Annotated in this window: 57 protein-coding genes and 1 pseudogene (1 of these 58 cut by a window edge); 21 read left to right on the top strand and 37 right to left on the bottom strand. The window is 72.9% G+C overall.

What is annotated here, in order from left to right:
- Both RF640_RS16405 and RF640_RS16400 read left to right on the top strand, forming a co-directional pair.
- Positions 1–546, top strand: the end of a protein-coding gene (locus tag RF640_RS16405; protein WP_109222707.1) for an SPFH domain-containing protein. It extends 570 nt beyond the left edge of the window; 546 of the gene's 1,116 nt are visible here — the last part of the coding sequence; the start codon falls outside the window, past its left edge; it ends in the stop codon at positions 544–546.
- A 139-nt stretch (positions 547–685) separates the two neighbouring features.
- Entirely contained in the window at positions 686–1,021 is a 336-nt protein-coding gene (locus RF640_RS16400; protein ID WP_031283042.1) for an RNA polymerase-binding protein RbpA, read from the top strand.
- Between the two features lie 84 nt (positions 1,022–1,105).
- On the opposite strand, the gene RF640_RS16395 is transcribed toward RF640_RS16400, so the two are convergent.
- The 16 genes from RF640_RS16395 to RF640_RS16320 all read right to left on the bottom strand — a co-directional run bounded on the left by RF640_RS16395 (position 1,106) and on the right by RF640_RS16320 (position 20,326).
- Entirely contained in the window at positions 1,106–1,843 is a 738-nt protein-coding gene (locus tag RF640_RS16395) for a polyprenol monophosphomannose synthase (RefSeq protein ID WP_109222708.1), read from the bottom strand.
- Between the two features lie 196 nt (positions 1,844–2,039).
- Complete coding sequence (locus tag RF640_RS16390) at positions 2,040–3,728, bottom strand: amidohydrolase (protein WP_109222709.1); 1,689 nt, start codon at positions 3,726–3,728, stop codon at positions 2,040–2,042.
- Positions 3,729–3,818: 90 nt separating this feature from the next.
- Positions 3,819–6,656: an RNA helicase gene (locus RF640_RS16385; RefSeq protein ID WP_109222710.1), complete on the bottom strand. Its 2,838-nt coding sequence runs from the start codon at positions 6,654–6,656 to the stop codon at positions 3,819–3,821.
- A gap of 71 nt (positions 6,657–6,727) precedes the next feature.
- Entirely contained in the window at positions 6,728–7,552 is an 825-nt protein-coding gene (gene tatC, locus RF640_RS16380; protein ID WP_043738970.1) for a twin-arginine translocase subunit TatC, read from the bottom strand.
- Between the two features lie 201 nt (positions 7,553–7,753).
- Positions 7,754–8,062 carry a Sec-independent protein translocase subunit TatA gene (gene tatA, locus RF640_RS16375; protein WP_017833516.1) on the bottom strand — a complete coding sequence of 103 codons (309 nt, stop codon included), beginning with the start codon at positions 8,060–8,062 and terminating at the stop codon, positions 7,754–7,756.
- Positions 8,055–8,423, bottom strand: coding sequence for a hypothetical protein (locus tag RF640_RS16370; RefSeq protein WP_017833515.1), 369 nt, complete (start codon positions 8,421–8,423; stop codon positions 8,055–8,057). Before RF640_RS16370 ends, tatA begins: the two co-directional genes overlap by 8 nt.
- 23 nt (positions 8,424–8,446) lie before the next feature.
- On the bottom strand, positions 8,447–10,522 hold the full coding sequence (locus RF640_RS16365) for a YafY family protein (RefSeq protein ID WP_017833514.1): 2,076 nt from the start codon (positions 10,520–10,522) through the stop codon (positions 8,447–8,449).
- Positions 10,523–10,533: 11 nt separating this feature from the next.
- Positions 10,534–10,929, bottom strand: coding sequence for an FKBP-type peptidyl-prolyl cis-trans isomerase (locus RF640_RS16360; protein ID WP_017833513.1), 396 nt, complete (start codon positions 10,927–10,929; stop codon positions 10,534–10,536).
- A 90-nt stretch (positions 10,930–11,019) separates the two neighbouring features.
- Positions 11,020–11,979: an FKBP-type peptidyl-prolyl cis-trans isomerase gene (locus RF640_RS16355; RefSeq protein WP_109222711.1), complete on the bottom strand. Its 960-nt coding sequence runs from the start codon at positions 11,977–11,979 to the stop codon at positions 11,020–11,022.
- Positions 11,980–12,103: 124 nt separating this feature from the next.
- On the bottom strand, positions 12,104–13,549 hold the full coding sequence (gene pafA, locus RF640_RS16350) for a Pup--protein ligase (RefSeq protein ID WP_109222712.1): 1,446 nt from the start codon (positions 13,547–13,549) through the stop codon (positions 12,104–12,106).
- 5 nt (positions 13,550–13,554) lie between these two features.
- A complete protein-coding gene (locus tag RF640_RS16345) occupies positions 13,555–13,764 on the bottom strand; it encodes a ubiquitin-like protein Pup (protein ID WP_109222713.1) in 210 nt (69 codons plus the stop codon).
- Positions 13,765–13,799: 35 nt separating this feature from the next.
- Positions 13,800–15,437: a depupylase/deamidase Dop gene (gene dop, locus RF640_RS16340; protein ID WP_109222714.1), complete on the bottom strand. Its 1,638-nt coding sequence runs from the start codon at positions 15,435–15,437 to the stop codon at positions 13,800–13,802.
- On the bottom strand, positions 15,434–17,158 hold the full coding sequence (gene arc / locus RF640_RS16335; RefSeq protein ID WP_249033823.1) for a proteasome ATPase: 1,725 nt from the start codon (positions 17,156–17,158) through the stop codon (positions 15,434–15,436). Before arc ends, dop begins: the two co-directional genes overlap by 4 nt.
- A 74-nt stretch (positions 17,159–17,232) precedes the next feature.
- Complete coding sequence (locus tag RF640_RS16330) at positions 17,233–18,360, bottom strand: tRNA (adenine-N1)-methyltransferase (protein WP_017833507.1); 1,128 nt, start codon at positions 18,358–18,360, stop codon at positions 17,233–17,235.
- 125 nt (positions 18,361–18,485) lie between these two features.
- The gene (locus RF640_RS16325) at positions 18,486–19,619 is read right to left on the bottom strand and encodes a site-2 protease family protein (protein ID WP_017833506.1); all 1,134 of its coding nucleotides are present in this window, start codon (positions 19,617–19,619) and stop codon (positions 18,486–18,488) included.
- Positions 19,616–20,326 (bottom strand): HAD family phosphatase, encoded by a 711-nt coding sequence (locus RF640_RS16320; protein WP_017833505.1) that lies wholly within the window; start codon positions 20,324–20,326, stop codon positions 19,616–19,618. The genes RF640_RS16325 and RF640_RS16320 overlap by 4 nt, the downstream gene beginning before the upstream one ends.
- Before the next feature lie 138 nt (positions 20,327–20,464).
- On the opposite strand from RF640_RS16320, the gene RF640_RS16315 reads away from it, so the two are divergent.
- Positions 20,465–21,310, top strand: coding sequence for a PAC2 family protein (locus RF640_RS16315; protein WP_229586465.1), 846 nt, complete (start codon positions 20,465–20,467; stop codon positions 21,308–21,310).
- A gap of 130 nt (positions 21,311–21,440) precedes the next feature.
- Here RF640_RS16315 and mshC read toward each other — a convergent pair whose 3' ends face one another.
- The 3 genes from mshC to RF640_RS16300 all read right to left on the bottom strand — a co-directional run bounded on the left by mshC (position 21,441) and on the right by RF640_RS16300 (position 24,123).
- Entirely contained in the window at positions 21,441–22,724 is a 1,284-nt protein-coding gene (mshC, locus tag RF640_RS16310) for a cysteine--1-D-myo-inosityl 2-amino-2-deoxy-alpha-D-glucopyranoside ligase (protein ID WP_109222717.1), read from the bottom strand.
- Positions 22,725–22,821: 97 nt separating this feature from the next.
- Positions 22,822–23,652: an undecaprenyl-diphosphate phosphatase gene (locus RF640_RS16305; protein ID WP_017833502.1), complete on the bottom strand. Its 831-nt coding sequence runs from the start codon at positions 23,650–23,652 to the stop codon at positions 22,822–22,824.
- Positions 23,653–23,763: 111 nt separating this feature from the next.
- Positions 23,764–24,123, bottom strand: coding sequence for a primosomal protein (locus RF640_RS16300; RefSeq protein ID WP_158279224.1), 360 nt, complete (start codon positions 24,121–24,123; stop codon positions 23,764–23,766).
- A gap of 40 nt (positions 24,124–24,163) precedes the next feature.
- Between RF640_RS16300 and RF640_RS16295 the strand changes: the two genes are divergently transcribed.
- The gene (locus RF640_RS16295) at positions 24,164–24,397 is read left to right on the top strand and encodes a DUF5703 family protein (RefSeq protein ID WP_017833500.1); all 234 of its coding nucleotides are present in this window, start codon (positions 24,164–24,166) and stop codon (positions 24,395–24,397) included.
- 28 nt (positions 24,398–24,425) lie between these two features.
- On the opposite strand, the gene RF640_RS16290 is transcribed toward RF640_RS16295, so the two are convergent.
- The 3 genes from RF640_RS16290 to RF640_RS16280 all read right to left on the bottom strand — a co-directional run bounded on the left by RF640_RS16290 (position 24,426) and on the right by RF640_RS16280 (position 27,578).
- Positions 24,426–25,688 carry an acyl-CoA dehydrogenase family protein gene (locus RF640_RS16290; protein ID WP_368828401.1) on the bottom strand — a complete coding sequence of 421 codons (1,263 nt, stop codon included), beginning with the start codon at positions 25,686–25,688 and terminating at the stop codon, positions 24,426–24,428.
- Between the two features lie 79 nt (positions 25,689–25,767).
- Positions 25,768–27,105: a M20/M25/M40 family metallo-hydrolase gene (locus RF640_RS16285; RefSeq protein ID WP_017833811.1), complete on the bottom strand. Its 1,338-nt coding sequence runs from the start codon at positions 27,103–27,105 to the stop codon at positions 25,768–25,770.
- A gap of 38 nt (positions 27,106–27,143) precedes the next feature.
- Positions 27,144–27,578, bottom strand: coding sequence for a hypothetical protein (locus tag RF640_RS16280; RefSeq protein ID WP_035923921.1), 435 nt, complete (start codon positions 27,576–27,578; stop codon positions 27,144–27,146).
- 323 nt (positions 27,579–27,901) lie between these two features.
- Between RF640_RS16280 and RF640_RS16275 the strand changes: the two genes are divergently transcribed.
- A complete protein-coding gene (locus RF640_RS16275) occupies positions 27,902–29,080 on the top strand; it encodes a CAP domain-containing protein (RefSeq protein WP_031283166.1) in 1,179 nt (392 codons plus the stop codon).
- Between the two features lie 42 nt (positions 29,081–29,122).
- Here RF640_RS16275 and RF640_RS16270 read toward each other — a convergent pair whose 3' ends face one another.
- Complete coding sequence (locus RF640_RS16270) at positions 29,123–30,130, bottom strand: NAD(P)-dependent alcohol dehydrogenase (protein ID WP_017833808.1); 1,008 nt, start codon at positions 30,128–30,130, stop codon at positions 29,123–29,125.
- Between the two features lie 154 nt (positions 30,131–30,284).
- Positions 30,285–31,028: an MBL fold metallo-hydrolase gene (locus RF640_RS16265; protein WP_035923923.1), complete on the bottom strand. Its 744-nt coding sequence runs from the start codon at positions 31,026–31,028 to the stop codon at positions 30,285–30,287.
- 186 nt (positions 31,029–31,214) lie between these two features.
- Between RF640_RS16265 and RF640_RS16260 the strand changes: the two genes are divergently transcribed.
- The gene (locus RF640_RS16260; RefSeq protein ID WP_017833806.1) at positions 31,215–31,418 is read left to right on the top strand and encodes a hypothetical protein; all 204 of its coding nucleotides are present in this window, start codon (positions 31,215–31,217) and stop codon (positions 31,416–31,418) included.
- A 43-nt stretch (positions 31,419–31,461) separates the two neighbouring features.
- On the opposite strand, the gene RF640_RS16255 is transcribed toward RF640_RS16260, so the two are convergent.
- The gene (locus RF640_RS16255; protein WP_144836100.1) at positions 31,462–32,160 is read right to left on the bottom strand and encodes a type 1 glutamine amidotransferase domain-containing protein; all 699 of its coding nucleotides are present in this window, start codon (positions 32,158–32,160) and stop codon (positions 31,462–31,464) included.
- Positions 32,161–32,306: 146 nt separating this feature from the next.
- On the opposite strand from RF640_RS16255, the gene RF640_RS16250 reads away from it, so the two are divergent.
- Entirely contained in the window at positions 32,307–33,200 is an 894-nt protein-coding gene (locus RF640_RS16250; RefSeq protein ID WP_368828399.1) for an SDR family NAD(P)-dependent oxidoreductase, read from the top strand.
- On the opposite strand, the gene RF640_RS16245 is transcribed toward RF640_RS16250, so the two are convergent.
- Positions 33,175–33,786 (bottom strand): hypothetical protein, encoded by a 612-nt coding sequence (locus RF640_RS16245; protein WP_035923925.1) that lies wholly within the window; start codon positions 33,784–33,786, stop codon positions 33,175–33,177. The genes RF640_RS16250 and RF640_RS16245 overlap by 26 nt on opposite strands.
- A 163-nt stretch (positions 33,787–33,949) precedes the next feature.
- On the opposite strand from RF640_RS16245, the gene RF640_RS16240 reads away from it, so the two are divergent.
- From RF640_RS16240 to RF640_RS16230, 3 genes are all read left to right on the top strand, one after another.
- Complete coding sequence (locus RF640_RS16240) at positions 33,950–34,651, top strand: TetR/AcrR family transcriptional regulator (protein ID WP_368828398.1); 702 nt, start codon at positions 33,950–33,952, stop codon at positions 34,649–34,651.
- Entirely contained in the window at positions 34,648–36,342 is a 1,695-nt protein-coding gene (locus RF640_RS16235; protein WP_368828397.1) for an MDR family MFS transporter, read from the top strand. Before RF640_RS16240 ends, RF640_RS16235 begins: the two co-directional genes overlap by 4 nt.
- Positions 36,343–36,746: 404 nt before the next feature.
- Positions 36,747–37,244, top strand: coding sequence for a hypothetical protein (locus RF640_RS16230; RefSeq protein ID WP_017833799.1), 498 nt, complete (start codon positions 36,747–36,749; stop codon positions 37,242–37,244).
- Positions 37,245–37,278: 34 nt separating this feature from the next.
- Here the strand turns inward: RF640_RS16230 and RF640_RS16225 are convergent, their stop codons facing one another.
- Positions 37,279–37,869: a thymidine kinase gene (locus RF640_RS16225; RefSeq protein WP_095651108.1), complete on the bottom strand. Its 591-nt coding sequence runs from the start codon at positions 37,867–37,869 to the stop codon at positions 37,279–37,281.
- 176 nt (positions 37,870–38,045) lie between these two features.
- On the opposite strand from RF640_RS16225, the gene RF640_RS16220 reads away from it, so the two are divergent.
- Together RF640_RS16220 and RF640_RS16215 are read left to right on the top strand one after the other, a co-directional pair.
- Positions 38,046–38,777: a DUF72 domain-containing protein gene (locus RF640_RS16220; protein ID WP_368828396.1), complete on the top strand. Its 732-nt coding sequence runs from the start codon at positions 38,046–38,048 to the stop codon at positions 38,775–38,777.
- A 94-nt stretch (positions 38,778–38,871) separates the two neighbouring features.
- On the top strand, positions 38,872–39,081 hold the full coding sequence (locus RF640_RS16215; protein WP_017833796.1) for a hypothetical protein: 210 nt from the start codon (positions 38,872–38,874) through the stop codon (positions 39,079–39,081).
- Positions 39,082–39,095: 14 nt separating this feature from the next.
- Here RF640_RS16215 and RF640_RS16210 read toward each other — a convergent pair whose 3' ends face one another.
- Together RF640_RS16210 and RF640_RS16205 are read right to left on the bottom strand one after the other, a co-directional pair.
- Positions 39,096–39,668, bottom strand: coding sequence for a DUF664 domain-containing protein (locus RF640_RS16210; protein WP_109222722.1), 573 nt, complete (start codon positions 39,666–39,668; stop codon positions 39,096–39,098).
- A gap of 33 nt (positions 39,669–39,701) precedes the next feature.
- The gene (locus RF640_RS16205) at positions 39,702–40,265 is read right to left on the bottom strand and encodes a DinB family protein (RefSeq protein WP_368828395.1); all 564 of its coding nucleotides are present in this window, start codon (positions 40,263–40,265) and stop codon (positions 39,702–39,704) included.
- 215 nt (positions 40,266–40,480) lie between these two features.
- Here RF640_RS16205 and RF640_RS16200 point away from each other — a divergent pair, with 215 nt between their 5' ends.
- A complete protein-coding gene (locus RF640_RS16200; RefSeq protein ID WP_368828394.1) occupies positions 40,481–41,278 on the top strand; it encodes a sodium:calcium antiporter in 798 nt (265 codons plus the stop codon).
- Between the two features lie 31 nt (positions 41,279–41,309).
- On the opposite strand, the gene RF640_RS16195 is transcribed toward RF640_RS16200, so the two are convergent.
- The 3 genes and pseudogenes from RF640_RS16195 to RF640_RS16185 all read right to left on the bottom strand — a co-directional run bounded on the left by RF640_RS16195 (position 41,310) and on the right by RF640_RS16185 (position 42,699).
- Positions 41,310–41,978, bottom strand: a complete 669-nt coding sequence (locus tag RF640_RS16195; protein ID WP_368828393.1) for a GAP family protein — start codon at positions 41,976–41,978, stop codon at positions 41,310–41,312.
- Positions 41,979–42,174: 196 nt separating this feature from the next.
- Positions 42,175–42,561 (bottom strand): annotated as a pseudogene (locus RF640_RS16190) (flavodoxin domain-containing protein); the annotation flags it as partial.
- A gap of 18 nt (positions 42,562–42,579) precedes the next feature.
- Complete coding sequence (locus RF640_RS16185) at positions 42,580–42,699, bottom strand: flavodoxin domain-containing protein (protein ID WP_368828392.1); 120 nt, start codon at positions 42,697–42,699, stop codon at positions 42,580–42,582.
- A gap of 90 nt (positions 42,700–42,789) precedes the next feature.
- Here RF640_RS16185 and RF640_RS16180 point away from each other — a divergent pair, with 90 nt between their 5' ends.
- The 3 genes from RF640_RS16180 to RF640_RS16170 all read left to right on the top strand — a co-directional run bounded on the left by RF640_RS16180 (position 42,790) and on the right by RF640_RS16170 (position 44,816).
- The gene (locus RF640_RS16180) at positions 42,790–43,257 is read left to right on the top strand and encodes a hypothetical protein (protein WP_284563720.1); all 468 of its coding nucleotides are present in this window, start codon (positions 42,790–42,792) and stop codon (positions 43,255–43,257) included.
- 312 nt (positions 43,258–43,569) lie between these two features.
- The gene (locus tag RF640_RS16175) at positions 43,570–44,307 is read left to right on the top strand and encodes a hypothetical protein (RefSeq protein WP_368828391.1); all 738 of its coding nucleotides are present in this window, start codon (positions 43,570–43,572) and stop codon (positions 44,305–44,307) included.
- Between the two features lie 104 nt (positions 44,308–44,411).
- On the top strand, positions 44,412–44,816 hold the full coding sequence (locus tag RF640_RS16170; protein WP_095651118.1) for a hypothetical protein: 405 nt from the start codon (positions 44,412–44,414) through the stop codon (positions 44,814–44,816).
- 104 nt (positions 44,817–44,920) lie between these two features.
- Here RF640_RS16170 and RF640_RS16165 read toward each other — a convergent pair whose 3' ends face one another.
- Positions 44,921–45,967 (bottom strand): serine hydrolase, encoded by a 1,047-nt coding sequence (locus tag RF640_RS16165; protein ID WP_017833786.1) that lies wholly within the window; start codon positions 45,965–45,967, stop codon positions 44,921–44,923.
- Positions 45,968–46,624: 657 nt separating this feature from the next.
- Here RF640_RS16165 and RF640_RS16160 point away from each other — a divergent pair.
- The 3 genes from RF640_RS16160 to RF640_RS16150 all read left to right on the top strand — a co-directional run bounded on the left by RF640_RS16160 (position 46,625) and on the right by RF640_RS16150 (position 47,993).
- Positions 46,625–47,122: a hypothetical protein gene (locus RF640_RS16160; RefSeq protein ID WP_126346321.1), complete on the top strand. Its 498-nt coding sequence runs from the start codon at positions 46,625–46,627 to the stop codon at positions 47,120–47,122.
- Between the two features lie 91 nt (positions 47,123–47,213).
- Positions 47,214–47,735 carry a hypothetical protein gene (locus RF640_RS16155; protein WP_126350141.1) on the top strand — a complete coding sequence of 174 codons (522 nt, stop codon included), beginning with the start codon at positions 47,214–47,216 and terminating at the stop codon, positions 47,733–47,735.
- A gap of 30 nt (positions 47,736–47,765) precedes the next feature.
- Entirely contained in the window at positions 47,766–47,993 is a 228-nt protein-coding gene (locus RF640_RS16150) for a hypothetical protein (RefSeq protein ID WP_095651122.1), read from the top strand.
- Positions 47,994–48,098: 105 nt separating this feature from the next.
- Here RF640_RS16150 and RF640_RS16145 read toward each other — a convergent pair whose 3' ends face one another.
- From RF640_RS16145 to RF640_RS16135, 3 genes are all read right to left on the bottom strand, one after another.
- Positions 48,099–48,665: a hypothetical protein gene (locus RF640_RS16145; RefSeq protein WP_368828390.1), complete on the bottom strand. Its 567-nt coding sequence runs from the start codon at positions 48,663–48,665 to the stop codon at positions 48,099–48,101.
- 451 nt (positions 48,666–49,116) lie between these two features.
- Positions 49,117–50,325 carry a heparan-alpha-glucosaminide N-acetyltransferase domain-containing protein gene (locus RF640_RS16140; protein WP_368828389.1) on the bottom strand — a complete coding sequence of 403 codons (1,209 nt, stop codon included), beginning with the start codon at positions 50,323–50,325 and terminating at the stop codon, positions 49,117–49,119.
- Positions 50,326–50,563: 238 nt separating this feature from the next.
- A complete protein-coding gene (locus RF640_RS16135) occupies positions 50,564–51,157 on the bottom strand; it encodes a recombinase family protein (protein WP_095651130.1) in 594 nt (197 codons plus the stop codon).
- 958 nt (positions 51,158–52,115) lie between these two features.
- On the opposite strand from RF640_RS16135, the gene RF640_RS16130 reads away from it, so the two are divergent.
- Entirely contained in the window at positions 52,116–52,529 is a 414-nt protein-coding gene (locus RF640_RS16130; protein ID WP_368828388.1) for a hypothetical protein, read from the top strand.
- Between the two features lie 230 nt (positions 52,530–52,759).
- Entirely contained in the window at positions 52,760–53,182 is a 423-nt protein-coding gene (locus RF640_RS16125; protein ID WP_368828387.1) for a hypothetical protein, read from the top strand.
- A gap of 490 nt (positions 53,183–53,672) precedes the next feature.
- On the opposite strand, the gene RF640_RS16120 is transcribed toward RF640_RS16125, so the two are convergent.
- Positions 53,673–54,599, bottom strand: coding sequence for an alpha/beta hydrolase (locus RF640_RS16120; RefSeq protein WP_368828386.1), 927 nt, complete (start codon positions 54,597–54,599; stop codon positions 53,673–53,675).
- Between the last annotated feature and the right edge of the window lie 395 nt (positions 54,600–54,994).

Below are 54,994 nucleotides of genomic sequence, written 5' to 3'. Positions count from 1 at the left end.
CTCACGGCCGAGGGCGACAAGCAGTCGCGGATCCTCATGGCCGAGGGCCAGCGGCAGGCGGCCATCCTGTCCGCGGAGGGCGAGGCGAAGGCCGCGATCCTGCGCGCGGACGGCGAGGCCCAGGCCATCCGGAAGGTCTTCGACTCGATCCACCGGGCCCGGCCGACCCAGAAGCTGCTGGCCTACCAGTACATCCAGACCCTGCCCAAGGTCGCCGAGGGCAGCGCCAACAAGGTGTGGATGATCCCCGCCGAGCTCGGCGACGCCCTGCGGGGCGTGGGCGACTTCCTCTCCAGGCCGGACGAGGACGGCCCGGGCCGGACCTGGTCGGACGCGGACGAGATGCCGGAGCCCGAGTCCGCGGACGAGCCCCTCGTGAAGCCGGACGCCGTCCGGGTGACGGAGGAGGACCTGCAGCCCAACCTGGAGCGCACCACCGTCGACCCGGACGAGTTCACCATCCCCCGGCCCTCGACCATCGACCCGGAGGCCCCCGTGCGCCTCGACGACCCGATGCCGCCGCAGGACGGCCCGACCGCCCGCTGACGCGGCGGGCCCGGGCCCCGGGGAACAACCCCGGGAGCCCGTGCGTTGCACCCAGCGGATCCCGGGTCCGTGCGACCCGCCGTCAGCCCGAGCGTGCGCCACTGCCGTGGCCACCGTCAGTTATGGAGGAACCACCACAATGAGCGACCGCAGCCTCAGGGGAATGCGTCTGGGCTCCCAGTCCATGGAGACCGAGGCCGGTGTCGAGCCGGCCCCGCGCCAGCGCGTCGAGTACCGCACCGCGGACGGCGAGAAGGTCACCGTCACCTTCGCGGCGGAGGCCGAGATCCCGCCGGTGTGGGTGTCGAAGACCGGCAAGGAAGCGATCATCGTCAACGGCGAGAAGCCGGTGAACCCCAACGAGAAGCACCAGCGCACGCACTGGGACATGCTCCTGGAGCGGCGCAGCACGGACGAGCTGGAGGAGATCCTGGCCCAGCGCGTCGAGTTCTACCGGGAGAAGCACGCGATCTGATCCTGTCGCCCGGCACATGCGGAGGGCCCCACCCGGTTCGGGTGGGGCCCTCCGCATGTGCCGGGCAGCGCGCCGGTCAGAGGCTCAGCGGCGGGTGAGCTTGCCCGCCAGGGTCCTGGCGCGGGCGGTGAGCCCCCACTGGGCCACGCGCACGACGGCCTCCCGGGTCACGTCCGGGCTCATCTTGGACTCGCCCTCGGCGCGCTCCACGAAGGTGATGGGCACCTCGACGACGCTCAGGCCGGCCCGCTCGGTGCGCCAGCCGAGATCGATCTGGAAGCAGTAGCCCTTGGAGTCGACGGTCTCGAGGCCGATCCGCTCGAGGGTCTCGCGGCGGAAGGCGCGGTAGCCGGCGGTGATGTCGTGGATCCGGGAGCCCAGGAGCGTCCGGGCGTAGAGGTTGCCGCCGCGCGAGAGCAGCTGGCGCTGCAGGGGCCAGTTCACGGTGCGCCCGCCGGGGACGTAGCGGGAGCCGATGGCCAGGTCGGCGCCGCGCTCCACGGCGTCCAGCAGCAGCGGGAGCTGCTCGGGCTGGTGGGAGCAGTCGGCGTCCATCTCGACCAGGACGTCGTAGTCCCGGGCCAGGCCCCAGCGGAAGCCGGCGATGTACGCGGCGCCGAGGCCCTCCTTGCTGGTGCGGTGCAGGACGTGGATGTTCCCGTCCGCGGCGGCCATCTCGTCGGCGAGACGGCCGGTCCCGTCCGGGCTGTTGTCGTCCACCACCAGCACGTGCCCGTCCGGGACGGCCTGGCGGAGCCGGTCCATCACGGTCGGGAGGGACTCGTGTTCGTTGTAGGTGGGGATGACGGTCAGTACGCGCACCGGGTGGTTCCTTTCGAGGTCTGCCTGCCGCACCACAGGGCAGGCTCCCTCGTCTTCGGACCAGTCCGGCCCTGAGGGGATGCCGGCCTGTTTTCTAAGGACGAGCGAGCCCACCCGGCAGCAGTTGCCCAGCCTAACCTGCCCCGCGCCTGCGACCAAGATCCTCCCGGCGCGGGGCGGCCGGGCGCCCCGCGGCTCAGAACCCGGCGGAGCGGTACAGCTCGACGCCGTCGAGCACGGTCTGGCGGCACACGGGCAGGGACGCGCCGTCGAGCGCGGGGAGCAGGGGGGTGCGGGCGCGCGGGTCGGTGCTCCAGGCGGAGCCGGTCCCCTCGGCCTGCTGCACCATGAGGGCCTCGACGTCCCAGACGGCGAACGTGGCCGGGGTGCCGGGCGCGAGCTGGCCCTGCATGGGGTCGGGGTGCCGGGCGGCCCGCCACGCGCCCCGGGTGGAGGCGAGGAACGCGGCCCGCGCGGAGATCCGCTGGTCCGGGTCGTGGTGCTGGAGGCAGGCGCGGACGGTCTCCCACGGGGACAGCGGCACCACGGGGGCGTCGCTGCCGAGGGCCACCGGGACCCCGGCGCGGTAGAAGGAGGCCATCGGGTTCATCGCGGCCGCCCGGTCGGCCCCGAGGCGCTGCTCGTAGAGCCCGCCCGGTCCGCCCCAGGCGGCGTCGAAGCCCGGCTGCACGGACACGGTCACGGCGTGGTGGGCGAGCCGCTCGATGCCCTCCGGGTCGATCATCTCGGCGTGCTCCAGGCGGTGACCGGCGCTGTGCAGGGCCCGCTCCCCCACGAGCGCCTCGGCGCGGTCGAGGCCGTCGAGGACGATGTCCATCCCGGCGTCCCCGATGACGTGGAAGCCGCCCTGCAGACCGGCCTCCGTGGTCGCGGCGAGGTGGGCGGCCACGGCCGCGGCGTCGAGGTAGCGGTCCCCCAGGTCGCCGGGGGCGTCGGCGTAGGGGGCGCGCAGCGCGGCGGTGCGGGAGCCCAGGGCGCCGTCGACGCACAGGTCCCCGGCGAGCCCCACGAGCGACTCCCGCCGCTCTACGGGGCGTCCGAGCAGGTCCGCCAGGGCGGTGTCGAACCGCTCCGCCACCGCCAGCGCCTCCTGGGCCGTGGCCACGAGCTCCCCCCGGTAGGGCAGCACGCGGGGAGTGGCGCCCTCGGCGCCGACCCCGTGGTTGGCGAGGGCCGTCAGCCGCACGAGGTCCTCGAAGGGGGCGACCTGCTCGGCGTTGGCCTCGACGAGGGCCACGTAGCCCTGGGCCGCGGCGTGCCGCAGGGCGAGCCGGTGCAGCTCGGCGCGGCGCCCGGCGTCGAAGTCGAGGGCCGCGGCGCGCACCCGGTCGTGGGCCAGGTTCTCCACGCGGCCGTCGCCGAGCCACCCGTCGGTCCCGGCGAGGCCCAGCCGCCGGGCCAGGGACGAGGACACCACCCCGGAGTGGACGTCGATGCGGGTCAGGTAGACCTCGCGCCCGCCGGCGGCCCGGTCGAGCTCCTCCGCCGTCGGCGCCCGGCGCTCCGGCCACACGGACTCGTCCCAGCCGGAGCCGAGGACCGGGCCCGTGCTCGTGCGGGCGGCACCGGCCACGGCGTCGAGCACCTCGTGCAGGGAGCCGGCCGCCGTGAGGTCGAGGGTGGACAGGGCCAGCGCGGTCTCGGTCACGTGCACGTGGGAGTCCACGAACCCCGGGGCCAGCAGCCGGCCGTCGAGGTCGACCACGTCCATGGAGGAGTCCTGCAGGGACTGCGCCGCCTCCTCGGAGCCGACCCAGGCCACGCGGGAGCCGTCGACCAGCAGGGCCGTGGCGAACGGGTCCGCGGGGCTGTAGACGGAGCCGTTGCGGTAGAGGACGGGACGGGCCGGGACGGTGGTGCTCACGGGTCTCCTGTTCGAAGGTGGTGGTGCGCGGGGGTTCGGGCGGGGCGTTCGTGCCGGTGGACGGGGCGGAGCCGGGCGGGAGGGCGCGGCTCAGTCCTCGAACGCCGAGTGGGCCACCACACCGCGGCGCACCAGCGCGATCGCGCGCTGGCACTGGGCGCGAGTGCCGGCGTCGAGCAGGTCGATCTTGGCGAGCTGGTCGAGCATGTCGATCACCTGCTTGGCCCAGCGCACGAAGTCGCCGGCGGCGAGCTCCGTGCCGGACAGGGCCGCGCTCAGGGTCGCCCCGCGCGCCCAGAGGTGCATAGCCTCCACGAGCCCGAACTCCGGCTCCGCGGTGGCCGGGAGGTGGTGCTCCTGCTCGCGGTCGGTGAGCAGGGACCAGTTGCGCACCACGGTCTGTGCGGCCCGGTCCATGGCGGCGGTCGGCAGGACCGGCTGGATCCCCTGCTCCTCGCGCTTGGCCTGGTAGACGAGCAGGGTCACGAGCCCCGCGGTGGCGGCGGGGTCGAGGTCGTCGAGGAAGCCGTCGTGCAGGCTCAGGGCGAGGAGCAGGTCCCGGTCCCCGTAGATCCGCCGCAGCTGCTCGCCGGCGCGGGTCGGCCGGACCTCCCCGTCCGGGAGGGTCTCCAGGTAGCCGAAGGAGCCCAGCACCTCGGAGACGCGGTCGAAGGTCTTGGCGATCGTGTTGGTGCGGCTCTCGATCTGGCGCAGCAGCCCGTCGGTGTCCCGGCGCAGCGTCCACCAGCGCTCGGCCCAGCGGGCGTGGCTCTCGCGGTCCGAGCAGCCGTGGCAGGGGTGGCCGCGCAGGGCCTTGCGGACCTCCGTGATGCGCCGCTCGGCGGCGCTGGTGCCGCGGTCGAACTGGATGGTGTGCCCGCGGCCGCCGCCGCGCGGGGGCCGGTGCTCGTGCAGGGCGTTGCGCACGGACGAGGCGAGGTCGCGCCGCTCCTTGGGCGTCCGGCCCGTGAACTGCTTGGGGATCCGGATCCGCGAGACCGGCTCGAGCGGCCCGTCCAGGTCCTGGGCCCCCACCCGGCGCAGCTGGTGGTCGAGGGTGAGGATGGAGGGGCGGGGGTCGTCCCGGTTGGGGTCGGTGGACAGGATCACGGCGTAGCCGGCGTTGCGCCCCCGCGGGATCTCCACGACGTCCCCGGGCAGCAGGTCGTGCAGGGACGCGACGGCGTCCGAGCGCCGCTGCCGGGAGCCGGCCTTCTCCTCGGCACGCTCCAGGTCCTTGAGCTCGCGGCGCAGGGCGGCGTACTCGGAGAAGTCCCCGAGGTGGCAGGTCATGGCCTCCTCGTAGCCCTTGAGGGACTCCTCCTGGGAGCGGACCCGGCGCGCCAGGCCCACCACGGAGCGGTCCGCCTGGAACTGGGCGAAGGAGGACTCGAGGATCTTGCGGGAGCGGTGGGCGCCGAACTGGGCCACCAGGTTCACGGACATGTTGTAGGTGGGCCGGAAGCTCGAGTTCAGCGGGTAGGTGCGCTTGGAGGCGAGACCGGCGACTGCGTGCGGGTCCATCCCGGGCTGCCACAGCACCACGGCGTGGCCCTCGACGTCGATCCCCCGGCGCCCCGCGCGCCCGGTGAGCTGGGTGTACTCCCCCGGCGTGATGTCCACCCGGGACTCGCCGTTGAACTTGTCGAGCTTCTCGAGCACCACGGAGCGGGCCGGCATGTTGATGCCCAGGGCCAGGGTCTCCGTGGCGAAGACGGCCTTGACGAGCCCCTCGGCGAACAGCTCCTCCACGAGCTCCTTGAACGCCGGCAGCATCCCCGCGTGGTGGGCGGCCACGCCGCGCAGCAGGCCGTCGCGCCACTCGTAGAAGCCGAGGACGTTGAGGTCCGCGGCCTCGAGCGAGGCGGCGGTCTCGGCCACCCGGGCGCGGATGGTCTGCTGCTCCTTCTCGCCGGTCAGCCGGATGTCCGCGGCGACGCACTGCTGCACGGCGGCGTCGCACCCGACCCGGGAGAAGATGAAGGTGATGACGGGCAGCAGGCCCTCGGCGTCGAGGCGGCGGATCAGCTGCGGGCGGGACACCCGGCGCGTCTCGGGGCTGGGCCGGAAGCCCTCGCCGCCGTTGCGGCGGGAGAACCGGTCCCGGGAGCGTCCCCCGGGCCCGCGGCCGCCCCGGCGGCCCCCGCGGGGGTGCTCGGCGCGGGCGAGCTGGAGCAGCTCGGGGTTGACGTCGGGCTCGTCGCTGCCGGGGCCCTCGAGCCGCTCGGCGGCCTCCTCCACCGTGGTGTCGTCCAGGAACAGGTCGAGCAGCCGCCCGCCCACCTGGACGTGCTGCCACAGCGGCACGGGCCGGTGCTCGGAGACCACCACGTCCGTGTCGCCGCGCACCGTGTCCAGCCAGGCCCCGAACTCCTCGGCGTTGGAGACGGTCGCGGACAGGGAGACCAGCTGGACGCTGTCCGGCAGGTGGATGATGACCTCCTCCCACACGGCGCCCCGGAAGCGGTCGGCGAGGTAGTGCACCTCGTCCATGATCACGAAGCCCAGGTTCAGCAGGGTGGGCGAGTCCGCGTACAGCATGTTGCGCAGGACCTCGGTGGTCATCACCACCACGTCCGCCTCGGAGTTCACCGAGGTGTCGCCGGTGAGCAGGCCGACCCGCTCGGCGCCGAAGGCCCGGGAGAACTCGTGGAACTTCTGGTTGCTGAGCGCCTTGATGGGCGTGGTGTAGAAGGCCTTCTGCCCGCGGGACAGGGCCAGGTGGACGGCGAACTCCCCCACTACGGTCTTGCCGGCGCCGGTCGGCGCGGCGACGAGCACCCCGCGGCCCTCCTCGAGGGCCCCGCAGGCGGTCGTCTGGAAGTCGTCCATCTCGAACTCGAGCCGGTGCTGGAACACGGCGAGCTCGGTCCTCGCGTGGGCGGCCCGCTGCTTGGCGGCCAGGTATCGGTCGGCGTAGGAGGACATGCGTCCAGCCTACTGCTCGACCCGGACGTGGCCGGGTCCACCGGGGGCCCGTTCGCGACGGGCCGAGCGGGTCAGGTGCGGAACCCGCCCTCGGGGTCGTGGCCGAGGCGGCCGAGCTCGTCGGCGGGGGTCGCGACGTCGGCCGACGCCCCCGTGCCCGCCGCGAGGCGGGCCTCCTTCCGGGCCCGCCGGCGGTCGAGGAGCAGGCACAGCCCGACGGCCACGAAGAAGAGCGTGAGCAGCGGCACGGCGAGGTAGAACATGGTCATCGGGTCGGGGCCCGGGGCGGCCATCGCGGAGACCACCATCACGAGGACCACGACGATCCGCCAGCTCTTGAGCACCGTGCGCCCGGAGAGCACGCCCAGCATGTTCAGGCCCACCAGGAACACGGGCAGCACGAAGGCGACGCCGAAGGTCAGGATCAGCTGGAGGAAGAACCGCAGGTACACGTCCGCGGAGATGAAGTTGGTCCCGCCCGCCGGGGTGAACGCGGTGAGGGCGTAGACGGCGGTGGGCAGGGTGAGCACGGCGACCGCGATGCCGCCCAGGAAGAGCGGGACGGCCGCGGCCAGGAAGCCGACCGCGTAGCGCCGTTCGGTCCGGTGCAGGGCCGGCGTCACGAACGCCCAGAGCTGGTAGAGCCACACGGGGCTGGCCAGGACCAGGCCGAGCACCAGGGAGACCTCCACCATGATGTTGAAGGACGAGCCCACCGCGGAGTAGTTGATGGAGGCCTCGCTGCCCTCCGCGGAGGCCAGCCGCTGCAGGGGCTCCGTGATGTAGGCCATGAACGGGATGTACAGGAAGAACCCGCCGACCATGCCCACCACGGTGGCGACCGCGGACTTGATCAGCCGGTTGCGCAGCTCCCGCAGGTGCTCGGCCAGGGCCATCTGCGCCTGCGGATTGGCCTTGCGCGCGGTCCGGCGCTTCTTCGGACCGCGGGGGGACTGCGAGGACATGGGGACCTTCGGGACTCGGGGCCCGCCCGGGGCGGCGGGGCCGGTCGGGCGGCCCGCTCCCCGGGCGGGGGCGCGGACCGGCCGGTGCGGCGGATCGGGGCGGCGGCGGACGCCGGGAGAGGGGACGAGGGGTCAGGCCGGAGGGCGGCCGGGGTGCTGCTCGGGGTCGCGCGGGGTGTCCGTGCCGGAGGCGGTGCCGGTGGCACCGGGGTCACGGTCGGTGCTGCCGTCCCGGCCGGGCGCCACGGCCTTGCCGTCGATGACCACGTCCGAGCCGTCCGGCTGGTCGTCCTTCTTCATCTCCTTGACCTCGGACTTGAAGATGCGCAGCGACTGGCCGAGGCTGCGGGCCATGCCCGGGAGCTTGGGCGCGCCGAACAGCAGCAGGATCACCAGCAGGATGATCAGGATCATGAAGGGGCTGTCGAAGAGCCTACCCATGGAACATTCCTTTCCGTTCAGCCCGGCGGAGGTCGCTGATCCGCTGCGGCTGGCCCATCCGGTCCTTGCGCTCGATGCGGCGTCTCAGACGGGCGGTTTCTCGTTGGTCACGGCCGACCCGGTAGTCGGCCACGGCTTGCCCCACCGGTGTGAACAGGGCCGGGTCCGGGGCGGCCCGGACAGGGCGCTGCACCCCGGCGGCCGCGTCGTCCCACCGCTGGGCGAACTCCCCGGCCACCGTCTCGGTGTCCCGGAGCAGGACGAAGAAGGTCTTCACCAGCCGCCACAGCATCAGTCCGAGGAACGCCGCGCCGAGCAGGACGAGGACCGTCCACAGCAGGACCCAGGACCACCAGAGCATGCCCTCCAGTATAGGCGGGCGGATCAGGCCGGCTCGGACGCCCCGTAGGCGCCGAGCGCAGAGTTCACCCAGAGTTCCACCTGCGCCACGACGTCGTCGGGTCCGATGACCGCGAGCTGGCCGCCGTAGCGGGTGACGAGCGCGCACACGGCCTCGGCCGTCTGGAACCCGATGAGCGCGGCCTCGTGGTCGGCCGCCGGCCCGGTGCGGGCCCCGCCGGGGACCCGGACCACGGCCGTGCGAGTGGCGTGGTACTGGTCGGCGATCCACCGGCTGCGCCGGTCGGTGACGAGCACGACCTCCACGGTGTCCGGGGTGCCGGGGGCGGGCGGGGACGCGGCGGCGGCCTCCTGGGCGGCGGGGCGCTCCCCCGCCGGCCCGGCGTCCTCGACGGCGGAGATCCGGTCCAGCCGGAAGTTGCGCATCCCCTCGGAGCCGAGGCACCAGGCGCGCACGTACCAGTGGGTGTTGGAGGAGAACACCTGGACCGGGTCCACGACCCGCTCGGTGAGCTCGTCGCGGGACGGGACCACGTAGCCGATCCGGATCCGGCGGCGCTGCTCCACGGCGCGGCGCACCGCGGACATGACGTCGGCGAGGGCGGGCGCGGGCGTGTCCGTGATGGGGCGGGCGCCCACCGCGTTGGCGAGCACCCCGGCGTCCCCCGCGGCGCCGGCGACCTTCGCGATCGTGGACGCGACCGCCTCGGAGTCCCCGCCGGGCACGGTGCGCAGCGTCTGCAGGCCCACGAGCAGCGCGGAGGCCTCCGGCTGCGTGAGCCGCACGGGGTCGGAGAGCTCGTCCGCGTTGGACAGGTAGACGTGGCCGTCGTCCCAGGACGCGTCGATGAGCTGGTCCGGCATGTGCCCGGGCTTGCCGCACACGAACAGGGTGTTGAGGTCCGCGATCAGCTCCTGGTCGGTGATCCCGAACCGGCGGGCGGTCTCCTCGAGCTCCGCGCCCTGGTGGGCGTAGACCCAGCGGACGATCTCGAGCAGCCGCGAGAGGTGGTCCGCGGTGGAGAGCTTGTTGCGCGTGCCCTTGCGGGACTTGTTGTTCCAGTCGACCTGCACGCCGCGGAACCGTGCCACGGCGGACTCGGCGCTCCGCAGCCGGCGCACCACCGCGGCGCGCACCTCGGCCTGCATGGTGGGGGCGGTGCCGTCCCCGTCGCGGGGCACGACGACGCCGGGGCCCGCCGCGGCGATCTCCTCGGCGAGGATCTCGGTCTCCGCGAAGGGGATGTGCAGCCGGTCCCACCGGTCCACGCCGTCCCCGGCGCCGACGCCGGGCTCCTGCCGGGCGGCCATCCGGCGCAGCATGTGCGCGTGGCCGGGCCGGGCCAGCACCTCCACGGTGCGCGCGGGGGCGTGGGAGACCATCTGGGACAGGGACTCGTTCATGGAGAAGCCCTCGGGCGGGTCGAACTCCTTGCGGGTGACCGTGACGTCGGACATGATCCGCGACAGCCGGAACGTGCGGGAGTCCTTGCGGTCCAGGTCCCAGCCGACCACGTACCAGTTGCCGTAGCGGGAGCCGATGCCCCACGGCCGCAGCCGCCGGGTGGTGAGCTGGTCGGTGCTGCGGGCGAGGTAGTCGAAGCGGACCTCGCGGTGTCGCACCACGGCCGAGAGCAGCGGCTCGAAGGACGGCTCGTGGGCGGTGAGGGTGGGCTGCAGCAGCGGCGGGGCGTCGTCCTCCGGCAGACCGCCGATGGCGGGCTCGAGCTTGCGCAGGGCCCGGCGGGCGAGCTCCCCGAGGGAGGCGTCCGTCCAGGCGTTGGCCGCCAGGGCGAGCACCGCGGACTCCTCCGCCGTGAACTGCAGCGGCGGCAGCGTGAAGGACCCGCGCGGGATCCGGTAGCGGTGGCCGTGCGTGTCGTCCGGGAACAGGGGGTCCTCGGAGACCTCCTCGATGGGGTAGCCGAGGTCGCGCAGCTCCGCCTTGTCGCGCTCGAACATGCGCTCGAACGCCTCGTCGGACGCGGACTCCGCGTACGACGGAACGGCCTCCCGGAGCTCGGCGCGGGTGTACCCGCGTTCGCGGGAGACCAGGGCGATGAGCAGGTTGAGGAGCCGCTCCGTCGATCGGGCTGCCATCCGGTGGGTCCTCAGCGCACGTCCAGGAGGTCCACCACGAAGATCAGGGCCTCGTCCGGGCCGATGACCCCGCCGGCGCCCCTGGAGCCGTAGGCCTGGTCCGCAGGGATCTCCAGCCGGCGGCGGCCGCCGACCTTCATGCCCAGCAGGCCCTTGTCCCAGCCCTCGATGACCTGGCCGATGCCCACGGTGAAGTCGAGGGGCTGGCCGCGGTTCCAGGAGGCGTCGAACTCCTCGCCGGCGGAGAACGTCACGCCCACGTAGTGGCAGGAGATCTGCTTGCCGGGGGTCGCCTCGGCGCCGGTGCCCTCCACGAGGTCGGTGCTGACGAGCTCGGTCGGGGCCTCCCCCTCGGGGAAGTCGATCTCGGGCTTGCTGCGGTCGAGCTTGCGCTCTCCGAAGGACATGGGTGCTCCTGTTCGTCGGGTCGTCGACGGGTGGTCGTCGGGATCGGAGGGGCCTCGAGGGCCCACCGGGCCACCTTAGCCGACCGGGGGCTACTCCTCGGTCGCGGAGGGGGACGGCGAGGCGGAGGCCTCGTCCTCGGCCGGGGCCTCGGGGGTGTCCACGGCCGCCAGGATGTCGACGACGAAGAGCAGGCTGCCGGCCGGGTAGTCGGAGTCCTCGCCCAGGTCCTTCTCCGTGCCGTAGGCCTGGCCGACGGGCACGGAGAGGATCACGCGGGAGCCCTCCTTCTTGCCCTCGAGGCCCTCCTGCCAGCCCTCGATGACGTTGTCGAGCGGGAAGGACGCGGGGGCGCCGTTCTCGTAGGAGGAGTCGAAGGTCTCGCCGTCGGACCACTTGACGCCCACGTAGTTCGCGATGACGGTGTCGCCCTCGGCGACCTCCTCGCCGTCGCCCTCGATGAGGTACTCGGAGACGAGCTTCTTCGGGGCCCTGCCCTCCGGCTTCGCCACGGCCGGCACGCCCTCGTCGTTCTCGGTGATCTCCGGCAGGCCCCGGGGGCTGTCCTGCATGTCCCCCTCGATCTCGGTGGGGATCTTCCGGACGACCTCGTAGACCTCCACGGAGGTCGACTCGTCGCCGGCGGCCCCGGAGGTCTCCGGGGAGGAGTAGGCGATGATCGCGCCCTCCTTGGCGCCCACGAGCGCGTCGTACATCTCCGGGATCGACTCCTGGAGGCCCTGCTCGAGCTGGAGCACCTGGCCGGCGCCGCGGGAGTAGGTCTCGCCGATGGACGTGCCGTCGGAGCCCTTGAAGAGCGCCGCCTGCAGGAGGATGGTGTCGCCCTCGGCGAGCTCCTCCCCGTCGCCCTCGCGCAGCTCCTTCGCCCCGGCCTCCTCGGCGTTGAGCGGGGTCTCGAACGTGACGGACGGGGCCGTGCCCGCGTCCGGCTCGTTGCTGAGCTCCACGGAGTCGACGCCGGGCCCGGAGCAGCCCGTGAGGACGAGCGCCAGGGACAGGGCGGCGCCGGAGGTGGTCAGGGTCTTTCGCACGGGTGTCTTCCTCAGGGGTCGGCCCGGGTGGGGGCGGTGGGGTCGGACGGCTCGGGCCGGGACGGCGGCCAGCCTAGTGCAGGGCGCTGGGCGTTGACTGGACGGGGCGCCCCCGCGGCGCGGCTCAGACCACGGGGGCGTCCCCGTGGGCCCGCCCCGCGGTGTCGCGCTCGCCGAGGGCGGCGATCAGGGCGTCGGCCTCCGGGTGCGCCACGGCGAACGGGTCCTTGCACAGCACCGTGCGCCGGCCGCGGTCGTTGACCTTCAGGTGCACCCAGTCGACGGTGTACTCGTGCCCGGACGCGAGCACCGCCTCGATGAACCGGCCGCGCACGGCGGCCCGCGTGGCGGGCGGGGTGCGGGCGGCCTCCTGGACCCGCTCGTCGGGGACGAAGGTCGCGGCCCGTCCCCGGCGCTGCAGGAGGTTGAAGAGCCCCCGCTCCGGGGCGGTGTCGTGGTAGGCGAGGTCCAGCTGCGCCATCCGGGGCGCGGCGAGGTCCAGGCCGTCGCGGGCGGCGTAGCCGTCGAGGAGCTTCTTCTTGATCGCCCAGTCGATCTCGGTGTCGATCGCCGAGGTATCCTGGCGGGCCACGGCGTCCAGGGCCCGCTCCCACAGGTCGAGCACCCACGGCACGCGGTCGTGGTGGGCCCCCTCGCGGTCCACGAACCGGCGCACGGACTCCAGGTGCTCGTGCTGCAGGTCCAGGGCGGAGCGGCGGGTGCCGTCGGCGAGCAGGACCGGGCGGGTGCCGGTGAGGTCGTGGGAGACCTCCCGCAGGGACCGGACGGGGTCCGCCATGGTGCGGTCGGGCAGGATCTGCCCGGCCTCGATCATCCGCAGCACGAGGTCGGTGGTCCCGATCCGCAGCGCCGTGGTGGTCTGGGACATCGTCGAGTCGCCCACGATGACGTGCAGCCGGCGGTAGTGCTCGGCGTCGGCGTGCGGCTCGTCCCGGGTGTTGATGAGGGGCCGGGAGCGCGTCGTGGCCGAGGAGGAGCCCTCCCAGATGTGGTCGGCGCGCTGGGAGAACGAGTAGCTGGGCGTCCCGGCGTCGTCGCCCATCCGGACGGCGCCGAAGTCCTCGGGCCCGGCGGGGTGCACCCTGCCGGCGCCGACGAGCAGCTGGCGGGTGACGAGGAACGGGATGAGGATCTGCACGAGCCGGGCGAACTCGGTGCGCCGGGCGATCAGGTAGTTCTCGTGCGAGCCGTAGGAGTTGCCGCGCGAGTCCACGTTGTTCTTGAACAGGTACAGCTGCCCGCCCACCCCCTGTTCCGCCAGGGCGTCCTGGGCCTGCCGCCGGAGGTCGTCGACGATCAGCTCGCCGGCCTTGTCCTGGGCGACGAGGTCCTCGAGCGTGGCGCACTCCGCGGTGGCGTACTCGGGGTGGGAGCCCACGTCCAGGTAGAGGCGCCCGCCGTTGGGCAGGAACACGTTCGAGGACCGGCCCCAGGCCACCACGGGGCGGAAGAGGGTGCGCGCGGCCTCCTCCGGGCTGAGCGGACGGGCGCCCGGGGCGCTGTGGGTGAGGCCGAACTCGGTCTCGACCCCGTAGATCCTGCGGTCCATGGGGGCTACTGGCCGCCCTTCTGGACGAAGCCCTTCACGAACTCCTCGGCGTTGGACTCGAGCACGCCGTCGATCTCGGCGAGCAGGTCGTCGGCGCTGGTCGCGGTGGTCTGGGACTGGGCGGTGGGTGCTGTGGGGGCGGGGGCTCCGGGCTCGGGGAGCTCGGACTCCTCGCGGCGCTGGGCGCCGGTGCCGAAGATGCGTTCCTGGGCCATGACGGGGTTCCTCCTGGGGATGGTGGTCGGGGTGCTCAGCCGAGGGAGCCGGTGTGCACGAGGGCGGGTCGGGCGGTGGCGAGGGCGCGGACGAGGTGCTCGGTGTCGGGTGCCGCGCTCAGCAGGGGGTCGACGTCCTCGCGGGTCAGCTCGAGCGGCTCGGGCATCGCGATCCGCGCGCCGCGGCGGACGCCGGGCAGGGTGAGCGAGACCGAGTCCCAGTTGGCCGTGAGGACGTCGTCGGGGAAGCGGGTCATCAGCCGGCCGCGGAACCACGCCCGGGTGTCGGCGGGGGGCAGGCCGGCGGCGCGCTCCACCTCCTCGGCGGTGAAGAGGGTGCGCATCCGGCCGGCCGCGACCAGCCGGTGGTGCAGGCCCTTCTCCGGGCGCACGTCCGCGTACTGCAGGTCGATCAGCGTCAGGCGCGGGTCGTCCCAGGCCAGGCCGTCGCGCTCGCGGTAGCCCAGCAGCAGGGCGTGCTTGGCGACCCAGTCCAGGCGGTCCGCGAGGGACAGGGGGTCCGTCTCGAGGGCGTCGAGGACCTCCGCCCACAGCTCGAGCACCTCGCGGGTGTCCGGGTCGGGGCCACCGGTCGCGTGCTCGTGCGCCCGGGCGGCCTCGAGGTAGAGCCGCTGCAGCTGGACGCCCGTGAGCCGCCGGCCGTCCCGGAGCAGGACGGTGGTGGTCAGCCCCGGGTCGTGGCTGATCGCCTGCAGGGCGGCCACCGGGTCGGCGAGGGCGATGTCCGGGGCGGCACCGGCCTCGATCAGGCCGAGGACCAGGGAGGTGGTGCCGAACTTCAGCAGGTTCGACGTGTGGGAGAGGTTGGCGTCGCCGATGATGACGTGCAGGCGCCGGTGGCGGGTGCGCTCGGCGTGGGGCTCGTCGCGGGTGTTGACGATGGGCCGGTGGACGGTGGTCTCGAGGCCGACCTCGCGCTCGAAGAAGTCGGCGCGCTGGCTGATCTGGAAGCCCGGGCGCCCGCCGCGGTCCCCGATGCCGACGCGACCCGCGCCGCACACCACCTGGCGGGAGGCGAAGAAGGGCAGCAGCCCGGCGGCGAGGGCGGCGAAGGGCACGGCGCGGGGCACGAGGTAGTTCTCGTGGGCGCCGTAGGAGACGGACTTGTTGTCGGTGTTGTTCTTGTAGAGGTTCACGACGTCGAGGCCGGTCGTGGCGGCGCTCGCGGCGATCGCCCGGACCGCGTCGAGGGCCACCCGGTCCCCGGCGGCGTCCCAGAGGACGGCGTCGCGGGGGGTGGTGACCTCCGGGGAGGAGTACTCGGGGTGCGAGTGGTCCACGTAGAGGCGGGCGCCGTTGGGCAGGACGGTGTTCATCACGACCTGCCGCCAGTCCAGGGACTCGGCGTGGGACCCGATCTCCCGGAGGGCCTCGGCGGCGACCTCCTCGGCCGTGAGCACGGGCGCGACGTCGGTGAGCTGCGAGGGGTCGGCCTGGTCGCGGGGGACGGTGAAGCCGCGGGCGTCCTCGAGGGGGGTCTCGCCGTGGTAGTCCCACCCGGCGGCGGTCCGGGACGCGCCGAGGCGGCGCCGCACGAGGGCGGCGTAGGTGGTGACCACCTGACTGGAGAGCACGGTGGCGTTGGCGTGCGGGTTGCCGGTGGCGAGCACGCCGAACTCGGTCTCGGCGCCCATGACGCGGCGGACGCTCACGCGGGCCCCTCCCCCGGGACCGGCCCGGCCGGCGTCGGTCCGGTCGGCGCCGGGGCGTGGCGCCCGCCGGGGCCGGCCGGGTGCGGGTCGCGGTGCAGGACCACGCGCAGGTCGGTGATGGTGTCGCCGCGGCGGCCCGAGATGCGGGCCCAGTCCTCCGGGTTGGAGGTGTTGGGCAGGTCCTGCTGCTCGTGGAACTCCTCGTCCACCGCGCGGACCAGGTGGTCGCGGCCCAGGCCGCGGACCCCGGTGGTGAGCAGGTCCTTGATGGCCTGCTTCTTGGCCCGGTCCACCACGTTGCGGATGACCGCCCCGGAGGTGAAGTCGCTGAAGTAGAGGGTCTCCTCGGTGCCGTCCCGGTAGCTCAGGTGCAGGAACCGGGTGCCGGGGCTCTTCTCGTACATCCGGGCCACGGCGGCGTCCACGAGGGCGGCGACGGCCCCGGCGCGGGAGCCGGCGGCGTCGACCTCGTCCTGGCGCAGCGGCAGGTCCTCGGTGACGTAGAGCCGCAGGATCTCGGCGGCGCCCTCGGCGTCCGGGCGGTCGATGCGGATCTTCACGTCGAGCCGGCCCGGGCGCAGCACGGCGGGGTCGATCATGTCCTCGCGGTTCGTGGCGCCGATGACGATGACGTTGTCCAGGCGCTCCACGCCGTCGATCTCGGTGAGCAGCTGCGGGACGATGGTGGTCTCCACGTCCGAGGACAGCCCGGAGCCGCGGGTGCGGAACAGGGAGTCCATCTCGTCGAAGAACACGACCACGGGGATGCCGCGGGCCGCCTGCTCGCGGGCGCGCAGGAAGATGGAGCGGATCTGGCGCTCGGTCTCCCCCACGTACTTGTCCAGCAGCTCGGGGCCCTTGATGTTGAGGAAGTAGCCCAGGGCCTTCCCGCGCCCGGCGCGGTCCGCGGCGCGCTCGGCGAGGGAGCGGGCCACGGCCTTCGCGATGAGCGTCTTGCCGTTGCCCGGGGGCCCGTAGAGCAGGATGCCCTTGGGCGGGGTGAGCCCGTGCTCGCGGTAGAGCTCGGGGTGCACGAAGGGCAGCTCGACGGCGTCGCGGATCTGCTCGATCTGGGGGCCGAGGCCGCCGATGTCGTCGTAAGAGACGGCGGGGACCTCCTCGAGGACGAGCTGCTCGACGTCGGAGCGCTCGATGGGCTCGAGGGCGAAGCCGGTGCGGTGGTCGATGGAGACCGCGTCGCCGATCTCCGGGCGGCTCCGGCGCAGGAGCCCGGAGAGCAGCAGGACGCGCTCCTCGTCGGAGCGTCCCACGGTGAGGACGCGGTCGTGGTCGACGATCTCCTTGACGGTGGCGATCTCGCCGGTCTGCTCGTACTCGAGGACGGCGCCGACGGTGTAGTTCTGGTCGAGGAGTACCTGGCGGCCCGGTTCGCAGGCGGCGAAGCTCACGAGCGGGCTGAGGGCCACGCGCATGCGGCGCCCGGCCACGAGGACGTCGAGGGTGCGGTCGGTGACGGCGGGACCGCTGCCCGTCTGCTCGCCGACCGGGGTGCGCCCGGGGTTGACCTGCAGCACGGTGCCCTGGCTCAGGGGCGGGACCAGGTCGTTCTCGAGGGCGCGCTTGAGCTGGGCGATCTCGGTGCGGGTCGCGTCGAGGAGCCGGACGAGCTTCTGGTTCTGGGTGCCGGCGGCGGCGAGCTGCTTGTCGAGGGCGCGCTTCTGGTCGCGCAGGATGTTGACCTGCCGCTGGGCGTTCGTCAGGGCCCGGCGGGTCTGCTCGGCGTCCGCCGGCCCGGTGCCGGCCGGTCCGGTGGTCTGCTGCGGGGAGGTCTCGTTCACGGGCGCTCCTCGTGGGGCTGCTCGGGCGCGGCGTCGGGTGCGGGGTCCGCCGGAGCGGCCGCCGGTGTCGTGGCCCGGGCGGGGGCGTCGGCCGGCGGGGTCGCGCCGGCGGCGCGCTCGGCCAGGCCCAGGGCGTCGCGGCCGGCGCGGCGCAGCTTCTTGTCGGTGACGTCCCGCTCGCCGAGGGCCACGGGGGTCCAGGCCTGCAGGTCCTCCTCGCTGTACTCGGACTTGGAGGCCCGCCGCTTGGGCGCCAGCCGCTCGGAGCCGTCGGCCAGCCGGCGGGCGGAGAGCAGGAAGCCGGTGTGGGCGACCATGCGGTGGTCCGGGCGCACGGCCAGGCCCTCGACGTGCCAGCCGCGGACCATGGTCTCGGAGGCGTCGGGCTCGGTGAAGCGGCCGTCGGCGCGCATCGCCTCGGCGGTGCGGGAGAGCTGGGTGACGGTCGCGACGTAGCACATGACGACCCCGCCGGGGGTCAGGGCCGTGGCCACGGCGTCGAGGCACTCCCACGGGGCGAGCATGTCGAGGACCACGCGATCCACGGAGCCGGGCGCCTCGTGCTCGCCGAGCTCCTCGGCGAGGTCCCCGATGCTGATCTGCCACGCGGGGTGCGGGCCGCCGAACATGGTCTCCACGTTGCCGCGGGCGATGTCGGCGAACTCCGCCCGCCGTTCGAAGGAGTGCAGCCGGCCCTCGTCCCCCACCGCGCGCAGCAGGGAGATGGACAGCGCGCCGGAGCCGACACCGGCCTCGACCACCCGGGCGCCCGGGAAGATGTCGGCCATCGTGACGATCTGGCCGGCGTCCTTGGGGTAGACCACCGCGGCGCCGCGCGGCATGGACAGCACGAAGTCCTTGAGCAGCGGGCGCAGGGCCTGGTACCGGAACCCGGCGGAGTTCTCGACCACGGTGCCCTCCGGGCGGCCGATGAGCTCGCCGTGGCTGAGCACGCCGCGGTGGGAGTGGAACTCGCCGTCGTCCGCGAGCGTGACCGTGTTCATCCGGCCGCGCTCGTCGGTCAGCTGCACGCGCTCCCCTGCCCGGAAGGGCCCGCGCCGGTTGGCGGCGCCCCGCGGGGACGCGGGGGCGGGGGCGGCGGTGTGGTCAGCGGTTCCGGTCATCGGCTCACTCTCGGGGCAGGGCGTGGTCTGGTCTGGTCGTGCGGGGGCCGGCGGAGGCTCCGCAGGCCCGGGGGTCCTCCCCCATTGTGTCACCGCGGCGCGGGGGGCCGGGGCGGGGCCCGGCGTCAGCCGGCGAGCAGGCGCTCGAGGGCGGCGGTGCGCAGCACGCCCACGAGGGCGCCGTCGGGTCCCGTCACCACGTAGTGGGGGTACTCCCGGGCGGCGACGGCCCGCAGCAGGGACTCCTCGCGCAGCCCGGCGTCGAGCACGGCGTCGGCGGGCAGGTGCTGGAGCACGGACGTCAGCGGGGTGTCGGCCCGCCGGGCCGGGGGCACGGCGTCGGCCGCGGCCGGCAGGAGCAGACCGACGACCTGCCGGTCCGGGGAGACGGCCAGCACGTGCGGGACCGGGCCGCCCGGGGCGGCGGCGCGGGCGAGGTGGTCGGTGACCAGCCGGTCGGTGTGGGCCAGGGAGGCGCCCTCCGGCACCGCCACGGCGGGCTCGGCCAGCGCGGCGGCGCTGACGCCGTGCACGCGGGACAGGACCGCCGCCCCGCGCAGGGACGCCCCGGCGCCCTGCCACATGAAGCCGGCGATGAGGACGACGAGCACGAGGGCGACGGGCTGGTTCCACAGGCCCGTGACCCCGGCCCCGACGACGAGGCCCACGGCGAGCAGCCGGCCCGTCCAGGCGGCCACCACCGTGCCGTGGTGCTCCCGGCCGGTGACCGCCCAGACCAGGGCCTCCACCACCCTGCCGCCGTCCAGGGGCAGGCCCGGCAGCACGTTGAAGACGCCGACGATGAGGTTCGCCCACGTGGTGAGGTCGAGCAGCACCCAGCCGAGCGTGGGCGACGGCTCCCCGGTGCGCAGCAGCGTCCAGCCGGCCAGGCCGAGCGCGAGGTTCACGGCCGGTCCGGCCAGCGAGACCGCGGCGGAGGCCAGCGGGGTGCTGCGCACGTCCCCGAAGTGGGTGTGGCCGCCGAGCAGGCTGAGCACGATCCGGCCGGTGGGCCAGCCGAAGGCCCGGCCCGTCCAGGCGTGGGCCAGTTCGTGCAGCAGCACGGACAGGGCCAGGGTCAGGGCGAAGCCCAGGGACGCGGCGTAGTTGAGCGCGCCGAGCCGCGGGTAGGCGGTCATCAGCACGGGGGTGTAGAGGAGCACGGTGACCGCGGCGATCACGAACCACGACCAGGAGAGCGTGATGGGCACCCCGCCGATCCGGCCCAGGGGGATGCCCTCGCTGCGGGGGCGGCTCACGCGCGGGCCCCGGCCACGATGCGGCCGAGGTCCTCGGGGCCCACGCCGGCGAGGCTCGGCAGCACGAGGTCGGCGCCGGCGTCGTCGAGCGGGACCATGTTGGGCACGCCCACGGTGAAGATCCCCGCGGCGGTCGCGGAGCGGATGCCCGTGCGGGAGTCCTCGACGGCCACCATGCCGGCGCGCGCCAGCGGCCGGCCGGCGCGCTCGGCGAGACCGGCGGCGCCGATCCGGTAGGGGTCGGGGGCCGGCTTCGCCGGGTGGCCGAGGTCGCCGGTGACGACGACGTCGAAGACGCCCGGGCCGCCGAAGGCGTCGAGGACGACCTCGGCCAGTGGCGCTTCGCTGCTGGTGACCAGGGCCAGGGGCACGCCGCGCTCGCGCAGGGCGGCGACCAGCTCCGGCGCCCCCTCCTTGTAGACGACCCGCTCCCGGGTGCGGGCCGCGACCCGGCCGATGAGCCGGTCCACGATCTCCCGAACACCTAAGCGCACCCCCTGGCGCTGGAACACGGCGGCGGCGTCCTCCAGCCCGGTGCCGACCATGGCCAGGGCGTCGGCCTCGGTCCAGGTGCCCCCGTGGGAGCGGACCAGCTCGATCTCGGCCTCGATCCAGTACGGCTCGGTGTCCACCAGGGTCCCGTCCATGTCGAACAGCACGGCGGTGGGCAGGAGGTCGTCGGGGGACGCGGACGGGAGGCTGGACATGGCCTCCATCGTAGTGGCCGCAACACGGGGCCCCTCGTGCCGGGGCCTCTTGCCGTCGATGTCCCGGCGCGTAGTGTGGGTTCCGTGAGCAACAACTTCGACGAGACGTTCCCCCGCCCCCAGGCGGGGCCGTTCGGCGTGGTCCGCGAGGACGGTGACCAGGAGCGCGTGACCGTGCTGGTGGCCGCGTTCGAGGGGTGGAACGACGCCGGGGACGCCGCCACGGACGCCGTGCAGTTCCTGGCCACCCACTACGGGGCGAAGGACGTCTTCGAGGTGACCTCGGACGACTACTACGACTACCAGTTCTCCCGGCCCCTCGTGCGCCGCGGGGCGACCGGCGACGTGAAGATCGTCTGGCCCACGACCCGGCTCTCCACCGCCACCGTGCCCGGCACGAACCTCGACCTCGTGCTGCTGCACGGCTGGGAGCCCTCCTACCGGTGGCGCTCCTTCACCGCGGAGCTGCTCGAGCAGGCGACCCTGCTCGACGTCGACTTCGTGGTGATGGTCGGGGCGCTGCTCGCGGACGTGCCGCACACCCGGCCCATCCCGGTGACCAAGACCTCGGACACCGCTGAGCTCCAGGACGAGCTGGGCATCGACTCCTCCCAGTACGAGGGTCCCACCGGGATCGTGGGGCTGCTCTCCCACATGGCCTCCCTGGGCGGGTTCCCCACGGTCAGCCTGTGGGCGGCGGTGCCCCACTACGTGGCGCAGTCCCCCTCCCCGAAGGCCGAGCTGGCCCTGCTGCGGGAGCTCGAGGAGCTGCTCAGCATCACCCTGCCCCTGGACGCCATCGCCGAGGACGCCGAGGCGTGGGAGCGCGGGGTCAACGAGCTGGCCTCCGACGACCCCGAGATCGCCGCCTACGTCCAGCAGCTCGAGGAGGCCAAGGACACCACGGACCTGCCCGAGGCCACCGGGGACGCGATCGCCAAGGAGTTCGAGCGCTACCTGCGCCGCCGCCGCGACGAGAAGTGAGCGGCGCCGGCGCCCGGTGACGGGGACCGGACGACGGAGGGGCGGCACCCGGTCCCGGGTGCCGCCCCTCCGTCGTTCCTGCGCCGTGTCGTTCCTGCGCCGTCCGGCGGGACCGGGCCCGCCGGCGGGCTCAGAGCTCGATGCCGAGCCGGGCGTCCACCAGGTCCCGGACCAGCCGGGCGTCCGCCCCGCAGGACCCCGGGGTCCCGGTGGTCAGGGCGTCGGCGGCCCACGCGTCCAGCGCCGCCAGCGCCGCGGGGGCGTCCAGGTCGTCGGACAGGGCGGTGCGCACGGCCTCCAGCAGCGGGGCCGCGCTGCCCTCCGGGGCCACGGCCAGGGCGCGGCGCCACGCGTCCACGCGGGCGACGGCGCCGGCCAGCACGAGGTCGGTCCAGAACCAGTCGTCGGTGTAGCGGTGGGCGAGGATCGCGGTGCGGATCACGGCGGGATCGACCCCCTGGGCCCGCAGCGCGGAGACGAGCACCAGATTGCCCTTGGACTTGGACATCTTCTCCCCGTCGAGGCCGACCATCCCGGTGTGCAGGAAGTGCCGGGCCATGGGCCTGCCGGTCAGCGCCCAGCAGTGGCCGGCGCCCATCTCGTGGTGCGGGAAGACGAGGTCCGAGCCGCCGCCCTGGACGGTGAACGGGGCGGGCAGGTGCTCCAGGGCGATGAGCGAGCACTCGATGTGCCAGCCGGGCCGACCCGGGCCCAGCGACGCGCCGTCCCAGGCGGGCTCCCCGGGGCGCTCCGCGCGCCACAGCAGCGGGTCCAGCCGGTGCCGCTTGCCCGGGCGCTCGGGGTCCCCGCCGCGCTCGGCGAACAGCGGCAGCATCTGCTCGGGGGTCAGGTGGGAGACGTCGCCGAGCACCCACGCGTCGTCGTCGTCGGTGGGCAGCGCGCCCGCGGCCTCGACGTCGAAGTAGACGTCACCGTCCGGCTCGCCGTCCCGGCCCGCCACCCGGTAGGCGAGGTCGCGGGCCACGAGGCGCTCGACGGCCGGCACGATCCAGCCGACGGCCTCGGTCGCGCCCACGTAGTGCTGGGGCGGGAGGACGTTGAGCGCGCTCATGTCGGTGCGGAACAGCTCGGTCTGCTCGGCGGCCAGGTCACGCCAGTCCACGCCGGTGGCCGCGGCCCGCTCGAGCAGCGGGTCGTCCACGTCGGTGACGTTCTGCACGTAGTCCACCGGGGTCCCCGCGTCCAGCCAGGCGCGGTGCAGCAGGTCGAAGGCCACGTACGTGGCGGCGTGCCCCATGTGGGTGGCGTCGTACGGGGTGATCCCGCACACGTAGAGGCTCGCCCGCTCCTGCCGGGGCAGCTCCACCCGCCGCCGCAGCCGGGTGTCCTGCACGACGGGCAGGGCCGCCTCGCCAGGGAGGTCGGGAACGGGTCGGGCGGACCAGGCTTTCATGCTCACCTCGGGTGGTTCGGGGATCGGACGACGGCCGCGGGGCCTCACCCAACCTACCGGACCGGCCGCCGCCCCCGATCCGGAGGTGACGCAGGGCTCAGGCGCTGATCACCCCGAGGCCCAGGAGCACGAAGATGGCCAGGCCCAGGGCGATGCGGTACCACACGAAGATCGTGTAGCTGCGGTTGGAGATGTAGTGCATGAACCAGCCGATGATCACGTACGCCACCACGAACGCGATGCCCGTGGCCACGAGGGTCTCGGTCATGCCGTAGGGCCCCGCCTGCGGCTGTCCCACGGACTGCGCCAGCTTGTACAGTCCCGAGGCGAACACCGCGGGGATGGCCAGCAGGAACGCGTAGCGGGCCGCGGCCTCGCGCGTGTAGCCCATCAGCAGTCCCGCCGTGATCGTGCCGCCGGACCGCGAGACCCCCGGGATCAGGGCCAGCGCCTGCGCCAGCCCGAAGAGCACGCCGTGCTTGACGGTGAGGTCGTCCAGGTGCCGGGCCTGCCGGCCCACCCGGTCCGCGACCGCAAGGATCACACCGAAGACCACCAGCATCGTGGCCGTGATCCACAGGGAGCGGAACTCCGTGTCGATGTAGTCCTCCAGCAGCAGCCCGAGCACGCCGATGGGCAGGGAGCCCAGGATGATCAGCCACCCCATCCGGGCGTCGGGGTCCGAGCGCTCCACGCGGCCCACCAGGGACAGGGTCCACTGCTTGAGGATCCGGACGATGTCCCGCCAGAAGTAGATGATCACGGCGGTCTCGGTGCCCAGCTGCGTGATGGCCGTGAACGCGGCGCCGGGGTCGGCGCTGTTGGGCAGCAGCTCGCCCACGATGCGCAGGTGCGCCGAGGAGGACACGGGGAGGAACTCGGTCAGGCCCTGGACGAGGCCGAGAATGATGGTTTCGATCCAATTCACCCGGCCACCCTACGGCACGCTCCGCGCCGGGGACGGCGGGACAGGCCCGGACGCGGCAGGAACGGCCCGCCGTGCGGGCCGTTCCTGCGGGTGCGGTGCGGGGGACGGGGCTCAGCGGGCGGAGCGCGCCCCGTCGGCGTCGTCGAGGTCCTCGTAGTCCTCCTCGTCGACGAGGTCCTCGTCGAGCATCTCGTTGTCCTCCAGGAGCTCCTCGTCGTCCTCCGAGTCGTCCTCGTCCTCGTCGTCGGAGTCGTCGTCCGAGTCGTCCTCCTCCGCGAAGACGGTCAGCGGGGTGACCTCGTCGTAGGCGTCGTAGAGCGCCTCCTCGTAGGCGTCGAAGGCGTCGGCGATGGCGATGTAGGCGCCGTCGACGGCCGGGTCGTCGTCGCTGCGCCGGTTGGACGCGGCGACGAGGTGTTCTTCGAAGGCGCTCACGAGGGCCTGCAACGCGGCACGAGGGTCATTGCTCATGGAGTAGACGTTAGCGCTATTCCGTGCAGAATGGGGACCGATGAGAGAACAAGTCCGGACCAGCTCGGCCACCCTCACGAGGGACGCCGACCAGCGCTACGAGTACCTCCTGCTGACCGTGGCGCCGCACGAACCGCTCGGCGACGCGCGGGCCCGGATCAGCGAGCACGCCGAGTACGGCAAGTGGGAGCTGACCCGTTCCGTGCTGCTCTACGGCGGGACCCGCAAGTACTGGCTGCGCCGCCGGGTGATGCGCGTGGAGCGCACCGTCTGAGCCCGGGACCCGTCCCCGCCGGCGGGGCTCAGCCCCCGATCGGGCCCAGCAGAGCCTTGGCCACGGCCGCGTGCACGGACTCGTCGTCGGACGGGTGGTAGATCCCGGCGAGCACGTCCCGGTACAGCCGTTCCAGCTCCCCGCCCCGGGAGTACTGGGCCCCTCCCGAGCTGCGCATCGCGAGGTCGACGACCCCGCGGGCCGCCTCGGTGGCCCGGTGCTTGACCCCGGAGAACAGCAGGAACCAGCGGGGGCCGTGGTCCGGGGCGCCGGCGGTGCCGAGGGCGTCCACGTCCGCGGTCAGCCGGAGCAGCTGCAGCTCCACCCCGTCCCGCAGCAGGGCGGCCTCGGCGATCCGTCGGCGGACGTCGGGGCGCTCGGCGCGGGGCGCTCCCCCGCCGCGGGACCGCCGGGTGCCGGCGATCTCCACGGCCAGCTCCACCGCACGGTCCGCGATCCCGGTGTAGACGGCGGCCAGCAGCAGCTCGAAGCAGCCGAAGACGCCCCACACCACGGGGTCCGGGTTCGGGCCCACCGGGGTGCGGGTGAGCACCTGCTCCGCGGGCATCGGCACCGAGCGCAGCACCGTGGTCCGGGACTGTGAGGCCCGCATGCCCATGGTGTCCCAGTCGTCGAGGACCTCGATGCCCTCCGCCGCCCGGTCCAGGAGGCCGAAGACCAGCGGCGTGCCCTCCTCGGCGTCGTCGCGGGCGTGGACGATCAGCCGGGTCCACACGGGGGACAGCGAGGTGAAGATCTTCGTGCCCGTGATCCGGTAGCCGTCCGCCACGGCCACCGCGGTGGTGTCGGAGTCGAAGAGCACGGAGTCGTTGCCCGCCTCGGAGATGCCGAAGGCGAAGATCTCCCCGGCCGCGGCCAGCTCGAAGATCCGCTCGGCCCGGGCGTCCCCGCGCAGGCGCAGGGTGTGCGCCACGCCCACCAGGACGTGGTGCATGTTGATGCCCAGCGCCGTGGCGGGGGCGGCCGCGGCGAGCCGCCGCTGCGCGGCGACCGCCTGCTGCAGCGTGAACCCGAGGCCGCCCCGGTCCCGCGGCACCAGCATCAGCGGATAGCCGATCCGCACCAGGTCCGCGAAGTCCTCGTCGAAGAACCGGTTCTCCCGGTCGTAGCCGGCGGCGCGCTCGCGGAACGTCGCCAGCAGGTCGTCCGGGAGCAGGGTCTCGGGCACCAGGTCGCCGGCCGCCCGGTCCTCGGGGGCCTCGGCTCCCGCAGGTGCGGGTGCGGGTGCGGGTCGTGCGGTCGCGGGCTGCGGTCCGGTGGCGGGGTGCATCTCGCTCCTGTCGGCGGTCGTCGGGGTCGTGGGTGCTCCGGCGGTCGGGCGGACCGGGGTGGGAGGGGCCGGTGGCCGGTCAGTACCGGGTCAGCAGCCGGTGCAGCACGCGGGAGCCGAACTCCAGGGAGTCCGTGGGCACGCGCTCGTCCACGCCGTGGAACATGGACGGGAAGTCGAGCTCGTCGGGCAGGCGCAGCGGCACGAACCCGTAGCCGGTGATGCCGAGCGGGTCCAGGGACTTGTTGTCCGTCCCGCCGGAGAGCATGTACGGCAGCACGACCGCCTCGGGGTCCTCGGCGTGCAGCGCGTCGACCATGGCGTCGACCACGGTGCCGGAGAACGGCACCTCGAGGGCGATGTCGTCCGACTCGAACTCGAAGGACACCCCGTCCCCGGCGAGCTCCGCGAGCTTCGCCAGCACGATCTCGCGCTGGCCCGGCAGATAGCGCACGTCCAGCCCCGCCTGGGCGGAGCCGGGGATGACGTTGACCTTGTAGCCCGCCTCGAGCATCGTCGGGTTCGCGGTGGTCTGCAGTGTCGCGCCCACGAACCGTGCCACGGAGCCGAGCTCGGCGAGCAGCCGCTGGGGGTTCTGGGGGTCGAACTCCACGCCCGTCAGCTCGGTGACCGAGTCCAGGAACGCCCGGGTGGTCTTGGTGAGCTCCACGGGCCACTGGTGCTCGCCGATGTTGGCCAGCGCCCTCGAGAGCCGGGTGACCGGGTTGTCGTCGTTGATCTGGGAGCCGTGCCCGGCCGTGCCCTGCGCGTTGAGACGCAACCACATGAGGCCCTTCTCCGCCGTCTGCAGCAGGTAGGCCCGCCGGCCGCCGATGGTGGCCGAGTACCCGCCGACCTCGCTGATGGCGTCGGTGACGCCGTCGAAGAGACCGCGGTGGTGCTCCGCGATCCAGTGCGAGCCGTACACCATGCCGGCCTCCTCGTCGGCGAAGAAGCCGAAGACGATGTCCCGCCGCGGCCGGTCCCCGGTGCGCACCATGTGGCGCAGGACCGAGATCATCATGGCGTCCATGTCCTTCATGTCCACGGCACCGCGGCCCCAGATCATGCCGTCCCGGATCTCGCCCCCGAACGGGTCCACGGACCAGTCCGCGGCGATCGCGGGCACCACGTCCAGGTGGCCGTGCACCAGCAGGGCGTCGGCGGAGGGGTCGGTGCCCTCGATCCGGGCGAAGACGTTGGCGCGGCCGGGCGCCGACTCCAGGACGGTCGTGGCGAGACCGACCTCCTCGATCAGCCCGGCCACGTACTCGGCGGCCCGCCGCTCCCCCTTGGCGTCGCCGCTGCCGTAGTTGGAGGTGTCGATGCGGATGAGGTTGCGGCAGATCTCGACGGTCTCGCCCTCGGGCGACGACGCCGCGGCCGCCGCGGCGGGAACGGTCTGAGGATCGGTCATGGCGGTCCTTCCTGGGGTTCCTGGTGGGCGGGTGGGGTTCAGCGGACGGCGGTGTCGCGGCCGGGGTAGCTCAGCAGCACGAGGCGTCCGGACTCCTCGACCACGACGACCTCCTCAGTCTCCCCGGGAGCGTCCTCGGGGGCGACCTCCAGCCGGTACCCCTCGGCGGTCTCGACGGCCTCGCCCTGGACGGCGAGCGTCTCGTAGCGGGAGGTGTCCGGGTGCCACCGCTCGAGGTGGACCCCGCAGTACTGGGAGCTGCCCTCCGTGACCCGGTGCACGAAGTCGTGGGACAGCAGCTCGCAGGCGCCGTCCCAGTCGCGCTCGGCCATCGCGTCGACGAACGCCCGGGTGGTGCCCTCGGGCGTCCCGAGGTCGGGGCCGCACCCGGTCAGGCCGACGGCGGCGGCGAGGACGAGGCACAGCCGCAACGGGGCCCGGACGCCGGTGGCGCGGGTGGCGTGGACGGTCATCGGGCTCCTTCTCCGGGCGTGCGCTCCCAGCCTATCGTCACCGGCACCGGTGCGTTCGCCGCGCGGACGGGGTGTGAACCGCTCACCATAACCACGGGAATTCCGGCCGTCCGGTTCATTCCGTGATGTCGTCGTTATTCTCCTGTGATAGACGAAACAATTTCACACACTTCCTATTTGCAATGGGAATTCCCTAGCCTTTCCCTGGGCGCCTTCCCCAGCCCAATCTGTCTCGTCGTCCGGCCGGACGACGATAGCCCCCCGCCGCACGGAACCCCCCAGTTCCTCCGTGCGTGCAGACAGACCAGGAAGCAGAAGCACCCATGGCGAAACATCGCTGCGCCCCCGCGCGCCGTCACGGCCGCATGGCCGCTCTGGCCCTCTCCGCCGGCATCGGCGTCACCACGCTCGCCGGCACCTCGCTGCTGGCCGGTCCGGCGGCCCACGCCGCCGCGCAGGACATCGTCGCGGTGGACGCCGCCACGCGTCAGGCCGACGCCCAGCTGATCCTCGACGAGATCAACCGCTACCGCGAGTCCCTCGGCGTGAAGCCGCTCAAGTACTCCGCCACGCTGTCCCAGGTGGTGCAGAAGGAGTCCGACCGGCAGATCGTCGAGGAGAAGTTCTCGCACAGCACCACCTTCCTCACCGATCCGCGCACCGGGCCCTGGACCAGCGCCAACGAGGTGATCGCCCTGGAGCACCACCGGGACGTGCGCGCCCTGGTGGCGTGGTGGAAGTCCTCGGCCGCCCACGACAAGGCGATCAAGGACCCGCGCCACGAGGTGATCGGCATCGGCCTCACCTACGCGGACGGCCGGCTCGAGAACTCCGGGCAGCCCTGGCAGGTGCTCTCCACCGTCAACCTCTACGGGTACGCCAACGGCGGCGCGCCCGCGGACGCCTCTACGCGCGTGAACGGGGCCCCGGCCTACACCTACGAGACGTCGACGCCCGTCCAGCCCCCGGCAGGCTACGGCGTGGCCGGCGCCATCGGCGCGAAGTACCACGCCCTGGGCGGCGCCGCGGTCGTCGGTCAGCCCGTGACGGCGGAGCGCGGCGGGCTGCGCGCCGGAGGCGTCTACCAGGAGTTCTCCCTGAACGGGCGCAAGTCCACCCTGTACTGGAGCCCGGCCACGGGCGCCCACCGGGTGGAGAACGCCACGGTCATCGGCCAGAAGTTCGTGGCCGGGGGGCGGGAGAACGGCTACGGCTTCCCGACCACGGAGGAGCGCCGGCTGGCCGACGGGTCCTCCTACCAGGTCTTCTCCCGGGACGGGGCGCTCACCAAGGTGCTGTGGACCCGGGCCCACGGCGCGCGTGCGGTGCACGAGACCGGCGCCATCGGCCGCGCCTGGAAGGCCGCCGGCTTCGAGCGGGGCTACGGCTACCCGGTCACCGACGAGATCCGCACCGGGGCCACCGTCTACCAGCGCTTCTCGAACGGGTACAGGGTGAACTGGTCCCCGGCCACCGGTCAGGTGTGGGTCACCGGCTGGTGACCCGGGTGCCCCGGGGCGCGCCCCCCGGGGCACCGGCCGGGCTCAGTGCTCGAGCACGATCTTGCCGAAGTGCCGGGCCGACTCCATCTCCCGGAACGCGTCGGCGGCCTCGGCGAGGGGGCGGCGGCGGTCGATCACCGGCCGCAGCCCGGTCGCCTCGAGCGCGCGCACGAAGTCGGCCTGGTCCCGGCGGCTGCCCACCAGCAGTCCTTGGAGGCGCGCCTGGCGCGCCATGAGCAGCGCCGTGGGGACGTCGCCCGCCGCCCCGGTGAGCACGCCGATCAGGGAGATGTGGCCGCCGACCCGCACGGCGCGGATCGACTGCGCCAGGGTGCCCGGGCCGCCGACCTCGATCACGTGGTCGGCGCCGCGCCCGTCCGTGAGCTCCTGGACGGCGCGGCCCCACTCGGGGGTCTCGCGGTAGTTGATGACGTGGTCCGCGCCGAGCCGCCGGACGCGCTCGAGCTTCTCGTCGGAGGAGGACGTGACCACCACGGTGGCGCCCACGGCCTTGGCGAGCTGCGTGGCGTAGACCGAGACGCCGCCGGTGCCCAGGGCCAGGACCACGTCCCCCGCACGGAGCCCGCCGTCCACCACGAGCGCCCGCCAGGCGGTGACGCCGGCCGTGGTGATGGTCGCGGCCTCGGCGTGGGACCACCCGGCCGGGGCGCGCGTGAACCACGTGGCGGGACGCACCACCGCCTCCCGGGCGTAGCCGTCGAGCCCGTCTCCCGGGACGCGCCGGAAGTTCCCGTCCACGGGGGGTCCGTCCTGCCAGAGCGGGAAGAAGCAGGAGACCACGGCGTCGCCCTCCGCGAGGTCGTCGACGCCCTCCCCCACGGCCTCGACGACGCCCGCGCCGTCCGCCAGCGGGATCCTCCCGTCCTCGGTCCGCGTCCCGCCGGAGACCACGAGGTAGTCGTGGTAGTTCAGGGAGCTGGCGTGCACGCGGACGCGGACCTCGCCGGGGCCCGGCGCGCCCGGGTCGGGGGCCTCCCCGAGCTCGAGCCGGTCCAGGCCGCCGGGGGCGGAGACGGTCAGTTGCTTCACGGGTGGTCCTCCAGGCGCTGTGGGGTCGTCGGTCGCCGCCCACGATAGCCGCCGCCCCCGGGAGTGTCATCAGCACGCTTCGGATGCCCGGTGGGGCGGGGTCGCGACGGCCACGGCCGCTCCCGGCCCGATCCGCGGACCCTGCCGGGCTCGCTCAGTGGGCGCCCACCGCGCGGGCGTGCCGGGCCGCGGCCTCGGCGCCCTGCGTCCACCGCTCCCCGTGACCGGGCAGCACGGTGCGCGCCCCGGTGGCGGCCACCGCGTCGAGGGAGGCGAGGGCCACGGCGGAGTCGTGGGTCGCGGCCCCGGCGACGATCTGCGGGCCGCGCCGGCCGGTGTAGGGGTCCAGCGTCACGAGCGCGTCACCGCTGAGCACGGTCCCCCGGCCGGGCAGGTCCAGGACGCAGTGCCCGTCCGTGTGGCCGGGGGTGTGGACGACCACCGGCCGGCCCGGGACAGGCAGGACGGCCCCGGCCTCGAGCGGGCGCAGCTCCCGCACGCCCCGGACCGCGAGGGCCCCGGCCGCCGCCATGCGGCCGAGCAGCGGCAGGGACCGCGGGTGGGTGAAGGGGTAGAGGAACCGGTTGCGCTCGGGCCGGTACCGGTACGGGTGGGCGGCCAGCCGCGCGTCCGCAGGGTGCCCGTGCACCGGCAGCCGCCACTCCTCCTGCGCCCGCCGGGCGAAGCCCACGTGGTCGAAGTGCGCGTGCGTGAGCACCAGCGCCCTGACCTCGTCGGGGCGCCGCCCGCGCTCCTCGAGTCCCGCCAGCAGCATGGGCCACATGCTCGGCAGGCCGGCGTCCACGAGCGTGACGCCGTCCTCGTCCTCGACCAGGTAGCAGTTGACGTGGGCGTGGGTGATGCGGTGGACGCCGTCGGCCACTTCGGGGGTGAACATGGGTCTCCTCACTCGATCAGTGTGCTGATCATACCTGCCGGGCGCCGACACCGGCCAGGCGACCGCCCCGCCGGGCGGCGCGCCCGGTACCATGGGCCCCACGCAGGGCCCCGGTCCGCGGATCCCCCGGTCCGCCCGGAGCAGGCCCCGCCCTCCCCCGACCTGAACCCCCCGAAAGGTCCCGCTGTGAACGCTCAGCGTCCCGATGCCCTGCCCTCCGTGGAGATCGTCGCCGTGCCCTTCCACCGGCTCCGCCGGAACCGGTGGGCCATGACCTTCGTCCCGGCCGGCGGCGGGCACGCCGTCCGTCGCACGTTCCCGGAGTTCCGGGACGCGGTGGTCGCCGCCCGCGGCCTCGCCCTGGCCGGGAGGACGCCCGTCAGCGCCTGAGCCCGGCGGCTCCCACCGCCGCCGGTGCCTCTGCGGCCGGGGGTCACTCGGCGAGCGCCTCCACGAGGACGTCGGCGACGGCCTGGCTGGACTGGGGGTTCTGGCCGGTGATCAGGTTGGCGTCGCGGATGACGTGGCTGGACCACGCGGGGCCGGTCTCCACGACGGCCCCCTTCTCCCGGAGCACGGTCTCCAGGAACCAGGGGGTGTTCTCCCCGGTGCCGCCGCCGAGCTCCTCCTCGTTGGTGAAGGCGGTCAGCCGGCGGCCCGCGAAGAGGAAGGTCCCGTCGTCCTGGGCGCTGAGCAGGGCTGCCGGGCCGTGGCAGAACGGGGCGATGAGCCGGCCGGTCCGGTCCGAGGAGGCCAGGATCCGGCCGAGCGAGGGGTCGTGGACGAGGTCCGCCATGGGACCGTGGCCGCCGGGCAGGACCACGGCGTCGTAGTCGTGCTCGTCGACCTCGGCGAGGACGCGGGGGGCGGCGAGCTCGGCGGCGATCTCCTCCAGGTAGGTGCGGAACTCGTCGGCCCGCTCCTGGCCCCCGGTGACGTCCGGGGAGAGGCTGACCCGGTCCACGGTGGGCCGGCGACCGCCGGGGGTGGCGATGTCGACGGTGTGCCCGGCCCGGCGCAGCGCCCGGTGGGCGACGACGAGCTCCTCCGCCCAGAAGCCGGTGGGGTGCTCGGTGCCGTCCCGCATGGTGAGGGAGTCGGCCGCCGAGACGATCATCAGAACACGGGCCATGATGGTCAGCTCCTCAGCTGTGGTGCCTGTCCGGGTGTTTTCCGTCGTGCGTGCCGCAACGGCTCCGCCCGCGCGCTTATTCCGTCCGGCGGCCCAGGGTGCGTCGCTATGCTGACCGGGATTCCGGCTCGACCGAGGAGGCCACCATGGACCAGCACGACGAGGACCAGCACCGCGAGCAGCACGCCCACCGGCGCAGGGGGCGGCGCACGGTCGTGATCACCGGCGCGAGCGACGGCATCGGGGCCGCCGCCGCCCGCGAGCTGGCGGGGCGGGGCCACGACGTCGTCGTCGTCGGGCGATCGGGCGCGAAGACCGCGGCGGTGGCCGGGCCCCTCGGGCTCCAGCACTTCACCGCGGACTTCGCGCGGCTCGACGACGTGCGCCGGCTCGCCCGGGAGCTGCAGGAGTCCGTGCCGCGGATCGACGTGCTGGTCAACAACGCCGGCGGGATCTTCGACCGCCGCGAGCTGACGCCCGACGGGCACGAGATGACGTGGCAGGTCAATCACCTGGCGCCCTTCCTGCTCACCCACCTGCTGCTCGACCGGCTCGTGGCGGACGGCGCGGCGGTGCTCAGCACGTCCAGCGTGGCGGCCCGCATCGGCCGGCTCTCGCCGGAGGTCCTCGTCGACGACCGGCGCTGGTCCCCGCAGGGGGCCTACGGGGACACGAAGCTCGCCAACATCCTCTTCACCCGCGGTCTCGACCGCCGGCACGGGCCGCACGGCCTCGCCGCCGCGGCGTTCCACCCCGGGGGCGTCGCGACGAACTTCGCCTCGGGCACCACCACCCCCCTGCGGTTCCTGTATCGCACCCGTCTGGGCCGCCGGCTCCTGATCACCCCGGAACGGGGCGCGGAGACCCTGGTGTGGCTGGCGGAGGGCGTCGCCGGCGAGGACTGGCGCCCCGGGGGCTACTTCGAGAAGAGGCGGCCCGCCCGTGCCCCGTCCCGCGCGGCCGACGTCGCGCTCGCGGACGCCCTGTGGCGGCGCAGCGCCGAGCTGGTGGGGCTCACCCCGGGGCACCCGGCCGGCTGAGCGCCAGCGCGTCGACCTTCGCCCAGAGCTGCTCGACCGTCCCATCGTTGACGAGGACGGCGGTGATCCAGCGCGGGTCGATGCCGGCCTCCGAGGGGTGCGGGTCGTCCGGGGCGGGAGCCCCGGGGCGCACCACGTGCACCACCCGGCCCCCCGCGGCCGTGATGGCCTCTGCCTCGACGTCGAAGCGCACGTCCGTGAACACGACCGGCCCGCCCAGCCGGCGGGCGGTCTCCAGCCCGCGGTCCGCCCACACCGTCTCCCCGAAGACGGCCTTGCCGGCCTCGTTGCCGACCTTCTGCAGCAGCGTCCGGATCTCCCGGTGCACCGGGTCCCGCACCTCGTCCTTGAGCAGACCCCAGTCCCCGCCGGCCTCCGCCAGCACCGTGGCGAGCCGCACGAGCCGGCCGTCCCGGACGCCCACGAGGGGGTCCAGCTCGGTGAGGAACAGCCGCAGCGGGTCCGCGAAGGCCACCCGTGCGTAGCCGTGCGCGACCACGAGGCGGTCGCCGCACGTGTCCTTGCCCGACTGCTTGCGCCCGTGCAGCCCGATCAGCCGCGGGCGGGGGTCCGGTTCCTGGGCCATGACGGGTCTCCTCCGGTCGTGCGCCGACGTGGTCCAGCGTACGGACGGGGGCACGACGGCGCACCGGGCACCACCCGCCACAAAATTGCACTATGATGTCGTGAGTGCAACATCAAGTCGATCTCGGGCGCCTCCGGTGACGGCGGGCGCACGGGAGCAGCGCATGCGCCGGACCCGCCGCTCCCTCATCGCCGGCGCGCGCCGGCTGACCGCCGAGCGCGGGCTGGCGGGGTTCACCGTGGACGAGCTTTGCGCGCAGGTCGGGATCTCCCGGCGGAGCTTCTTCAACTACTTCGCCTCCAAGGACGACGCCGTGCTGGGCACCCCGGCCCGGGACCCGCTCGAGGCCTTCGGCGAGGAGTTCGTGGCCGGGGGCTCCGCCCCGGACGGAGCGCCGCTGCTGAGCGCCCTGCAGGAGCTGGTCGTGCGCTCCTTCGCCCTGCTGGAGGGCCCCCACGACCGGACCCTGCTGCTGGACGTCCTGCGCCACGAGCCCGTGCTGCTCCAGCGGCTCACCGAGACCATGGAACGCCGGCTGGCCGAGCTGACGGAGCTCATCGCGCGCCGGCAGGGCTGCGGGGAGCGGGACCCGTTCCCCGGCGTGGCCGCCGCCGTCGTCTCCCACCTCGCCGGGCACACCGTCCACGAGCTCCTCGAGACCCGGCCGGCCGGCGCCGACCCGGACGAGTCCCCGCCCCTGGAGGAGTTCGCGGAGCTGCTGGCCCGCAACGTCCGCCTCGCCGGGGCCCTGCTCTCCCCCGGCGCCACCGCCCCGCAGACGACGCCGGACACCGCCGCGGACACCCGCTCAGCCACTCCCCCCGACACCTCTGACCCGTCCCCGGACACCGAAGGAAGCCCATGACCACCACCCCGCCCGCGGTCGCGCAGGACGCCCCGCTGCTGGTGCTGACCCAGAAGCGGATCTGGATCATCTTCTCTGCCCTCATCGCCGGGATGATGCTCGCCAGCCTCGACCAGACGATCGTCTCCACCGCCATGCCGACCATCGTCGGGGAGCTGGGCGGCGTGGAGCACCAGGCCTGGATCACCACGGCCTACCTGCTGGCCACCACCATCGTGATGCCCGTCTACGGCAAGTTCGGCGACGTCCTGGGCCGGCGCAACCTCTTCCTGGTCGCCATCGCCCTGTTCACCCTCGCGTCGGTGGGCTGCGCCCTGGCCACCGGGTTCTGGCAGTTCGTGACCTTCCGCGCGCTGCAGGGGCTCGGCGGCGGAGGACTGATGATCCTTTCCCAGGCGATCATCGCGGACATCGTCCCGGCCTCCGAGCGCGGCAAGTACATGGGCCCGCTCGGCGGCATCTTCGGGCTCTCCGCCGTGGCGGGGCCGCTGCTCGGCGGCTACTTCGTGGACCACCTCACCTGGCAGTGGGCCTTCTACATCAACATCCCCATCGGCATCGCCGCCTTCGCCATCGCGTGGTTCACCCTGACCCTCCCGCACAAGCGCGCGGCCCGCAGGATCGACGTGGCCGGCGTGCTGCTGCTGTCCGTGGCGACGACCTGTCTCATCTTCTTCACCGAGTTCGGCGGCAACGCCGAGCACGGCTGGGGCGCGGCCGCCACCTGGGCCTGGGCGGGCGGCATGGTCGTGGCCACGGCGCTGTTCGTCTGGAACGAGACCCGGGCCGAGGACCCGATCATCCCCCTGGGCCTGTTCCGCAACCCGGTGTTCGTCAACGCCACCGCGATCGGCCTCACCCTGGGGCTGGGGATGTTCGCCGCCATCGCGTTCGTGCCCACGTTCCTGCAGATGTCCTCCGGCACCTCGGCGGCGGAGTCCGGGCTGCTCATGGTCCCCATGATGGTCGGGCTGATGGGCACCTCGATCTGGTCCGGCCTCAGGATCTCCCGCACCGGCCGGTACAGGGGCTACCCGCTGGCGGGCACGCTCGTCACGGCCTCGGCCATGCTCGCCATGACCACGCTGGCGGCCGAGACGCCCATCTGGCTGATCTGCGTCTACCTCCTCGTGCTCGGCGCGGGCCTGGGCCTGATCATGCAGGTCATCGTCCTCGTGGTGCAGAACGCCGTGGACCCGTCCATGGTGGGCACCGCCACCAGCACCAACAACTACTTCCGCGAGGTCGGCGCGGCCCTCGGCGTGGCGATCTTCGGGGCGATCTTCACCAACAACCTCTCGGAGCAGCTCACGGCGGTCTTCACCGGCGCCGGCGCCTCCGCCGCCCAGGCCGGGGAGGCGACCGCCACCCTGGACCCGCAGACCCTGGCGCAGCTGCCCGAGCCCGTCCGCGAGGGCATCGTCACCGCGTACGCCGACTCCCTCGCCCCGGTGTTCTGGTACCTCGTCCCCTTCATGCTGCTGGCCTTCGTGCTCGCGGTGTTCCTCAAGCAGATCCCCCTCTCCGACACCGCCGGCATGGTGGCCCGCGGCGAGGCCATCGGCGGCGCGGAGGCCGCCGCGCACGAGGCCGCAGCGAAGGAGGCCGCCGCAATGGAGGCCGCGGCGCAGGAGACAGCGGCGCACGACGACGCGCGCCGAGCGTCCTCCACCGGCACCCCCGCCCCCTGACGGGTCCCGGCGTCCGGCCGGCCCGGGGCGGGAACTGGCCGAAAGGCCATGTGCTTCCGTGAACACCCCCGGTAGGCTCGGGCCCGGGCCGGATCCGCGCCCGGCCCGGGCCCCACCCACCCCCCTCGGAAGGAACTGTCATGATCAGACTGGTCGGCGAGTTCGACGCGTTCTTCAACCCCAACTTCACGGCCATCCTCGGCATGTTCTTCGACCTGGTCCGCGCGGTGCTGCTCGGCGACTGAGCCCCGGTCCACCCCGCGCCCTCGGCGCCGCCGGAGCCCCTCCGGCGGCGCCGTCCGCGTTCACGGAGGCTTCCGGCGGTCGGCGCCGCCTGCTAGGTTCTGCGCATCAGGCACCCGGCGGATCGGCCGCCCCCGCAGCGCAGACCCCAGGAGGTCGCCGTGAGCCAGCACCACCACGTCGGCGGAGCCACCGGCGTCGGCACCCGCGCCGTGGTGGTCCGCGGCGGCCCCGTCCTGCGCACCGAGCGGCACACCGTCGTCGACGAGACCGACCGGACCGTCACGGTCGACGACGGCACCCGGTTCGCCAAGACCACCGGACCGGTGCGGGACGCCCCGGAGGCCGACCCCGCCGAGCCCGACGGCGCGCACGCCCCGGTCCGGCTCGTCACCGAGGGCCATCCGGCCTTCGAGCAGCTGTGGGCGGACGCGGTCCTGAGCACGTTCACCGACTCCGACCACACCGCCTACGTCGAGGGCCTGATCGCCTCGAACCGGCTCGCCCGGCGCGGCGACGTGCACGCCCACTACGACGTGGCCGCCATCATCGACGAGCTCGCCGCCCTGCACCCCGACCTCGAGGCGATCCCCGAGGACCTGTTCTGGGCGGTCGTCGACCGGCACGGCCGCGAGGACGACCGGGACGTCACCCCCTGACGCCGTCCCCGGGCCGGCCCGCCGGGTCCCCGGCTCAGCCCAGGCGCCCGCCGGAGTGCCGGAGGTAGCAGCCGGCGCACATCGACTCGTAGGACACGGACACGCCGTCGATGGCCACCTGGTCGCCCTCGAAGACCGGCTCCCCGTCCACCGTGCGGGCGTTGAACATCGCCTTGGACCCGCAGCGGCAGATCGTGCGCAGCTCCTCGACCGTGTGGGCCACGGCCAGCAGGCGCGCCGCGCCCGGGAACGCCTCCGTGCGGAAGTCGGTGCGCAGCCCGTAGGCCAGCACCGGGACGCCGTCGAGCACCGCGATGCGCAGCAGGTCGTCGACCTGGCCCGGGGCGAGGAACTGCGCCTCGTCCACCAGCAGGCAGTGCACCGGTCCGCGCTCCCGCACAGCGGCCCGGAAGCGCTCGCGCGCCCCGTCCTCCGGGGCCAGCAGCAGGTCGACCCGCCGGGACTCCCCCAGCCGTGAGACCACGGTGTCCGCGCCCTTCGAGTCGATCGCGGGCTTGGCGACGAGGACCGTTTGGTCGCGCTCCTCGTAGTTGTGCGCGGCCTGGATGAGCACGGTGGACTTGCCGGAGTTCATCGCCCCGTGCCGGAAGTAGAGCTTCGCCATCAGCGGGTCCCGGCGGGCCGGGGGGCGAGGGTGGTCATGCGGGTTCTCCTGGGATCGTGCGGGGTGCTCGGCGGGGGCGCCGTGCGTGCCGGTGAACACCCTACGTCCGCCGCGCGGCCGGCCGGCGCCCGGCGCGACGGCCGGACCCGGAGCCCTCCGCCGCTACCCTGGAGCCCATGGGCTGGCACATCGGCACCTCCGGGTGGAGCTACGACCACTGGGAGCACGTCCTCTATCCGCCCGGCACGGCCCCGGCCAAGCGCCTGGAGATCTACACCCGGGCCTTCTCCACCGTGGAGCTCAACGCGAGCTTCTACCGCTGGCCGCGCAGCAGCACCTTCGCCGGCTGGAACCGTCGCCTGCCGGAGGGCTTCCGGATGACGGTGAAGGCCCCCCGCGGACTGACGCACGCGAAGAAGCTCTACGCGCCCGAGACCTGGAGCCGGCGGATCGCCGAGTCCTGGCACGAGCTGCGGGACCGGCGCGGCGTGCTGCTCGTCCAGCTCGCGCCGGCGCAGGCCCGCGACGACGCGCGCCTCGACTGGTTCCTGGCCGGGCTGCCCGACTGGCTGCCCGTCGCCGTGGAGTTCCGCCACGACAGCTGGGTGCACCCGGAGGTCTTCGAGCTGCTCCGGCGCCACGGCGCGGCGTACTGCGTGATGAGCGGGGCCGGGCTGCCCTGCGTGCTTGAGGCCACCGCCCCGTTCGTCTACGTCCGCTTCCACGGCCCCGACCACCACCACCTCTACGCCGGCTCCTACTTGGACGAGGACCTGGCCTGGTGGGCCGACCGGATCCGGGAGTGGCACCACGGCGGCCGCGAGGTCTACGCGTACTTCAACAACGACGGCGACGGCCACGCCGTGCGCAACGCCCTGACGCTGCGCCGGCTCCTCGAGGGCGGCTGAGGAGATCCCCGGCCGGGCGCAGGACGCCGTGCGCGGGATGCCGGGCCCGGGCATAGGATCGGGCCATCACCGTCGAGCAGGACAGGAGCCGGAGATGGACCGCTACCCCGAGCCCGCGGACCGCGACGAGGCCTGGGCGGAGACGAGCCAGGAGGGACTGGGCGTCCGCGACGAGACCTGGCTGACCGCCACCACCGACGAGAGCAACCGGCGCGCCGGCGCTCCCCCCGAGGAGGCCGAGGACGACGCCCCGCCGCCGGAGGACCCGGAGGCGGGGACCGGGCGCCCGTCGGACGACGAGTAGCCCCCTCCGGCCGGTCAGTCCTGCGGGCTCCACGGCTCCCCGTCCGCCAGGGCGTTGAGCTCGTAGGCGGTCCGCCCGTCGAGGGACTCGCGCAGGATGTCGGCGTGCCCGGCGTGCCGGGCGTTCTCCTCGACCATGTGCAGCGCCACCCACCGGGCGGGCCACGTCCCCAGGTCCCGCGGGAACCACGGGGCGTCCGGGACGGGGATGCGGGCCTCCGGGTCCGCGGTGCGCAGGCCGGCCTCGACGCGGTCGGCCAGCGCGTACAGGGCCGCGCCCAGGGACTCGGCGGTGTCCTCCGGGCGCACGGCCTCCGGCAGGATCGCCCCGGCGGCCCAGCCGGCCTCGTCCAGCGGCTCCCCGGAGGTCCGGCCGGGATCCGTGAGCACGGCGAACGGACCGTGCCCGCCGATGAACAGGACGTGCCGGGCCAGCGCGCCCAGGCTCATGGCGCTCGCCGAGGGGGTCGCCCGCAGCTGCTCGGCGTCGAGGCCCTGGAGGGTGGTGGCGACCTGGCGGATCTGCTGGCTCGCGAAGGCCGCCAGGGCGTCGCGCTCGTCGGTGACGGTGGGGGTGAGGAAGGGCACGGTGGGCTCCTGAGGTGTCGTGCGGCGCGGGGCTCAGCGGGTGTGGGCGTACAGGTCGCGCAGCAGGGCGAGCTCCGCCCCGTGGTGGATCAGCTCGCGGTTGATGTGCAGCACCAGGGCGAGCATCGGCAGCTCCGCGTACGGGCCCTCCACCGGGCCGCACGGGCGCGCCAGGTCCGAGTCCGTCAGCGAGTGCACCCCGGCCGTCCAGCGGGCGAACTCGCGGTCGAGCTGGGCCAGCGCCTCCTCCGCGGTCCCGGCGTACGCCCAGCTCTGGTAGGACGCCTCGGGGCCGGCGAAGTGCCCGTGGCTGCGCGCGGCGAGGACCCCGACGACGACGTGCGCCAGCCGCCAGGCGATGGTCGTGAACGGCGCGGGCACCGGTTCGGGGAAGGCGAAGTCCAGCACGAGCTCCCCGCGGCCCGTCTGCATCGGGGTGCGTTCCTCGGCCCGGGGATGGACCGTCCACGCGGACCCGCCGGTGGGGTCGAAGAAGTACTCCTCGTCGGTCAGGCCGGCGAGGCGGGGCCGCAGCTGGTGGGTCCAGTGCCGGTCGATCTGGTCGGCGGCACAGGCGGCGACGTCGAGGTCGGTCATGGCGGTTCCCTCCTGATCGGGGCGCCTCCGGCGCAGCGTCCGGTGACAGGTCCAGTGTCCTCCCCGTGGCGGACAGATTCTGTCCGCGTCCACGCGGCACCCGAGCCGTGACGGATCCCGCGCACTGCCCCTGTCCTCCCGGGCGGCAGTTCTGGACCGGCGCCCATGACGGTTTTGGACGTGGGGCGCATCGTGCTCGGCATGACGTTGCGCTCGTGTCCCTGGACGGTCGGGTCAGCGGCACGGACGGCACGGTGCTGTTCGCAGCGGTGCTCGTCCACGGGGTCCTGACGGTGCTGATCGGCCGCCGGGACGCCGCCTCCCCCGCCGGGGCGCCGGACCCTCCGCCGGACCGGCCGCCCGCCGCACCCGATGTCGACGGGCCACCGGCCGGGGAGGCCTCGGCCGGTGTCTCGATCGTGCTCGTCGTGGTGGGGGTGGGGCTTCTCGTGGCCGGGGCCACGGTCCTCGTCGAGGGGGCGGTCGACGTCGCCACGGCCCTGGGCGTCAGCGGCCTCGTCGTCGGGCTCACGGTGGTCGCCCTCGGGACGTCCCTGCCCGAACTGGCCGCGTCCGTCGTCGCGGTCCGCCGGGGACAGCGGGATCTCGCCATCGGCAACGTCGTGGGCAACTGCCTGCTGAACCTCGGACTGGTGCTCGGGGTGCCGGCGATCCTCGTCGACGGCGGCCTGCCGGTACCGGCGGCGGCCGTGGCCCTGGACATCCCGGGGATGCCGGCCGCCGTGGTGGCGCTGCTGCCCATCGCCTTCACCGGGTTCGCCGTGGCCCGCTGGGAGGGCGGTCTGTTCCTGGTCCTGTACTTCGCCTACACCGGGTACGTGCTACTGGCGGCCACCGAGCACGACGCCCTGGAGGGGTTCAGCTCCGTGATGGTCTCATTCGTGCTGCCCCTGGTCGTGATGACCCTCGTGGCGGTGAGCGCCCACGAGCTGGGCCGGCGCCGCGAGCGCCGCGAGCGCCGCGGGCCCGGCGGGCCTGCGGGCGCCCCCTAGCCGCCGCGGGTGGGCCGGGGCACGGTCACGGTCAGCCGGACCGCAGTCCGCTCACACCGTTGCCGAGGAGCACCGCGCCGATGACGACCAGCACGACGGTCATCACCCAGGAACCGTTGGCGGTCATCCACCCCTTCGCGGCCGCCAGCACCGTGGCGGCCCGGTCCCCCAGGACCACGTGGAGCAGCACCGGGGCGGCGACCGCGGCGCTGGCGACCCCCGTGAACAGCAGGAGCGCGAGCACCTGGTGCGCCACGGACGCCGTGACCGTCGCGATCGCGGCCGCCCCCGTGACGACCAGCACCGCGTTCTTCGGGTTCACCGTGACCAGCAGGAAGGCCACGGCCAGGGCCTTCGGGGGCGTCATCGTGTCGACCGCGGTCATCCACCGCGCCGGCTGCGACCCCTCGAGCGACCGGCTCCGCCACTGCTTGACCCCCAGCAGCAGCAGGGTGCCGCCGAGCACGACCCGCAGGACGCCGACCCAGGGCGCGGGATCGTCGCGGGGCAGGGTGGTGTCGACGACCAGCACGGTGAGGGCGGTCACGACGGCGATCCCGGCGATCCAGCCGGACAGGAACGCGGTGACCGCGCCCCGGGTCCCGCTGGTGACGAGCATCAGCATGATCACGGCGACGGGCAGGGAGGCGGCGAGCAGTCCCACCGCGATCGGGAGACCCGCGGCTGCGGCTGCCGGCACGACGACCTCATGGGAACGGGTGCCCGTGACCGGGCCGCTGACGCCCGGGGCTGCGGTCGAGCCGACCGCTCCCCTCGACGAGGGCTGGGACCCCGGGTACCGGGGCCCACCCGCCCTGCGACGGGGACGATCGGAACACTGGCCTCGGGGGCACGTCCTTCTCCACCAGGGTGGAGGTCGCGGGCACGGCCGCGGATCACCCGCCGCGGGTGGTCGTCCTCAGCGTCCCGGCGATGTCGCGGGCCCAGGCCTCGATCCGGGGCCAGTCCCGGTGGTCGCCGAAGCGCCCCCCGGTCCCCCGGAGGAGGAGGCCGGCCCAGCCCGGCAGCTGCTCGGCCTGCGCTACCCCGGACAGCAGCAGGTGCCCGCGCGGGTGCACCACCTCCCGCAGGGACGCGGCCAGCCGCCGGTTCTGGGCGCGGCGGGCCGGTTCGCGAAGGATCCGGGGCAGGGCCGCGGACATTCCCACGCTGAACAGCCACACCGGCCGGGTCCGCAGCACGGCCTGGTGGCGGTGGACGAACGCGGTGGCCACCGGCAGCCAGTCCTGGTCGTGGATGGCACTGCCCAGCACGACGGCGTCGTAGTCGCCGAGACCGTCCTACTGTTCCATGGGCCCGACGTCGACCGACGAGCCTTCGTCCCGGAGCACGTCGGCGATCCGCCGGGCGATCTCTGCCGTCGATCCGTGTGCGCTGGCATGTGCGACGAGAATCCGCATCTCCGCCTCCCTCTCGGTCCTGCCCCCAGCGTAGGCCGACGACCGGCCGGACCGGGTGACGACCGGGGACGCGGGACGTAGCGTAGAACCATGAACGATCTCGTGCTGTCCCTGACCAGCTCCGCGGCTGCCGGAGCGCTGACGCTGGTCTCCCCGTCCGGCTGGTCGCCCCGGGTGCGCGCCGCGTACGTCGTGGTGCCGGGAGTCCTGGTCGCCGGCGCAGGAGGGTGGGTGCTCTCCCGGAACACCGGTGGGGAGGACTCTGTCGTTGCCGGTGCCGAGGTCGGGCCCCTGGCCGACGGGAGCCCTGTCGCGGCGCAGCGGCTGCCGGTGGCGGCGCGGGCGGCGCTGCTGCTGGGTCTCGGCGCGGCGACGTGCGGGGTCCAGGCCGCCTCGCTGCGGATCGACGCGATGCTCGAGCGGTGGCTGGTCGCCGGCGGGGCGGCCCATCCGCGCCGGTGGATGGCCGCGCTCGCGGTGCTCGCCTCGCTGGGCATGGACGCCGCCGGGGACCGCATGAGCGCCCTCGCCGGGGAGGACCGCCGGCCCGTTGCCTGACGACCTCCGCCGCCCCGGGCGCGGCGGCTGTTACGGTTCCCCCAGCAGGCGCCGGACGCCCGCGTCGCCCATCGACCCCGACTCCGACTCCACGAGGAGCACCGCCATGGCCGCTGAGCCCGTCGCCCGGCAGACCGACCCGGTCCTCGTGCCGTTCGGCGCCCCAGCTGTCTCTCCCGCCCCGGGCCGTGGTGAGACCGGGTCGCGGGCTCGTCGCGCCCCCGGGTCCCGCAGCCGGCCGCGCCGGCCGGTCCGCTGAGCCCGGGTCACCGGACGGTGGACGAGCGGCGGAGGCTGAACCAGGGCGGTGCCGTGTACCCCGGTGCGCGCGCGGTGGTCATCCCCGCCCGCACCGAAGCCACCGGGGAGCCCACTACCCGCCGTGTGGTCGTGGCCGCCGACCGGAGGAGCTTCACCCTGGACGACGGTCAGGTCTACGAGCGGCTCTCCGGGGCGCTCTGGTCCCAGCGGCACTCCCCGGACGTCGGCACGCTGCTGGTCCGTCAGGCCTGCACCGAGGGCGCGGCCCTGTTCGACGGCCTCTGGCGCTCGGCCGCGGACCCGTCGCCGCGGACGGCGGCCGAGGTCGCCGAGGCGCAGGAGGCGGCTGTGGTTGAGGCACTGCGCGCCCGGCACCGCGTTCCGCCCTGGTCGAGGCCGGACTTCTACTACGACGTGGTCCGGGCGCGAGAAGCCCTGGCCGGTCTGAGCTCGGACCTCTCCCGGATCCCCGACGAGAGGTTCTGGGCCGTGGTGGGGCGCCACCGGCGCACTCCCGCCGAGATCGCCGGGCTCAACCAGCCGGTGGGGCCCGACTGTCTCACCGCGGAGCACGGGACCTGCCGGCGGTGCCGGCCCGTGCACGTGTGGGCGTGGGTTGCCGAGCGCCGCTGGAGCCACCACGGCGGTGACCCGTCCGTGGTCTACGACGTCGAGGCGATCGTCGCCGTGCTCGAGCGCATCGACCCCGAGTACCGGCACACCCCGGGCCGGGTCCTCACCCGTGTCCTCGACGAGCACCACCGTCCGGAGCAGGGGGCCGCCCCGTGAGCGCGGCGCCGACGGACGGCGCACCGCGCACCGGACCCGGGCCCGCCCCCGTCCGCACGCCGGCCCCAGCACGCCACCCGATCCCCTCGACGACAGGACGTCCCATGCGCCGACCCGTTCCCGCTCTGCTCGCTCTCTCCGCCCTCGCCCTGACCGGCTGCGCGCCGACCGCCGACGACATCCAGGCGATGGTGGCCGGCGGGGCCGCCTACGAGGACGCGACGGCGCTGCGCGACGACGTCGTCGGGGCCGGCATCGACTGCCCGGGCACGGACCAGCTGCGCGCCCCGGCCGACCCGGAGACCACCTACCTGGACTGCGCCAACGGACGCATGGCCATGGCCGTCACGGACTCCGAGGAGCGCATGGAGGGGCTGTTGAACACCCTCAGCAGCGAGCAGGGCGCCTCCTTCCTGCACGCGGACAACTGGGTCGTCATCTCGAGGGACGCGGCCCCGCTGCAGCAGCTACGGGACGAGCTCGGCGGGGACATCACCACTAACCCCTGAGCGGTCACGGTGCCGCTCGCCGTCCGCCCGCACGGATCCTGGGAGCCCGGCACCGCCGCACGACGGACGCCCACGGCCCCCCTCACGGACGTGCCCCCGGCCTGCTACGACCAGGAGGCGGTCGTGAGGAGGGAGAAGAGAGGCTCGAAGTCGTAGCTCGTGGTGCTGTTGGTCATGACCACGATGCCCAGGCCATGTTCTGGGTAAAGACGCATGACGTTCCAGAATCCGGCGCCGGCCCCGAAGTGCTCGACCCACTGCCCCGTTTCCCGGGTGGGGCGGCGGAACCAGCCGATGCCGTGGTCGAAGGGCTTCCCCGGGTGCTCGATCACTCGCATCGATCGGGCCGTCTCAGCGGACAGGATGCGGTGCCCGTCGATCTGGCCATCACCCAGGTGCAGCCGCAGAAAACGTCCGGCATCCGTCACGTCGCCGACCAGACCGCCGTAGGCGGCTCCGTCGACGTAGAAGGGCCGCAGGCCCAGGTAGGCGCCGTGACGGGTCCCGGCCACCCCGGGTGGGAGCAGACGGCGCAGCAGCGGATCGGCGGCGCGCGGGGCGCGCACACAACCGGTGGCGGCTGGTGCCTCCGGGCGGTAGGTGAACCCGGTGCTGGTCATGCCCACCGGATCCAGCACGGCTTGCTGCAGATAGGACGTCACCGGCATACCGCTCACGGCTTCGATGATCTGACCCAGCGCAAGGTAGCCGACGTTGGTGTATCGGGCCCTGTGCCCCGGGGAGTGGCGGTAGGCGCGCGGTCGTCTCATCACGGACCGCAGCAGGTCCTCGGCCGCCGGCGGCTCCTGCTCGGCCGGGTGCACCCATCGCAGCGGCAGAGGATTGGACAACCCCGCGGTGTGGGTCAGCAGCTGCCCTACCGTGGGCTGGGAGGCACGCGGGGCGCGCAGACAGCCCACATAGTCGGCCACCGGGGCGTCCAGCTCGAGGCGACCGCTCTCGACCAAGGTCATGGCGGCCGTGGCGGTCACGATCTTGGTCATGGAGAACCACAGATACACCGTGGCCGGAGTCGCGGGCGCCCCCGTGGCCAGGTCAGCAGTTCCGAACCCGCCGGCGTACAACGACCGCTGTGAGTCGACCACGACCAGGGACAGTCCCGGGATGCGCCCGGTGCGCATCATGGTCATCACCGCCTCCGCCAACCACTCAGGAGTACCCCCTGGCTGGGCCCCGGAATCACCGGGGTGGTTCTCGGATGGATGGCTGTGCATGGCATCCCCCAGATGCGCGACTCCACCGACGTCGCAACGGTCTGACGCCACCTTGAAATTCTGTCGCTGCGGTGTCAAGACCGAAACCGTCCAAACCATACAGACGACGCAGACGGAGTCCGCCAAGACGCTGCGCTCGGCCCCTCAGCGCCAAACGACGACCGATCCCGCCGTGAACCGCTGCAGACACCTGCGTCCGCAACGGGAACCAGCGCGGCGGGCATATGAACCCCCGCTGCAACGCCGAACTTCCGAGAAGTGATTGGTAGCCAGCCATATTTAGAGAGGCGACGGCGCCCTCCTGACCGTCTGGTTCGCCGCCGGCGCGGCAACTGTGGCCTCAGCTTGGAAGCACGACGAGCTCGCCGCTGTGCGCTCTGCGGCCGGCCCTCCGGTGAGGAATCCGCCCGACTGCGGAGGCTGGCCCCCTCTTCTGTGTCGAGACGTCCGGCTGTGCCAGGCGGTAGCTTCGGCACCATGGACCAGGACGGGCGTACGAAGGAGGGGGCGTCTCCACAGGTCGACAGCACCCCGATCCCCTCGGCTTTGCGGGTTCTTCGGGGCAGCCTCTGGGTGGGTGCTCTGTTGGTGGTCGGTCTGCCGTTGCTGGTCTGGTGGCAGTTCGGAGTCCTGCGCGAGGACCAACGCGGCCTGTGGACCTCGGCCGTGTCCCTGGCCTACATCCTGCTGGTGAACTCGGTCTCCCGGCGCACGCACGTACCGGGTCCGCGTCCCACCCAGTACGTGGCCCGTGATCGGGTGGGGTGGATCCTCGGCAGTGCCTCCTCGACCGTCACCGTGCCGCAGGACCCCCAGTTGCGGGCCGCCGCTGGCGCGGTGGCCATCTGGCGGATCGAACTCGCGGCGTTCGTCTTTTATGCCGCGGTGGCGTTCGCCCTCACCGGGGTGCTGCGCTGGTCGTCCTTCTGGGGGTTCATCGCCGGGCTGCTGACCGTGTTCGCCCTCGTTCTCATCAGCAGGGCCCGCCGCAGCTGGGTCTTCCTCACCCTCCTACACGCCGAGGAACGACCCCACGATCCCGGCCGGGGGCACGGACTTCGCCGTGGCTGAGCCCATTAGGGATTGTGAGAGGACTCCGCGCCCATGACGGACATTGCGGCCCTGCTGGCGGTGGCCCACTTCATCCACGAGGGGAGAACCGATGAACGAGCACGCATCTGAGCACCCACGGCCACCGGTTGCCCCGCGCCCCGGGCCGAGGGCGGTGCTGTGGTTGGGTCTGCGCATCCTGCTGTGGGCGGTGGTGCTGGCGCTGGCTTTCGCCGCGGGCCTGTGGCTGATCATCGTCACCGCCCCCAAGGGTGGAGGGGCCGTGATCGGTGCCCCTCTCGTCGCCATGCTCGGGCCGTTGCTGCTCAGCGTCCCCTGGGCTCTCGTGCGCGGCTGGCGTGAGGGGCACCGGGTGGAGACGTATGCGTTCTGGCCGGCCGCCTACCTGCTGGCCGCGTTGCTGGGCACCCCGGTGCTGGTGTGGAACAACGGCTGGTTCACCCCGGGAGCCCTGCCGCCCGGACAGGCCCTGCGCGACATCGCCGGCACGGTCGTCTTCCTGAGCGTGTTGGCGCTGCTGGCATCAGCGGTCGTTGCTGGCGCCGCCGCAGCGGCAGCGGCCACTGCACGCTGGGTCCGCCGGCGGCACGCCACGTCTCAAGCCCACCCCTGAAGCTGACAGGGAAACCCGACAGGAGGCACCATGGCCACCGGAAAAGCTCCGATCAGCGGCACCCTCGCGATCGCCTGTGGCCTCCTGGCGGCGACCACCGTGATGATCACCGTCGTCAGCGGAAGCTCTTGGAACACCGTGGTGAGTGCTCTGACCACTTTCGCGATGTTCGTCATCGTGTGGCGAGGAATGAAGAAACAAGACCGGGAGTACCAAGAGCGCTTGGAACGCCTGAAGCAGCGCTTGAGAGACGAATAGCGCTCCCTCCAGATCAAGAACCGCACATCCAAGGCGGCGGACCCCGTAGATCATCGAAACCGCGGCAGCCTCCGCGACGCTCCTCGTATCGCACTGCTTGCTCAACTACTGACGCTGAAACTGCTGCCCGCCGGGTCGTGCCTGAGCGTGCAGCACCGTGAGATAGATCAGGCTTCGGCGGAGCCGGAAGGCAGACACCAGCGCCATGCCTATCGGGGCACCGAGAAAGCTCGACCACGGCGCTTCCGGACGGATGAGCATGCCCAGGACGACTCCCAGGACGAAGAAGATGAGCACCACGAACATCTGGAGCTCGGTGCAGGCAACCGCCGCCGCGGTAGCCCGCACCCCCGGATCCAGCGGCACCTCCCTGGTCTTGATGACCGACGAAAGCGCCCACTTCCACCGCTCCTGACTGACCCGCTTGTCCAGTCGAGGCTGCGACGGCTGCACGAGATACTGGACCAGCCCGGCCAACGCAAAGAGCAAGAAGACGACCAGGAACCACCATCCGTCCCCCGTTCCGCCAGGCAGGACCACAGCCACCAGCGGAGGACCGGCCACAGCGACCAAGGAAGCCGGTATGGAGCGCACTGCCAGCTGACCCACCGTCGGCGCTGCAGAGCCGTCCATCAGCCGGGCGTGAGCCCCCGCGTCGCCGCTACTCGTCACGCTCACGACGCTACCGGCCGGTTCGGGCGGGAACCACGACGCACAAAAGGGGAACCTCAACTGCACGTGCCGATGCCCATGCACCCGCGACGATTAGAAGCGTGATCGGTCCCTGTCGTTACGGGGCCGCCCAGGTGTGAGCATCCCGGACTCATTCAGCAGGAGTGCACCTCCTGCCGCGGGGAGAAAGAGGAGGGCGGGCAGCCATTCAGTAATGGCGAACAGGCCCAGTGCGAGAAGGAGAACGACGATCGCTGCGACTCGGACTTTGGTGTGCATGACATCACTTCCATTGAGTTCGCGAAGCCTAACATCGGCCTCCAGGCCCCCTTGCCACCCGACTCGCCGGGCGGAATCCCAGCGCAAGCAGGAACTTCTACCGCAGCACGGTTCGCCGCTAACCGGGCCCCAAGTAAAGCCTGGCGTAGTGGAGGTCTTCCCTGACTGGTGTTCACCTGTGGTGGGAGCGGTGGAGCACAGCACGGCGGGTCGCCTCCACGCTGGTGCTGACTACCCGCTCCAGCGGCCCCGGACCGAGTGTTGCTCGTTGCCAGGTCCGGGCAACCAGCGCTACGACTACCAAGGGCAGGAGGTACCACAGAGAAGGCTGGTCGTAGTGGGCCTGGAAGGACAGCGCCACCAGGTGGGCGGTGTACAGGGTAAGACCCATCGCGCCCAGTGCCGACAGCGGCAGCAACCACGCCCCGAACTTCCTGGTGGCCAGCAGCAAGCTCCCCAGCACCAGCAGTCCCACGCCCAGGCCGGCCGCGATCGTCCACGCGGTGCCAGTGGGCGCGGGAATGAGCGCCGGCCACCAGGGCGAGTCGGTGGGCAACACCTCCGGGCCCCACACCCGCACCTCCATGCTGGTCCGGTTGCTGGTCAGCAATCGGTCGTACCCGTCGAAGGCGTTGGACACCACGAAGGCCGCCTGGGCGCAGATCACCAGTAATGCTCCCACCACCAGCACCCGGACCTGGACCCCCGTGTCACGCAGTCGCATCCGCCCCAAGCCCAGCCCGACCAGCAGACAGGTCATGTACGACAGGATCGGGTGACTGCCGGTGTACAGCAGGTGGGAGATCCTGCCCGCGGCCCCGCTCACCCCGTCGACGGAGGTGGGGGTGGAGGGGGCATACGCGGGCATGACTTCGGTCATGGCCTGCATCAGCAGCGGGCCCACGATCCACATGAGTGCCGCGCAAACGAACAACGCCGTCGCCGACAGGTGCAGAAACGGAATCGCCAGCACGAGAAAAACCGCGTAGTAGATCAAGATGTTGTCCGCCGGGGCACCTTCGGGCATCAGTGCCCCGGCCCCCAGGCCTACAGCGGCCATGAGGATCGCCTGCACGGCCATCCCCATCCGATCAGCGGCCAGCCACCTGCCTCGGTGTGGAAATCGTCCCCCGGAGTCGAAGGCGAGTCCCACCCCGGCCAGCAGGACAAACAGTGCCACCGGAGCCCCCGACAGGAGCAGGCCCGACCAGGTCGACTCCTGGATCTCGTGGTCATCGGCGGGCATAAAAGGCACCGCCAGCAACCCGAGCAGCGCTAGCCCGCGGGCCGCGTCGATGCCGTCCCACCATCTCGAGGACCTGCGGGCACCGTCGGCGGCACCCGCCAGGGCGGGCCCCTCCGTTCTGGATGTCCAACTCATGATTGCCTCGATCTCCGGAGCGGACCCGGATTTACGGCCCCAGCCGCCGGGACCATCCTGTGCTCAGGATCTCTGCTGCACAGGATGGTCCCGGCGGCTGGGGCCATCCTGTGCTCAGGATCTCTGCTGCACCTGTCGTTGCCGTTGCGAAAGCCTGTAGGTTCCATAAGATTCTGCGAACCCTACGGTGCACATCAACCTGACCTCCGCCGCATTCAAGTCGTTGACGACCGCTCGCTCACAAGGTGGTCGGCACCGGCAGCTCCCGGATCCGCCGGTAGAGCGTGGCGCGGGACATCCCAAGGTCCCGGGCGACCTGGGTCGCCGGCTCCCCGCCGTCGATCAGGCGCAGGGCGTTGCGGATCTGGGAGTCGGTGAAGGTCTGGGGCCGTCCGCCGAAGTCCTTGCCGGCGGCCCGACGCTTGGCCACCGAGTCGGTGATCCGCTCTCGCTTGATCTCCAGTTCCATTTGGACCAGCGCGGCCATGACGGTAAAGACCATGGAGCCCATCGGTGTCGCGGTGTCCACGTCTCCCCCACCGAGGTTGAGCACCCGCAGACCGGCACCCCTCCCCCGCAGCGCCTCGGCGAAGGTCAGCATGTTCTGCGTCGACCGGCCCAGGCGATCCAGCGTGGTAATCACCAATGTGTCGCCCTTCTCCAGCGCAACCACAGCACGGTCGAACTGCGGGCGTGACGCGCGTCCTCCAGACACTCCATGGTCGATGTAGACATCAGCGCGCCGCACGCCGGCGGCCAGGAGGTCATGCACTTGACAGTCTGCGTCCTGTTGCCGCGTCGAAACTCGCGCGTACCCAATCAGCTTGCCCACGTCCACCCATCTGTCTCGTAACTAACGTTGAGTACTCGATTTTTGGAGACCTTGATAAAGTACATAGATACGAGACATGCCCGACCGCGGAAACATGCGGACACAAATTTTCCCGACGAGACGTCTGGCATCCCATGCCGTGCGATCCACTGTCATCCTCAATCTTCAGGCTGCTCTGCTTGGTATCGGCAAGGTCATGGGTCGGATCGGTTCGCGGCCTGTGACTGTGGGGAGGAAGTGCTCCGACACCAAGCACGTCAGCCCCGTCCAGCGCCACATCCTCAAACCTCTCGCCAACGGCTACCGCCAGGACCACACTGTCTTCGTGGTGAAAGACATTTCCCACCCGTAAGGCCGGGCGCATGGCCCGGCCTTGCGCATGCCCGCGGGGATCCTCAATACACCCCCGAGAAGAGACGCCGCATCGGTCAGGAAGCCCCGCAGGGCATGCCCCCCTCGCAGGTCCCTTCCACACCATCGTCGCCTCGGACCCCATGGCCCTTCACGCGGCTCTGAATAGTGGCGCAAATGGGGACAACATGAAGATGGATCTTCTTCCTACTAGAGAGTAGGTTCGGGGTATCACGCAGGGCCGCCGGTCGGGGGGCCGGTCGGCCCGGCGTGGAGCACGCCAGGGAGGCCAGTCGGGGGGCTGGCTCCTCGGCGGTGATCATGCCGCCGCCTTGGTGGGCAGAAGTCCTGTGACCATGTGATCAGTCGTCGGGGGACGTCTCTTCTGCTTGCCAGGGCGCGGCAGCTCTCCTTCACGGTGACCGGGTCCAAGAACTCTTCGGTGGTGCACGTGGCCGGTCCCACAGGTCACGGACTGGGTCATCGAGGGGGCCGGCGCACCGGTAGGGACGGATGAGCCGCAGCAGGCAGTGGCCAACACGCCCCTGACGATGACCGTCCTGGTGAATCCACGACGTCCCTCCGGCCGCGACCGGAGGAGCAGCAGATGGACACTGAGCAACCCCGCCACGCCTCAGGCGCCTCCACCCTGGGCCCAGCGGCCCGCGCCGCCGTCTTCCAGGCATTGCGCCCGGCGCTGGAGGCTCTCACTCTTGAGGCCGCCGCTGATCCCCGGCTCAGCGCCGAGGCACGACGTGTTCTGCGGGCCGTGGCCTGCACCGGAGCCGGGAACGCACTGGCCCTGGCTGATCTCGCCGCCCGATCCAGTACCCCCAAAATCCGTGTTCCCGTGGTGCTGACCGAGCTTGAGGGCCACGGATACCTCGATCGTCTGGCCCGCATCGCACCGCACCTGGCGGCAACCCTCCCGACACCAACCGCCCCCTCCTCTGCTGAGCTCCGCAACGTCACCCACGGCCGCGACGAAAGACCCGAACAGCAGACACACCCGGGGCCATGACACCGACCCAGCCCACCGGCGACCTCCAGCCAGGATCCGGACCAGGTGAGAGGCCTGGCATCCCCGGGCTTGAAAGGCGGCCTGCTGTCACATTGCTCAGCCTGCTTCCATAGTTGTCGGCCCCGTGCTTACCCTGGGCCATCACCATCGGGCCCCCCAGACTCGGCGATGCGACCGCGCCTCAGGCCGCCACCGCCAGACGATCCGTCACCTGCGAACAGGAAGAAGGCATGACCATCTCCGTCTCTGGGGCTCTGGCCGTTGAGCTGCACCCCCTCACTCCCACCCAGTGGGTTGCCACCTACTACCCCATGGTGGCCACTCCCGTGGGTCGCTGGGCCGAGGTCACCTGGGACCTGCACCAGCACCCGATGCCCGCCGCCTCCGTTCCGCGGGAGCCGGCACGGTGGCTCGAGGCGTGCAGCCCCGATCCCGAGCACCCCTGCTACGCCGGCCACCGGGAGTGGGCCGCCGAGCTGGCCGCCGGCTACGCAGCTGCACTGGCAGTCCACGACAGCGAGGCCGTCAAGGAACTCCTCTCGGCTCAGGAGGCGCAGCTGCTGGGCGAGGACACGTTCCTCGTGCCCGCCGGACAGCTCTCGGAGTGGGTGCTCGACGATCTCGACGGCGAAATCTCAAACGTCTGCGGCTGATCCTGTACACGGACCAGCCTTTCTCGCACCAGCCACCCACTCCGGAACACCCCTATTAGCAACCGCACATGGATGTGTCATGTTGTGAACCCCAACACACCCCCGGAATTGCCGGACGGGGCGGGAGCGAGCATCGTGGCGTATCAGGGGGACAGGTGATCTGCATCAGACCATCCTCCAGCTTCTGGCGCGTCGACCGGCCGCACCGTGGTTCCGGGGGGATCCGAGGTGCTGGCCAGATGACTGGTCCGCGCAGAAGCAACTGGGGCGGGGTGGCCGGGGGGCCGCCCCGCCCCCGTCACACCCCGCCGCGGCGATCATAGGATCCGTCCCCGGCGGAAAGTCTCGCGTCCACGGCCTCAGGAGCGCGGGCGCCCTACGCACTCCACCCGATTCCGTCACCGACTACGGTGGTGCTGCCGCTGAGGTGCAAGGCAGAGGCGGGACGCCCAGCGCGGGGAAGCAGCACCGACTCGATCCCTCGGGGGTCTCAGTAGCGGTCACCGGGCCTCTCGCTGTCATATAGCCACGAACTCAGAAACCGGGTCTGGATCGCGACGGAGCGCTCGAAGACGGGCTCGTGGTGATACAGCAGGCCGAAGTGCCCGCCTTCGAGCTCGTGCACCTCCTTGGGACCGCCCAGCGCGGCGAAGGCCTGCCTGGCCACGGCCGTCGTCGAGCCGGGCATCTCATCGTCACGGGCCAGCAGAAAACAGGTCGGGACCAGCACATGTTGGGCCCACAGCACCGGTAGCCACACCGGTTCCTCCGGGGCGGTGAGGACCACCTGGTTCTCCCACCCGGTGCCGAATCGCGCCCCGTACTCCAGGAACCACCGCAGCGCGGTCAACGGCTTCAGCGCCGAAGGCGCCGAGAGCTGGTCGGCGGAGACCACCGGCATCGGCCCGCGCCACCGCTCCGGCTCGGCCCGCACGGATCCGCCCAGGAGCCGGGCCCGCATTCCCCGATACAGGGCCCCGTCCGGGTCCGGCGGCGCCGGATGCCGGCCGCAGGCCGGCGTCTGAGCCACCACCGCGCGCACCCGCTCGTCCACGCAGGCCACCGCCAACACCTGGGCAGCGCTGTAGGAGTCCCCCCACAACGCCACCCGCTGGGGGTCCACCCGGTCACAAGCAGAGACGGCATCGAGGGCGTCCCGATAGCCCCGGGCCTGGATCCACGGATTGATCTCTCCTCGGGGCTCACCCCGACTTCGCCCCACACCTCGGTGGTCGTAGAGGAAAGCCGCGACACCGTGATCAGCGAACGCCTGGGCGTAGCGGTCAGCGACCATCCCGTGAGCAGTGGCGGAAAAGCCGTGAGCCATGACCACCACCGGCCCCGGCGCAGTCGCGGGAGGCAGGAACAAACGACCGGCCAGCACCGCACCCTCGGAACGAAAACGGATCTCCACCACAGCTGGCACCTCAACGCCCCCCCCGATCCCCGCACATCCCAGAGCCAGACCACCAACCGCTGCAGGTCCACCGCCGTCACCCCGGCGCGACCGAGGCCCCAATGTGATGCTTCAAGCGTAGTGAGCCGGGCAATGGCATGTCCCGGCAGAGCCTGAGACGGGGGTCAGCAACCCACCACACCTCCCGCACCACCGGTCCCCGGAAGTCCGATCGCACCCCCAAGTGTCACGCAACCAAACTGCCTCATGTCGCATGGGTGACCGGTGGTTTCTCGCCATGGTTCCATCTGCTCAGTATTAGTACGGCGTCGACATTCGGGCCCCTGTCGACGGCACGTGAAAACTGACCCTGTGGCGGCAGACGAAGTTTGACCCCCTGCCGGACCCTGTCCTCA

This window comes from Kocuria sp. CPCC 205231 (assembly GCF_040980965.1).
Taxonomy (GTDB): Bacteria; Actinomycetota; Actinomycetes; order Actinomycetales; family Micrococcaceae; genus Kocuria; species Kocuria rosea.
Note: the sequence above shows the minus strand (reverse complement) of the source record. Positions and strands in the feature narration are given on the sequence as shown.

Coding starts and splice junctions, on each gene's coding strand:
- RF640_RS16165 (WP_017833786.1), bottom strand. CDS start 45,967: ATGACCATGATGCGCACCGGGCGCATCCCGGGACTGTCCCTGGTCGTG.
- RF640_RS16330 (WP_017833507.1), bottom strand. CDS start 18,360: ATGACCGGAACCGCTGACCACACCGCCGCCCCCGCCCCCGCGTCCCCG.
- RF640_RS16360 (WP_017833513.1), bottom strand. CDS start 10,929: ATGTCCTTCGGAGAGCGCAAGCTCGACCGCAGCAAGCCCGAGATCGAC.
- tatA (WP_017833516.1), bottom strand. CDS start 8,062: ATGGGTAGGCTCTTCGACAGCCCCTTCATGATCCTGATCATCCTGCTG.
- RF640_RS16125 (WP_368828387.1), top strand. CDS start 52,760: ATGACCATCTCCGTCTCTGGGGCTCTGGCCGTTGAGCTGCACCCCCTC.
- tatC (WP_043738970.1), bottom strand. CDS start 7,552: ATGGCCCTGGCCGAGCACCTGCGGGAGCTGCGCAACCGGCTGATCAAG.
- RF640_RS16180 (WP_284563720.1), top strand. CDS start 42,790: ATGAACGATCTCGTGCTGTCCCTGACCAGCTCCGCGGCTGCCGGAGCG.
- RF640_RS16245 (WP_035923925.1), bottom strand. CDS start 33,786: ATGGCCCAGGAACCGGACCCCCGCCCGCGGCTGATCGGGCTGCACGGG.
- RF640_RS16280 (WP_035923921.1), bottom strand. CDS start 27,578: ATGACCGTCCACGCCACCCGCGCCACCGGCGTCCGGGCCCCGTTGCGG.
- RF640_RS16205 (WP_368828395.1), bottom strand. CDS start 40,265: ATGACCGACCTCGACGTCGCCGCCTGTGCCGCCGACCAGATCGACCGG.
- RF640_RS16400 (WP_031283042.1), top strand. CDS start 686: ATGAGCGACCGCAGCCTCAGGGGAATGCGTCTGGGCTCCCAGTCCATG.
- RF640_RS16255 (WP_144836100.1), bottom strand. CDS start 32,160: ATGGCCCGTGTTCTGATGATCGTCTCGGCGGCCGACTCCCTCACCATG.
- RF640_RS16345 (WP_109222713.1), bottom strand. CDS start 13,764: ATGGCCCAGGAACGCATCTTCGGCACCGGCGCCCAGCGCCGCGAGGAG.
- RF640_RS16290 (WP_368828401.1), bottom strand. CDS start 25,688: ATGCACCCCGCCACCGGACCGCAGCCCGCGACCGCACGACCCGCACCC.
- RF640_RS16285 (WP_017833811.1), bottom strand. CDS start 27,105: ATGACCGATCCTCAGACCGTTCCCGCCGCGGCGGCCGCGGCGTCGTCG.
- RF640_RS16215 (WP_017833796.1), top strand. CDS start 38,872: ATGGACCGCTACCCCGAGCCCGCGGACCGCGACGAGGCCTGGGCGGAG.
- RF640_RS16365 (WP_017833514.1), bottom strand. CDS start 10,522: ATGGCAGCCCGATCGACGGAGCGGCTCCTCAACCTGCTCATCGCCCTG.
- RF640_RS16170 (WP_095651118.1), top strand. CDS start 44,412: ATGCGCCGACCCGTTCCCGCTCTGCTCGCTCTCTCCGCCCTCGCCCTG.
- RF640_RS16155 (WP_126350141.1), top strand. CDS start 47,214: ATGAACGAGCACGCATCTGAGCACCCACGGCCACCGGTTGCCCCGCGC.
- RF640_RS16275 (WP_031283166.1), top strand. CDS start 27,902: ATGGCGAAACATCGCTGCGCCCCCGCGCGCCGTCACGGCCGCATGGCC.
- RF640_RS16295 (WP_017833500.1), top strand. CDS start 24,164: ATGAGAGAACAAGTCCGGACCAGCTCGGCCACCCTCACGAGGGACGCC.
- RF640_RS16235 (WP_368828397.1), top strand. CDS start 34,648: ATGACCACCACCCCGCCCGCGGTCGCGCAGGACGCCCCGCTGCTGGTG.
- RF640_RS16225 (WP_095651108.1), bottom strand. CDS start 37,869: ATGGCGAAGCTCTACTTCCGGCACGGGGCGATGAACTCCGGCAAGTCC.
- pafA (WP_109222712.1), bottom strand. CDS start 13,549: ATGGACCGCAGGATCTACGGGGTCGAGACCGAGTTCGGCCTCACCCAC.
- RF640_RS16140 (WP_368828389.1), bottom strand. CDS start 50,325: ATGAGTTGGACATCCAGAACGGAGGGGCCCGCCCTGGCGGGTGCCGCC.
- RF640_RS16150 (WP_095651122.1), top strand. CDS start 47,766: ATGGCCACCGGAAAAGCTCCGATCAGCGGCACCCTCGCGATCGCCTGT.
- RF640_RS16370 (WP_017833515.1), bottom strand. CDS start 8,423: ATGCTCTGGTGGTCCTGGGTCCTGCTGTGGACGGTCCTCGTCCTGCTC.
- RF640_RS16220 (WP_368828396.1), top strand. CDS start 38,046: ATGGGCTGGCACATCGGCACCTCCGGGTGGAGCTACGACCACTGGGAG.
- RF640_RS16185 (WP_368828392.1), bottom strand. CDS start 42,699: ATGCGGATTCTCGTCGCACATGCCAGCGCACACGGATCGACGGCAGAG.
- RF640_RS16300 (WP_158279224.1), bottom strand. CDS start 24,123: ATGAGCAATGACCCTCGTGCCGCGTTGCAGGCCCTCGTGAGCGCCTTC.
- mshC (WP_109222717.1), bottom strand. CDS start 22,724: ATGAAAGCCTGGTCCGCCCGACCCGTTCCCGACCTCCCTGGCGAGGCG.
- RF640_RS16320 (WP_017833505.1), bottom strand. CDS start 20,326: ATGTCCAGCCTCCCGTCCGCGTCCCCCGACGACCTCCTGCCCACCGCC.
- RF640_RS16240 (WP_368828398.1), top strand. CDS start 33,950: ATGCGCCGGACCCGCCGCTCCCTCATCGCCGGCGCGCGCCGGCTGACC.
- RF640_RS16250 (WP_368828399.1), top strand. CDS start 32,307: ATGGACCAGCACGACGAGGACCAGCACCGCGAGCAGCACGCCCACCGG.
- RF640_RS16385 (WP_109222710.1), bottom strand. CDS start 6,656: ATGTCCTCCTACGCCGACCGATACCTGGCCGCCAAGCAGCGGGCCGCC.
- RF640_RS16265 (WP_035923923.1), bottom strand. CDS start 31,028: ATGTTCACCCCCGAAGTGGCCGACGGCGTCCACCGCATCACCCACGCC.
- RF640_RS16130 (WP_368828388.1), top strand. CDS start 52,116: ATGGACACTGAGCAACCCCGCCACGCCTCAGGCGCCTCCACCCTGGGC.